Origin of the sequence: uncultured Rhodospira sp. (assembly GCF_937138205.1) — a bacterium.
Lineage (GTDB): Bacteria > Pseudomonadota > Alphaproteobacteria > Rhodospirillales > Rhodospirillaceae > Rhodospira.
The window spans coordinates 1-55,815 of the sequence record NZ_CAKZOT010000113.1 but is presented as its reverse complement, the minus strand read 5'-3'; the positions used below and the strand labels follow the sequence as shown (position 1 = coordinate 55,815).

At 66.3% G+C, this 55,815-nt stretch carries 57 protein-coding genes (1 of these 57 only partly in view); 27 read left to right on the top strand and 30 right to left on the bottom strand.

Annotated features, from left to right (window positions below; genetic code table 11):
- The 3 genes from Q0309_RS16895 to trxA all read left to right on the top strand — a co-directional run.
- Positions 1-412, top strand: partial view of a lactate utilization protein C gene (locus Q0309_RS16895; RefSeq protein ID WP_299444000.1) — the 3' portion only. 284 nt of this gene lie to the left of the window's left edge; only the last 412 of its 696 coding nucleotides appear in the window; the start codon falls outside the window, past its left edge; the stop codon is at positions 410-412.
- A gap of 301 nt (positions 413-713) precedes the next feature.
- Positions 714-995 (top strand): Smr/MutS family protein, encoded by a 282-nt coding sequence (locus Q0309_RS16890; RefSeq protein ID WP_299443997.1) that lies wholly within the window; start codon positions 714-716, stop codon positions 993-995.
- Between the two features lie 142 nt (positions 996-1,137).
- Positions 1,138-1,452, top strand: coding sequence for a thioredoxin (trxA, locus tag Q0309_RS16885; RefSeq protein WP_299443994.1), 315 nt, complete (start codon positions 1,138-1,140; stop codon positions 1,450-1,452).
- Between the two features lie 178 nt (positions 1,453-1,630).
- On the opposite strand, the gene eno is transcribed toward trxA, so the two are convergent.
- From eno to tpiA, 5 genes are all read right to left on the bottom strand, one after another.
- Positions 1,631-2,908 carry a phosphopyruvate hydratase gene (gene eno, locus Q0309_RS16880; protein ID WP_299443991.1) on the bottom strand — a complete coding sequence of 426 codons (1,278 nt, stop codon included), beginning with the start codon at positions 2,906-2,908 and terminating at the stop codon, positions 1,631-1,633.
- Between the two features lie 56 nt (positions 2,909-2,964).
- Positions 2,965-3,792, bottom strand: coding sequence for a 3-deoxy-8-phosphooctulonate synthase (gene kdsA / locus Q0309_RS16875; RefSeq protein WP_299444320.1), 828 nt, complete (start codon positions 3,790-3,792; stop codon positions 2,965-2,967).
- A gap of 116 nt (positions 3,793-3,908) precedes the next feature.
- On the bottom strand, positions 3,909-5,543 hold the full coding sequence (locus tag Q0309_RS16870) for a CTP synthase (RefSeq protein WP_299443988.1): 1,635 nt from the start codon (positions 5,541-5,543) through the stop codon (positions 3,909-3,911).
- A gap of 122 nt (positions 5,544-5,665) precedes the next feature.
- Positions 5,666-6,052, bottom strand: coding sequence for a preprotein translocase subunit SecG (secG, locus tag Q0309_RS16865; protein WP_299443985.1), 387 nt, complete (start codon positions 6,050-6,052; stop codon positions 5,666-5,668).
- Between the two features lie 229 nt (positions 6,053-6,281).
- Complete coding sequence (gene tpiA / locus Q0309_RS16860) at positions 6,282-7,049, bottom strand: triose-phosphate isomerase (protein WP_299443982.1); 768 nt, start codon at positions 7,047-7,049, stop codon at positions 6,282-6,284.
- A gap of 204 nt (positions 7,050-7,253) precedes the next feature.
- On the opposite strand from tpiA, the gene Q0309_RS16855 reads away from it, so the two are divergent.
- From Q0309_RS16855 to Q0309_RS16835, 5 genes are all read left to right on the top strand, one after another.
- A complete protein-coding gene (locus Q0309_RS16855) occupies positions 7,254-9,140 on the top strand; it encodes a SurA N-terminal domain-containing protein (RefSeq protein WP_299443979.1) in 1,887 nt (628 codons plus the stop codon).
- Between the two features lie 11 nt (positions 9,141-9,151).
- On the top strand, positions 9,152-10,651 hold the full coding sequence (trpE, locus tag Q0309_RS16850) for an anthranilate synthase component I (protein ID WP_299443976.1): 1,500 nt from the start codon (positions 9,152-9,154) through the stop codon (positions 10,649-10,651).
- Between the two features lie 453 nt (positions 10,652-11,104).
- Positions 11,105-13,120, top strand: coding sequence for a GGDEF domain-containing protein (locus tag Q0309_RS16845; RefSeq protein WP_299443973.1), 2,016 nt, complete (start codon positions 11,105-11,107; stop codon positions 13,118-13,120).
- Between the two features lie 44 nt (positions 13,121-13,164).
- The gene (locus Q0309_RS16840; RefSeq protein WP_299443970.1) at positions 13,165-13,848 is read left to right on the top strand and encodes an N-acetylmuramoyl-L-alanine amidase; all 684 of its coding nucleotides are present in this window, start codon (positions 13,165-13,167) and stop codon (positions 13,846-13,848) included.
- Between the two features lie 66 nt (positions 13,849-13,914).
- Entirely contained in the window at positions 13,915-14,268 is a 354-nt protein-coding gene (locus tag Q0309_RS16835) for a hypothetical protein (protein WP_299443967.1), read from the top strand.
- A gap of 35 nt (positions 14,269-14,303) precedes the next feature.
- On the opposite strand, the gene Q0309_RS16830 is transcribed toward Q0309_RS16835, so the two are convergent.
- Together Q0309_RS16830 and Q0309_RS16825 are read right to left on the bottom strand one after the other, a co-directional pair.
- The gene (locus tag Q0309_RS16830) at positions 14,304-15,401 is read right to left on the bottom strand and encodes a MaoC family dehydratase (protein WP_299443964.1); all 1,098 of its coding nucleotides are present in this window, start codon (positions 15,399-15,401) and stop codon (positions 14,304-14,306) included.
- 46 nt (positions 15,402-15,447) lie between these two features.
- Positions 15,448-16,344 carry a CoA ester lyase gene (locus Q0309_RS16825; protein ID WP_299443961.1) on the bottom strand — a complete coding sequence of 299 codons (897 nt, stop codon included), beginning with the start codon at positions 16,342-16,344 and terminating at the stop codon, positions 15,448-15,450.
- A gap of 155 nt (positions 16,345-16,499) precedes the next feature.
- Here Q0309_RS16825 and pdxY point away from each other — a divergent pair, with 155 nt between their 5' ends.
- The 5 genes from pdxY (at position 16,500) to Q0309_RS16800 (ending at position 24,464) form a co-directional block, all read left to right on the top strand.
- Entirely contained in the window at positions 16,500-17,381 is an 882-nt protein-coding gene (pdxY, locus tag Q0309_RS16820) for a pyridoxal kinase (RefSeq protein WP_299443958.1), read from the top strand.
- 395 nt (positions 17,382-17,776) lie between these two features.
- On the top strand, positions 17,777-18,442 hold the full coding sequence (locus Q0309_RS16815) for a DUF882 domain-containing protein (protein ID WP_299443955.1): 666 nt from the start codon (positions 17,777-17,779) through the stop codon (positions 18,440-18,442).
- A gap of 251 nt (positions 18,443-18,693) precedes the next feature.
- Positions 18,694-20,826 (top strand): methylmalonyl-CoA mutase family protein, encoded by a 2,133-nt coding sequence (locus tag Q0309_RS16810; RefSeq protein WP_299443952.1) that lies wholly within the window; start codon positions 18,694-18,696, stop codon positions 20,824-20,826.
- Positions 20,823-23,018 carry a methylmalonyl-CoA mutase gene (gene scpA, locus Q0309_RS16805; protein ID WP_299443949.1) on the top strand — a complete coding sequence of 732 codons (2,196 nt, stop codon included), beginning with the start codon at positions 20,823-20,825 and terminating at the stop codon, positions 23,016-23,018. The genes Q0309_RS16810 and scpA overlap by 4 nt, the downstream gene beginning before the upstream one ends.
- 387 nt (positions 23,019-23,405) lie before the next feature.
- Positions 23,406-24,464 carry an alpha/beta hydrolase gene (locus Q0309_RS16800; RefSeq protein ID WP_299443946.1) on the top strand — a complete coding sequence of 353 codons (1,059 nt, stop codon included), beginning with the start codon at positions 23,406-23,408 and terminating at the stop codon, positions 24,462-24,464.
- A gap of 8 nt (positions 24,465-24,472) precedes the next feature.
- Here Q0309_RS16800 and Q0309_RS16795 read toward each other — a convergent pair whose 3' ends face one another.
- The 7 genes from Q0309_RS16795 to Q0309_RS16765 all read right to left on the bottom strand — a co-directional run bounded on the left by Q0309_RS16795 (position 24,473) and on the right by Q0309_RS16765 (position 29,996).
- Positions 24,473-24,907 carry a hypothetical protein gene (locus Q0309_RS16795; protein WP_299443943.1) on the bottom strand — a complete coding sequence of 145 codons (435 nt, stop codon included), beginning with the start codon at positions 24,905-24,907 and terminating at the stop codon, positions 24,473-24,475.
- Positions 24,904-25,566 (bottom strand): hypothetical protein, encoded by a 663-nt coding sequence (locus Q0309_RS16790; protein WP_299443940.1) that lies wholly within the window; start codon positions 25,564-25,566, stop codon positions 24,904-24,906. Before Q0309_RS16790 ends, Q0309_RS16795 begins: the two co-directional genes overlap by 4 nt.
- 391 nt (positions 25,567-25,957) lie before the next feature.
- On the bottom strand, positions 25,958-27,103 hold the full coding sequence (locus Q0309_RS16785; RefSeq protein ID WP_299443937.1) for a carboxylate-amine ligase: 1,146 nt from the start codon (positions 27,101-27,103) through the stop codon (positions 25,958-25,960).
- 41 nt (positions 27,104-27,144) lie between these two features.
- On the bottom strand, positions 27,145-28,020 hold the full coding sequence (locus tag Q0309_RS16780) for an N-formylglutamate amidohydrolase (RefSeq protein WP_299443934.1): 876 nt from the start codon (positions 28,018-28,020) through the stop codon (positions 27,145-27,147).
- A gap of 58 nt (positions 28,021-28,078) precedes the next feature.
- On the bottom strand, positions 28,079-28,774 hold the full coding sequence (locus tag Q0309_RS16775; RefSeq protein WP_299443931.1) for an acylneuraminate cytidylyltransferase family protein: 696 nt from the start codon (positions 28,772-28,774) through the stop codon (positions 28,079-28,081).
- Complete coding sequence (locus Q0309_RS16770) at positions 28,771-29,517, bottom strand: hypothetical protein (RefSeq protein ID WP_299443928.1); 747 nt, start codon at positions 29,515-29,517, stop codon at positions 28,771-28,773. The genes Q0309_RS16775 and Q0309_RS16770 overlap by 4 nt, the downstream gene beginning before the upstream one ends.
- Entirely contained in the window at positions 29,514-29,996 is a 483-nt protein-coding gene (locus tag Q0309_RS16765; protein ID WP_299443925.1) for a hypothetical protein, read from the bottom strand. The genes Q0309_RS16770 and Q0309_RS16765 overlap by 4 nt, the downstream gene beginning before the upstream one ends.
- Before the next feature lie 220 nt (positions 29,997-30,216).
- Here Q0309_RS16765 and Q0309_RS16760 point away from each other — a divergent pair, with 220 nt between their 5' ends.
- The 3 genes from Q0309_RS16760 to Q0309_RS16750 all read left to right on the top strand — a co-directional run bounded on the left by Q0309_RS16760 (position 30,217) and on the right by Q0309_RS16750 (position 32,088).
- Entirely contained in the window at positions 30,217-30,480 is a 264-nt protein-coding gene (locus Q0309_RS16760) for a DUF2442 domain-containing protein (protein ID WP_299443922.1), read from the top strand.
- A gap of 6 nt (positions 30,481-30,486) precedes the next feature.
- Positions 30,487-31,227 (top strand): gamma-glutamyl-gamma-aminobutyrate hydrolase family protein, encoded by a 741-nt coding sequence (locus tag Q0309_RS16755; RefSeq protein WP_299443919.1) that lies wholly within the window; start codon positions 30,487-30,489, stop codon positions 31,225-31,227.
- 72 nt (positions 31,228-31,299) lie between these two features.
- Complete coding sequence (locus Q0309_RS16750; RefSeq protein ID WP_299443916.1) at positions 31,300-32,088, top strand: rhomboid family intramembrane serine protease; 789 nt, start codon at positions 31,300-31,302, stop codon at positions 32,086-32,088.
- A 5-nt stretch (positions 32,089-32,093) separates the two neighbouring features.
- On the opposite strand, the gene Q0309_RS16745 is transcribed toward Q0309_RS16750, so the two are convergent.
- The 3 genes from Q0309_RS16745 to leuB all read right to left on the bottom strand — a co-directional run bounded on the left by Q0309_RS16745 (position 32,094) and on the right by leuB (position 35,313).
- Positions 32,094-32,963: a nucleotidyl transferase AbiEii/AbiGii toxin family protein gene (locus tag Q0309_RS16745; protein ID WP_299443913.1), complete on the bottom strand. Its 870-nt coding sequence runs from the start codon at positions 32,961-32,963 to the stop codon at positions 32,094-32,096.
- A gap of 6 nt (positions 32,964-32,969) precedes the next feature.
- Positions 32,970-33,854, bottom strand: a complete 885-nt coding sequence (locus Q0309_RS16740; protein ID WP_299443910.1) for a hypothetical protein — start codon at positions 33,852-33,854, stop codon at positions 32,970-32,972.
- Between the two features lie 364 nt (positions 33,855-34,218).
- Complete coding sequence (gene leuB, locus Q0309_RS16735) at positions 34,219-35,313, bottom strand: 3-isopropylmalate dehydrogenase (RefSeq protein ID WP_299443907.1); 1,095 nt, start codon at positions 35,311-35,313, stop codon at positions 34,219-34,221.
- Between the two features lie 235 nt (positions 35,314-35,548).
- Here leuB and Q0309_RS16730 point away from each other — a divergent pair, with 235 nt between their 5' ends.
- From Q0309_RS16730 to Q0309_RS16700, 7 genes are all read left to right on the top strand, one after another.
- The gene (locus tag Q0309_RS16730) at positions 35,549-36,490 is read left to right on the top strand and encodes a radical SAM protein (RefSeq protein ID WP_299443904.1); all 942 of its coding nucleotides are present in this window, start codon (positions 35,549-35,551) and stop codon (positions 36,488-36,490) included.
- Positions 36,491-36,546: 56 nt separating this feature from the next.
- Positions 36,547-37,230, top strand: a complete 684-nt coding sequence (locus tag Q0309_RS16725; protein WP_299443901.1) for a ribonuclease HII — start codon at positions 36,547-36,549, stop codon at positions 37,228-37,230.
- 167 nt (positions 37,231-37,397) lie between these two features.
- Complete coding sequence (locus Q0309_RS16720) at positions 37,398-38,516, top strand: site-specific DNA-methyltransferase (protein WP_299443898.1); 1,119 nt, start codon at positions 37,398-37,400, stop codon at positions 38,514-38,516.
- A gap of 250 nt (positions 38,517-38,766) precedes the next feature.
- Positions 38,767-39,783 (top strand): TRAP transporter substrate-binding protein, encoded by a 1,017-nt coding sequence (locus Q0309_RS16715; RefSeq protein ID WP_299443895.1) that lies wholly within the window; start codon positions 38,767-38,769, stop codon positions 39,781-39,783.
- 133 nt (positions 39,784-39,916) lie between these two features.
- Positions 39,917-40,591 carry a TRAP transporter small permease gene (locus Q0309_RS16710; RefSeq protein WP_299443892.1) on the top strand — a complete coding sequence of 225 codons (675 nt, stop codon included), beginning with the start codon at positions 39,917-39,919 and terminating at the stop codon, positions 40,589-40,591.
- Between the two features lie 3 nt (positions 40,592-40,594).
- Positions 40,595-41,959, top strand: a complete 1,365-nt coding sequence (locus Q0309_RS16705) for a TRAP transporter large permease (protein ID WP_299443889.1) — start codon at positions 40,595-40,597, stop codon at positions 41,957-41,959.
- Positions 41,956-42,588 (top strand): BON domain-containing protein, encoded by a 633-nt coding sequence (locus Q0309_RS16700; RefSeq protein ID WP_299443886.1) that lies wholly within the window; start codon positions 41,956-41,958, stop codon positions 42,586-42,588. Before Q0309_RS16705 ends, Q0309_RS16700 begins: the two co-directional genes overlap by 4 nt.
- Here Q0309_RS16700 and Q0309_RS16695 read toward each other — a convergent pair.
- The 9 genes from Q0309_RS16695 to Q0309_RS16655 form a co-directional block, all read right to left on the bottom strand.
- Positions 42,568-43,146, bottom strand: a complete 579-nt coding sequence (locus tag Q0309_RS16695; protein WP_299443883.1) for an AAA family ATPase — start codon at positions 43,144-43,146, stop codon at positions 42,568-42,570. The genes Q0309_RS16700 and Q0309_RS16695 overlap by 21 nt on opposite strands.
- A gap of 63 nt (positions 43,147-43,209) precedes the next feature.
- Complete coding sequence (locus tag Q0309_RS16690) at positions 43,210-43,464, bottom strand: hypothetical protein (protein ID WP_299443880.1); 255 nt, start codon at positions 43,462-43,464, stop codon at positions 43,210-43,212.
- 13 nt (positions 43,465-43,477) lie between these two features.
- Positions 43,478-44,056, bottom strand: a complete 579-nt coding sequence (locus tag Q0309_RS16685; protein ID WP_299443877.1) for a hypothetical protein — start codon at positions 44,054-44,056, stop codon at positions 43,478-43,480.
- A 383-nt stretch (positions 44,057-44,439) separates the two neighbouring features.
- The gene (locus Q0309_RS16680) at positions 44,440-44,913 is read right to left on the bottom strand and encodes a hypothetical protein (RefSeq protein WP_299443874.1); all 474 of its coding nucleotides are present in this window, start codon (positions 44,911-44,913) and stop codon (positions 44,440-44,442) included.
- A complete protein-coding gene (gene amrB / locus Q0309_RS16675; protein ID WP_299443871.1) occupies positions 44,910-46,388 on the bottom strand; it encodes an AmmeMemoRadiSam system protein B in 1,479 nt (492 codons plus the stop codon). Before amrB ends, Q0309_RS16680 begins: the two co-directional genes overlap by 4 nt.
- A gap of 96 nt (positions 46,389-46,484) precedes the next feature.
- Positions 46,485-47,210, bottom strand: coding sequence for a nucleotide exchange factor GrpE (gene grpE, locus Q0309_RS16670; protein WP_299443868.1), 726 nt, complete (start codon positions 47,208-47,210; stop codon positions 46,485-46,487).
- Positions 47,211-47,251: 41 nt separating this feature from the next.
- Positions 47,252-48,304 (bottom strand): heat-inducible transcriptional repressor HrcA, encoded by a 1,053-nt coding sequence (gene hrcA, locus Q0309_RS16665; protein ID WP_299443865.1) that lies wholly within the window; start codon positions 48,302-48,304, stop codon positions 47,252-47,254.
- Between the two features lie 149 nt (positions 48,305-48,453).
- Positions 48,454-49,002 carry a cytochrome b/b6 domain-containing protein gene (locus Q0309_RS16660; RefSeq protein ID WP_299443862.1) on the bottom strand — a complete coding sequence of 183 codons (549 nt, stop codon included), beginning with the start codon at positions 49,000-49,002 and terminating at the stop codon, positions 48,454-48,456.
- 137 nt (positions 49,003-49,139) lie between these two features.
- Positions 49,140-50,462 carry an AarF/ABC1/UbiB kinase family protein gene (locus Q0309_RS16655; protein ID WP_299443859.1) on the bottom strand — a complete coding sequence of 441 codons (1,323 nt, stop codon included), beginning with the start codon at positions 50,460-50,462 and terminating at the stop codon, positions 49,140-49,142.
- Positions 50,463-50,644: 182 nt separating this feature from the next.
- On the opposite strand from Q0309_RS16655, the gene Q0309_RS16650 reads away from it, so the two are divergent.
- A complete protein-coding gene (locus tag Q0309_RS16650; RefSeq protein ID WP_299443856.1) occupies positions 50,645-51,574 on the top strand; it encodes a DNA adenine methylase in 930 nt (309 codons plus the stop codon).
- Here the strand turns inward: Q0309_RS16650 and Q0309_RS16645 are convergent.
- Both Q0309_RS16645 and Q0309_RS16640 read right to left on the bottom strand, forming a co-directional pair.
- Positions 51,554-52,300, bottom strand: coding sequence for a helix-turn-helix domain-containing protein (locus Q0309_RS16645; protein WP_299443853.1), 747 nt, complete (start codon positions 52,298-52,300; stop codon positions 51,554-51,556). The two genes, Q0309_RS16650 and Q0309_RS16645, sit on opposite strands and share 21 nt — an antisense overlap.
- A 4-nt stretch (positions 52,301-52,304) precedes the next feature.
- Positions 52,305-52,538, bottom strand: a complete 234-nt coding sequence (locus Q0309_RS16640) for a helix-turn-helix transcriptional regulator (RefSeq protein ID WP_299443850.1) — start codon at positions 52,536-52,538, stop codon at positions 52,305-52,307.
- Between the two features lie 295 nt (positions 52,539-52,833).
- Between Q0309_RS16640 and Q0309_RS16635 the strand changes: the two genes are divergently transcribed.
- On the top strand, positions 52,834-53,121 hold the full coding sequence (locus tag Q0309_RS16635) for a hypothetical protein (RefSeq protein WP_299443847.1): 288 nt from the start codon (positions 52,834-52,836) through the stop codon (positions 53,119-53,121).
- A 757-nt stretch (positions 53,122-53,878) separates the two neighbouring features.
- Here Q0309_RS16635 and Q0309_RS16630 read toward each other — a convergent pair.
- The gene (locus Q0309_RS16630) at positions 53,879-54,451 is read right to left on the bottom strand and encodes a hypothetical protein (protein WP_299443844.1); all 573 of its coding nucleotides are present in this window, start codon (positions 54,449-54,451) and stop codon (positions 53,879-53,881) included.
- 42 nt (positions 54,452-54,493) lie between these two features.
- Between Q0309_RS16630 and Q0309_RS16625 the strand changes: the two genes are divergently transcribed.
- Both Q0309_RS16625 and Q0309_RS16620 read left to right on the top strand, forming a co-directional pair.
- Positions 54,494-54,775 (top strand): type II toxin-antitoxin system RelE/ParE family toxin, encoded by a 282-nt coding sequence (locus Q0309_RS16625; RefSeq protein ID WP_299443841.1) that lies wholly within the window; start codon positions 54,494-54,496, stop codon positions 54,773-54,775.
- A gap of 13 nt (positions 54,776-54,788) precedes the next feature.
- Positions 54,789-55,088 carry a HigA family addiction module antitoxin gene (locus Q0309_RS16620; protein WP_299443838.1) on the top strand — a complete coding sequence of 100 codons (300 nt, stop codon included), beginning with the start codon at positions 54,789-54,791 and terminating at the stop codon, positions 55,086-55,088.
- A gap of 15 nt (positions 55,089-55,103) precedes the next feature.
- On the opposite strand, the gene Q0309_RS16615 is transcribed toward Q0309_RS16620, so the two are convergent.
- Positions 55,104-55,814, bottom strand: coding sequence for an amino acid ABC transporter ATP-binding protein (locus tag Q0309_RS16615; RefSeq protein ID WP_299443835.1), 711 nt, complete (start codon positions 55,812-55,814; stop codon positions 55,104-55,106).
- Position 55,815: the final 1 nt, after the last annotated feature.

Here is a 55,815-nt window from a genome sequence, read left to right as displayed (position 1 = left end):
GGTGCCCCCCGATCCGCGCCTGGACGGACTGGACCGCGACAGCCGCTTCACCCTGGACCGGCGCGCCGCGCCGACCGCCGACGACACCGTCGGCATCGCTCACGCCCTGGCCGGCATTGCCGAGACGGGCACGATCCTCATGGCCTCCGGGCCGGCCAGCCCGGCGACGCTCAACGTCCTGCCCGAAACCCATATCGTGGTGCTCCGCGCCTCGGACATCGTTGGCGGCCTGGAGGACGGATGGAGCCGCCTGCGTCACGCCCACCCGGACGGCCTGCCCCGCACGGTCCACATGATCACCGGCCCCTCCCGCACGGGAGACATCGAGCAAACCCTGCAGCTGGGCGCCCATGGCCCGCGCCAGTTGCATGTCGTTCTGGTCGATGACGGCGCGGATGGCCAGGGAGCCTGACAACCACCGTGGCCGGGGCCGAGGCAAGGCCTCGATCTCGGATTACGACCTCAGATTGTGGCAACAAGTCACACGCAACGCCACGCCCCTCGCCGGACGCCGGCCCGCGCCGGCCCCGGACCCCGGTCCGGACCCAGCGGCACCGCAGCGGCCTCTCGACCCTGCCCCCAACCCACCGCCATCGCGCCCGGCCGGCCGCGACTCTGCCCGTCCCGACCATGCGCCAGCCTCGCCCGCCACCCGGCGCGGCGACGCCGCCGGCATCGACCGCCGCACCCACGACCGGTTCCGGCGCGGTCGCATGGACCTTGAGGGCCGGCTCGACCTCCACGGCATGACCCGCGAACGGGCACACCAAGCCCTCACAGTGTTCCTGCACCGCGCCCACGAGCGCGGCGCGCGCTGCGTGCTGGTCGTGACCGGCAAAGGCACCGGGCGCGAGGGCGGCGGCGTGCTGAGGCGCGATGTGCCGCACTGGCTGGGGCAGGACGGGCTGCGGCGGATCGTGCTGGCGACGGCGCGCGCCCAGCCCCGCGACGGCGGCGAGGGCGCGCTTTACATCCTATTGCGCCGCCGCCGCTGAGGGCCGCGCCGGACGCCCGATGCCGGCTCGGCTTGACGCTCCTCAGGGTGCGGCCCTAGATTTGGCGCAGCATGGCCGCCACCGCCGTCCGGGTATTCGGCGCGGCATGGGGCCTGACACCCGCCAAAGGACAACCCGACCGATGAAGCACGTGTCCGATTCTTCGTTCGACGAAGACGTTCTGAAGTCCGAGACCCCGGTGCTGGTGGACTTCTGGGCCGAGTGGTGTGGCCCCTGCAAACAGATCGGCCCCGCCTTGGAGGAGATGGACGCCACCATGTCCGACCGCATCACGGTGGCAAAGATCAACATCGACGAGAACCCCGGCACGCCGAACAAGTACGGGGTGCGCGGCATCCCCACCCTGATGGTGTTCAAGGGCGGCCAGGTGGTGGCCACCAAGATCGGCGCCCTGCCCAAGAACAAGCTGTTCGACTGGGTGGACGGGGTGCTCTAGACTCGACCGAAAGCGGGAGGGCAAGGGACCCGTCATTGCGAACCCCCGTCGCAACACGAACGTGAAGCAATCCAGAGCAGACCGTATCGGTTCTCGCCCTGGATTGCTTCGTCGCTTGGCTCGTCGCGATCACAAGCTGCCGAACCGGTGGGTCACCCCGGCCAGCCGCGCCCGACGCCTACCCGCGCAGGATGCTCGTCCCCGCGTACAGCGCCGCCGGGCCCAGTTCCTCCTCGATGCGGATGAGCTGGTTGTACTTGGCCATGCGGTCGGAGCGCGACAGCGAGCCGGTCTTGATCTGGCCGCAGTTGGTGGCCACGGCGATGTCGGCGATGGTGCTGTCCTCGGTCTCGCCCGAGCGGTGCGACAGCACGGCGGTAAAGGCCGCCTTGTGGGCCATCTCCACGGCCTTCAGGGTCTCGGTCAGGGTGCCGATCTGGTTGACCTTGACCAGGATGGAGTTGCCCACGCCCCTCTGAATGCCGTCGGCCAGACGCTCCGGGTTGGTGACGAACAGGTCGTCGCCGACAAGCTGGACCGTGGCGCCCAGCTTGTCGGTGAGCAGCTTCCAGCCGTCCCAGTCGTCCTCGGCGCAGCCGTCCTCGATCGACAGGATCGGATAGCGGGCGCACAGGTCAGCGTAGTAGTCGACGATGCCGGCGGCATCCAGGGTCTTGCCCTCGCCCTCCAGGACGTACTTGCCGTCCTTGAAGAACTCGCTGGAGGCCGCGTCGAGCGCCAGCATGATGTCGTCGCCGGGCTTGTAGCCGGCGGCCTCGACCGACTTCATGATGAAGCCCAGGGCTTCGTCGGCGCTCTTCAGGCCGGGGGCGAAGCCGCCCTCGTCACCGACGTTGGTGTTGTGGCCGGCGTCCTTGAGCTGCTTTTTCAGCGCGTGGAACACTTCGGCGCCCATGCGCACGGCGTCGGAGATGCTGGACGCCGAGACCGGCATGATCATGAATTCCTGGATGTCGATCGGGTTGTCGGCGTGCTGGCCGCCGTTGACGATGTTCATCATCGGCACCGGCAGGGTGCGGGCCGAGACACCACCGATGTAGCGGTACAGCGGCAGGCCGGCCTCCTCGGCGGCGGCCTTGGCCACGGCCAGCGAGACGCCCAGGATGGCGTTGGCGCCCAGGCGGCTCTTGTTGGGGGTGCCGTCCAGGTCGATCATGGTTTCGTCGATGACGACCTGTTCCTCGGCCTCCATGCCGGCGATGGCGCTGAAGATCTCGCTGTTGACGGCCTCGGCGGCGCGCAGCACGCCCTTGCCGCCGTAGCGCGAAGCATCGCCGTCGCGCAGTTCCACCGCCTCGTGCACGCCGGTCGAGGCGCCCGACGGGACGGCGGCGCGGCCCATGGCGCCGGTTTCCAGCACCACGTCGACCTCGACGGTCGGGTTGCCTCGGGAATCGAGGATTTCGCGGGCGGTGATGTCGATGATCTCGGCCATGTGTCAGTCTCCCGTGGTGAAGCCCCGGCGCGGCGCGGCGGGACGTGGGGGTTGCGTTACATCGTGACGGGATGGGCCTTGGCCACCCGGTCGAGTTTGGCGAGCACGCCCAGGACGCTCGGCAGGTCCTTCAGGGCGATCATGACGGGGCCGTCCGACGGTGCCGCGTCGGGGTCGGGATGGGTTTCGATGAACACGGCGGCGATGCCCACCGCCACGGCGGCGCGCGCCAGCACCGGCGCGAATTCGCGCTGGCCGCCCGACGCGCCGCCGAGTCCGCCGGGCTGTTGGACGGAATGGGTGGCGTCGAACACGACCGGGCACCCGGTCTCGCGCGCCATGGTGACCAGACCGCGCATGTCGGTGACCAGGGTGTTGTAGCCGAACGCGGCGCCCCGTTCCGTGACAAGAACGCGACGGTTGCCGGCCGCTTCAAGCTTGGCGACCACGTTCTTCATGTCCCACGGCGCCAGGAACTGGCCCTTCTTCACATTGACGATGCGGCCGGTGACCGCCGCCGCCACCAGCAGGTCGGTCTGCCGGCACAGGAAGGCGGGAATCTGCAGCACGTCCACCACCTCGGCCACGGGCGCGCACTGCGCCGTTTCGTGGACGTCCGTGAGCACGGCGCAGCCGAACCGGTCCCGGATCTCGGCGAACACCGGCAGGGCCGCCTCCAGCCCGATGCCGCGCGGACCAGAAAGCGAGGTCCGGTTGGCCTTGTCGAACGACGCCTTAAAGATCAGCGGCATGTTGAGCGCGGCCGTCATCTCGACCAGGGCCGAGGCCACCTCCAGCGCGTGGTCTCGGCTTTCCATCTGGCACGGACCGGCGATGAGGCCCAGCGGCAGGTCGTTGGCCAGCAAATGGTCGCCGACGGCGATGGCGCGCGCGGGCGCGGGTTCCGGGGCGGCGGCGGTCTCGGACACGATGGTTCGACTCCTGGGACTCGACTCTTGGACGACTGTACGAAAGAGGGGCAGCGCGGTTCGGGCGCGGGTCAGACCAGGCGGGACTTCTCGACGGCGGCGCCGATGAACGACGTGAACAGCGGATGCGGGTCGAACGGCTTCGACTTCAGCTCGGGATGGAACTGCACACCGACAAACCAGGAATGATCGGGAATCTCCACGATTTCCGGCAACAGGCCGTCGGGCGACATGCCGGAGAAGACCAGCCCGCGCGCCTCCAGCGGACCGATATAGGCGTTGTTGACCTCGTAGCGGTGGCGGTGGCGCTCGTGAATGGTCTGGGCGTCGTTGTAGATGGCGCGCACCCGCGACCCGGGTTTCAGGATGCACGGGTACGCCCCCAGGCGCATGGTGCCGCCCATGTCGCCGCCGGCCTGGCGCCGCTCCACCTCGTTGCCGCGAATCCATTCCGTCATCAGGCCCACCACCTTGGCCGGCGGATCACTGAACTCGGTGGAGCCGGCGCCGGGAATCCCGGCCAGATTGCGGGCCGCCTCGATGATCGCCATCTGCATCCCGAAGCAGATGCCCAGGTAGGGCACGTCCTTCTCGCGGGCGAAGCGGGCGGCGGCCATCATGCCGGCGGCGCCGCGCTCGCCGAAGGCCCCCGGCACCAGGATGCCGTCCACGTCCTCCAACAGATAGCTGTTGTCGGGGTTCTCGAACACCTGGCTGTCCATCCATTCCAGCTTGACGCGGACGTTGTTGGCGATGCCGCCATGCACCAGCGCTTCCGCCAGGGACTTGTAGGAGTCCAGAAGTTTCATGTACTTGCCGACCACGGCGACGGTCACCTCGCCCTCCGGCTGGCGCACACGGTGGACGATGGTGTGCCAGCGCGTCAGGTCGGGCGCCTGCTCGCAGCCGAGCCGGAAGTGGCGGCAGACCTGGGTGTCCAGGCCTTCCTTGTGGTAGTTGATGGGCACGTCGTAGATGGACGGTGCATCGTAGGCCGGGATGACCGCCTCGCGCTTGACGTTGCAGAACAGGGCGATCTTGCCGCGCTCGCTTTCGGGGATTTCGTGCTCGCTGCGGCACAGCAAGAGGTCTGGCTGGATGCCGACGCTGAGCAGTTCCTTGACCGAGTGCTGCGTCGGCTTGGTCTTCAACTCGCCGGCGGTGGCGATGTACGGCAGCAGGGTCAGGTGCACGAACATGGTGCGCTCCGGCCCCAGTTCGTTGCCAAGCTGGCGGATGGCCTCCAGGAACGGCAGGCTTTCGATGTCGCCGACGGTGCCGCCGATCTCGACCAGCACGAAGTCCTCGTCCGTCAGGTCGGCGGTGATGAACTCCTTGATGGCGTCGGTGACGTGCGGGATGACCTGCACCGTGCCGCCCAGGTAGTCGCCGCGCCGTTCCTTCTCCAGCACGGTCTTGTAGATGCGCCCGGCGGTCACGTTGTCCGAACGGCGCGAGGCGACGCCGGTGAAGCGCTCATAGTGGCCCAGGTCGAGGTCCGTCTCGGCGCCGTCGTCGGTGACGAAGACCTCGCCGTGCTGGGTCGGGCTCATGGTGCCCGGGTCGATGTTCAGGTAGGGGTCCAGCTTGCGCAGCCGCACCGTGAAGCCGCGCGCCTGCAGGACAGCCCCCAGGGCGGCCGAGGCCAGGCCCTTGCCCAGGGAGGAGACGACGCCACCAGTGATGAAGATGAAGCGTGTCGTCATGGTCCGAACGCGCATCCCTGCCTTGCCGCGCCGCGGGTCACCCCACCGTCGGCGTCCATCGCTGCCGGGGCCGGCCGGACAGTGTCATGTCCTGTCCGGCGCTCCGGCCGAGTCGGGCTGAGTTACTCCGACAGCGGCGCCGCCGGAACGGCCGGCACGGCGTCCTCCGGCGTGCTCTCGCCTGTCGGCACCTCCGGCCCGGGGATCGCCGGTGTCGCCGGCACCGTCTCCTCCTCCGCCGGGGCGGCATCGAGCACGCTGCCGGCGCGCTGGCCGCTGTCCGCCAGGATCGCCAGCGTCATGCTGGTGGCGAAGAAGGCCGCCGCCAGGAAACCCGTGCTGCGGGTCAGCAGGTTGCCGGCCGCGCGTCCCGTCATCAGGCCGCCGCCGCCACCGCCTCCGCCGCCGCCACCGATGCCGAGGGCGCCGCCTTCCGAGCGCTGAAGGAGGATAAGGGCCACCATGGCGATGGCGATCAGAAGGTGAATGACCAGAATGACGGTGATCATGGTTCCTCAATGAGACCGGCACACCACGAAGCCGGCGGCAGATGCGGCAGATCCTGCCTCCGCCGGGCCGGCATCGTGGACTGTCGAAGCGCCCTGCATCAAGGCGCGGAGTGGTCGTCGCACAGGTTCCGGGCGGGCGGCAACGACAGCCGCCCGCGTGATTGCCCGCTGTTGTAATCGCCCGGACCGGTCAAGGCCAGCCCCTTTTCGGGCTTACCGTGACACCGCGTCACACACACGCGCTGGCGATGGCCTGGAAGTCGGTCGCCTTCAGGCTGGCGCCGCCGACCAGGGCGCCGTCGACGTCGTCGATGGCCATCAGTTCGGCCGCGTTGCCCGGCTTGACCGAACCGCCATAGAGGATCACCAGGGCTTCGGCGCTGGCGCCCATGCGCTCGCGGGCGTCGGCGCGGATGCGCTGGTGCATCTCGGCCACGTCCTCGGTGGTGGGGGTGCGTCCGGTGCCGATGGCCCAGACGGGCTCATAGGCGATGACCACGTTGGTCCCGTTGGCCCCCTCGGGCAGCGAGCCGTTGAACTGCCGCGACACCACGGCCAACGCCTGGCCGGCGTCGCGTTCGCCCTCGGTCTCGCCGATGCAGATGATGGGCACCAGGCCGGCGGCTAGGGCGGCGGCGGCCTTGGCGCGCACCTGCTCGTCGGTCTCGTGGTGGTCGGTGCGCCGTTCCGAGTGGCCGACGATGACGTGGCTGGCGCCCAGGTCCTTCAGCATCCAGGCGCTGACGTCGCCGGTGTGCGCACCCTTCTCGACCGCGTGGCAGTCCTGGCCGCCGACGCCGAGCGGCGTGCCGGCCACGGCCTCGGCCACAGGCGCCACCAGGGTCGCCGGCGGGCAGACCAGCATGTCGACATGATCGCGCACGTCGGCGCCGTCGCCGTTCAACCAGACGGCCAGTGAGCGGGCCAGGTCCAGTCCGTCGGCACGCAGGCCGTTCATCTTCCAGTTGCCGGCAATCAACTGCCGTCGAACATGCATGGTTTCCCCCTGAGATCGTGGCGACGTTCGGGCGCCTGTCTACCATGCCGACGGGCGTTTTTGAACGATGTCCTGATGACGATCGCTGTCATGGCCGGCGGCGTTTCCGTTGCGGTGCGAAGCGTGCCTCCCTATCATGCGCCGCCATTCGGCCGCTCCCCCATCCCGGAGCGGCGCCCACGTCATGACAGCAGCGGTGGCGGTATGCTCGACAGTTTCCGGAAGGCGTCGAAGTCCTGGTTCGCGAAGGCCCTTCTGGGCCTGCTCATCCTCAGCTTCGGTGTCTGGGGCATCGGCGATTTCATCTCCGGCGGCGGCGAGGGGACGCCGGCCATCACGGTCGGTGACACGGCCATCGGCACGGCGGCGATCCGGGCGGAATTGAACCAGGAGGTTTCGGCCCTGCGTGAGCGCACCGGCCAGGACTTCACCACGGAACAGGCCATTCAGTTCGGCTACCTGGACCGCGCCATCGGCCGTGTCGTCACCCAGGCCACCCAGATCGAGACGGCCAACGACTGGGGCATGGTGGTGCCCGACGCCGTGGTGGCCCAGGCGATCAAGGCCGATCCGACCTTCGCCGGCGCCGACGGCCGCTTCGATCGCGACCGCTACCAGCGCATCCTGGCCGCCAACGGCATGAGCGAGGATCAGTACGCCAACCGGGTGCGCCGCTCGCTGTTGCAGGCGGCCCTGAGCGTGCCGGTCACCAGCGCCGCTCATGCGCCGGACGGCCTCGTGCGTGACTTTGACCGCCACCGCAATGAGGCCCGGGCGGGCGCCGTGGTGTCGCTCGACATCGCCGACGCGCCGGCGCCGCCGTCGACGCCGGACGAGGCCACCCTGGAGCAGCTCTATCAGGACAACATCGACGCCTTCACCGCCCCGGAAATGCGCGCCGTGACGGCCGTCGTCCTGACCCTGGACGAGGCGCGTCCGCTGGTCGCGGTCAGCGACGAGGCCATCCGCGAGGAGTACGAGGCCCGCCGCGATGACTACGCGACGCCGGAACGCCGCGTCGTCGACCAGGTGCTGGCCGACGATGAACAGACGGCCCAGGCGGTCGTGGATGCGGTCCGCGCCGGGCAGACGCTGGCGGACGCGGCCGCCGAGGCCGGCGCGCCCGCGCCCGTGCCCCTGGGCGAGGTCACCCGGGAAACGCTTCCCGACGCGCAGTCCCAGGCGGTGTTCGCCGTGCCCGAGGGACAGGTGAGCGATCCGGTCGAAAGCGCCTTCGGCTGGCATGTATTCCATGTGCGCGAGGTCACGCCCGGATCGGTCCGCCCGCTGGAGGACGTGCGCGACGAAGTCCGGGCGACTCTGGTGGATCAAGAGGCCGTGGACGCTCTGTATGAGCTGTCGGTGGACCTGGACGACGCGTTGGGCGGCGGCGCGACGCTGGAGGAGGCGGCGCGGGCGCTGGACCTGCCCCTGGTCCGGATCGAGACCGTTGATCGTCAGGGGCGCGGGCCGGACGGCACGCCCGTTGCCGACCTGCCCGACGTGGACGGGTTCCTTGAGACCGCGTTCACCTCCGAACAAGGCGAACAGACGCTGATGGAGGAGTCCGAGGGCGCCTACTACGTGCTGCGCGTGGACGACGTGACGCCGCCGGCGCCGCGCCCGCTGGAGTCGGTGCGCCCGCGGGTCGAGGCGCTGTGGGTGGCGCGCCAAAAGGCGGAGGCCACGCGCGCCCGCGCCGAGGCCATCCGCGACGCCGCCAGCGAGGGCCGCACGTTCGAGAGCGCCGCCGAAACCGAAAGCGCCTCGGTGCGGCCGGTGCCCGCCGTGCGGCGCGACGGCGGCACGGTGGAGGACGGCGCCACGCCGCCGCCGCGCCCGCTGATCGACGCCCTGTTCGCCATGTCGGAGGGCGAAACACGCGTCGTCGAGACCGGGGACACCATCCACGTGCTGCGCCTGGACACGGTGATCCAGCAGGCCGCCGAGAATCCCGAAACGCGGGAGGAAACGGCGCAGGTGGTGCGCGCGTCCATCGCCGAGGACCTGTTCGTGCAGTTCACCGATGCCCTGTCGAAACGGCAGGGCGTGGAAATCAACCGGGGCGTGATCGAGTCCGCCTTCCAATAGGGAACCCCGTCATGGAAACCTTGCCCACCGCCGCCGCGTTCCGCACCACCTATATGGCCGGCCGGGCCCAGGTGGTCTGGACCCATCTGGTGGGCGACCTGGAAACCCCGGTCTCGGCGTTCCTGAAGATCTGTGAGACGCGGCCGTATTCGTTCCTTCTCGACAGCGTCGAGGGCGGGGCGGTGCGCGGCCGCTATTCCTTCCTCGGCCTGAAGCCGGACCTGATCTGGCGCTGTCACAAGGACAAGGCCGAGATCAACCGCGACGCTCGCCACGACCTGCATACGTTCGAGCCCGACGACCGGCCGCCGCTCGACTCCCTGCGCGCCGTGGTGGCGGAAAGCCGCATCGACCTGCCCGACGAACTGCCGCCGATGATCGCCGGGCTGGTGGGGTACATGGGCTACGACACGGTGCGGCTGGTGGAGCGGATTCCGGACGAGAACCCGGACACCATCAACGTGCCCGACGGCGTGTTCCTGCGGCCCACCGTGATGGTGGCCTTCGACAACATCCTGCACCGCATGACCCTGGCCACGCCGGTCTGGCCGCGCCCGGGGGTGGACGCCAACGCCGCGCTGGCGCTGGCGCGCGAACGGCTGGCCGACGTCGCCGCCGACCTGGAACGGTCGTTGCCGGTGGCCCGCCTGACCTCCGAGCCCGACCCGGAGCCCGAGGCGACGCCGATGATGGACGCCGAGGACTACAAGGCCAAGGTGCGCCGCGCCAAGGACTACATCATGGCCGGCGACATCTTCCAGGTGGTGCTGTCGCAGCGCTTCACGCTGCCGTTCAAGCTGCCGCCGTTCAGCCTGTACCGGGCGCTGCGGCGCACCAATCCGTCGCCCTACATGGTCTACCTGGATCTGGATGGCTATCAGATCGTCGGCGCCAGCCCGGAGATCCTGGTGCGGCTGAAGGACGGTGAGGTGACCATCCGCCCCATCGCCGGCACCCGCAAACGCGGCGCCAATGCCAGCGAGGACGCGGCCAACGCCGCCGACCTTCTGTCCGACCCGAAGGAGCGGGCCGAGCACCTGATGCTGCTCGACCTGGGGCGCAACGACGTCGGTCGCGTCGCCGAGGTGGGCACGGTGCGCGTCACCGACCAGTTCTTTGTCGAGTACTACAGCCACGTCATGCACATCGTCTCCAACGTGGTCGGCCGGCTGCGCCAGGGCCAGGACGCCATGGACGCGCTGATGGCCGGCTTCCCGGCCGGCACGGTTTCGGGTGCCCCCAAGGTGCGGGCCATGGAGATCATCGAGGAACTGGAGACCGTGCGGCGCGGCTTCTACGCCGGGGCGGTGGGGTACATCTCGGCCGGCGGCACCATGGACACCTGCATCGCCCTGCGCACCGCGCTGGTGAAGGACGGCGTGGTGCACATCCAGGCCGGCGGCGGCATCGTGGCGGACTCCGACCCGGAAATGGAACGCCAGGAGTGCTGGAACAAGGCCCAGGCCCTGATCGCGGCGGCCAAGCAGGCGGTCAGGTTCGCGGGGCGGTGAGGTCGACACGCCCGGCGCAAAGCTGCTCGGGGTCCGGCCCCGCCGCGTGCGGCCCGACGGGACTCGGGGTCGCTCGTGTTTCGTCCGGGCGAGCGGCCTTGCGAGTCTTGTCGCCGTTACGCCCGCCGACACGATACTGTACATTTTTTCAGGTTGTCGAGCGGCCGGAAGCAACGGACGGTTCCGGTCGGACAGAGTCAGATGACGTTCGACGGACCGTAATAAAAAGTTCGCGATTCCTTGCCGCCGCGCCGAATGTGCCGCTACTGTCCGGATTCCTCTCAATATATCCTGCTTCTTTGGGACCGGATCTTGACTTTCGGAGTGATTGACCGGATCGCCGGATGCCCTCATTCTTCTTGCCATCCGTTTTGCGAGTCGTGAAACGGGGGAGTTGTGACGTTCGTTGTCCGTCCGCAAAGGATTTGCTGGACCGGAAAGACGAGGGGCCCCATGTGCGAAGACCGCGTGGCTGACGCGATCGACATCGGTTCCGCCGAAACCAAACGGCTGGAGGACGCCGGCGACGCCCTGTGGTACAGGCCGCGCTTCACGTTCTCGCACCGCCGCCACCAGAACGACGCCGTCATCGAAGGTGGCGACACGGCGCGGGCGCTGGGGTGGGATGCGATCATCCCGCGCATCCGCATGGCGCTGGAGCCGGTGGTCGGCACGCACTCGGGCCGCACACTTGGCGTCGAGGCGGTCATTGGCAACGCGCGCGAGATTGGATTCGCCTCCGTCCACGACCTGCTGGACTGCGCCCACGATACCGGCGATCCCACGGATCCGTTGCGGTGCGACAACCGCCTCGCCTGTGTCGAGGCGGCCACGCACGCCGCCGCCGTCGCCCTGTTCGCCCAAATCCCCGATCGCGGCGGGATGAAGCTGTTCCTGAACCTGGACATGCGCCTGGCCGAGCAAGCCGAATCCATCGTGTCGGCCCTGAAGGGGCGCCTGGAGCGTCATGGCGTCGGATCCGCCAACGTCGTCATCGAGGTGTCCGAGCGCCTGCCGTTCTTCAACACCGAGGCCCTGGTCGACAGCGCCCAGGCGCCCGCCGAGGCCAACCGGGACTTCGCCGCCCTGATGGAGACGTTGCGCTCCGTCTCGGGGCGGCTGGCGTTGGGCGACTTCGGGGCTGGCTACGCCAGCCTGCCGCTGCTGACCCTGGCGCGTCCTGACCTTGTCAAACTCGACCGCTTTTTCATCCAGTCGGTGGCGCAGGAGCGCGGTCGCCGTTTGGTGCTCAATACCCTGACCAATCTGGCCCACCTGCTGGGCAGCCAGGTGGTGGCCGAGGGCGTGCATTCGATTGAGGAATACAACATCTGCCGCCAGGCCGGATGCGACTACATCCAGGGCCAGGTGGCCGGGGAGCGGGTGTTCGACCCGCAGGCTCTGATCCGCGATCACGCCGACATTCGTGCCCTCAACGAGTCCGATCACCGGCGCGTCGGCAATGACTCCGCCCTGATCACCGCCGAGACCCAGTATCTGGAACCGATCGCTCTGGGGACCCACATGGGCGCGGTGTTCGAGCGGTTCCGCCACGATAAGGACCGCAACTTCTTTCCCGTGGTCGACGGCGCGGGCGAACCGGCCGGCATCATCCGGGAACTGGACCTGAAGGAATACACCTACAGCCTGTACGGCAAGGACCTGCTGAGCAACCGGGCGTTGGGCCGAACGCTCGACGCCTTCGTGGCCCGCTGCCCGGTGGCCGACGTCAACACCAAGGCGGAAAAGATCCTGGAGATCTTCTCGGCCTCCAGCGGCGCCGAGTGCATTCTCATCACCCGCGACCGCCAGTACATCGGCTTCATGTCGGCGGCCTCGTTGCTGAAGGTCGTCAACGAAAAGAACCTGGCCCTGGCTCGGGACCAGAACCCCCTCAGCCGCCTGCCGGGCAATACGATGATCAACGAGTACATTTCCGAAGCCCTGATGGATGAAGACAATACATACATCATAGTCTATCTGGACTTCGACCACTTCAAGCCCTTCAATGACAGCTACGGATACCGGCAGGGCGACCGCGCCATCACCTTGTTCGCCGACCTGATGCGTAAGCATCTGAACGGGCCGGATGTCTTCATCGGCCATGTCGGTGGCGACGATTTCTTCGTTGGATTCAAGGGGATCGCGAGCGACCAGGCGGTGGTCTTGATCAAGGATTTGGTGGAACGCTTCCGCCTTGACGTGGAGAGTTTCTACGACGAAGAGGCCCGCACGCGCCGCTACATCGTCGCCAAGGATCGCGACGGGGTCGAACGGCGGCTGGAATTGCTGTCGGCCTCGGCGGCCATTGTCGAGGTCCCCCGGGGCCATCAAATCCGAAGCGCCGACGAGATCGCCGGACTGATCGCGGGCCTGAAGAAGCAGGCCAAGCATTCCACCGAAAAGATCGCCATGGCACGCTGCACCGACGCGGACGCCGACGACGGCAAGACCGCCGGGGCGGCGTAGCGGCGGCACCGGACGGCGGCTCCGGCCTGGCCCAGGAGGCACAAGTGACCGCCGACGTGATCGACACCCCGTCGCCCAACCACGACGCCCGCCCACCCGGCCAGCGGGTCGAGCTGCTGGTGCTGCATTACACCGGGATGCCGACTGGCGCGGCGGCGCTGGAGCGGCTGTGCGACCCGGCCTCAAAGGTCAGCGCCCATTGGCTGGTGGAAGAGGACGGCCGCGTGTTCCGTCTGGTGCCGGAGGACCGGCGCGCGTGGCACGCCGGCGTCTCGCGGTGGCACGGGGCGGCAGACGTCAACGGGCGGTCGATCGGCGTCGAAATCGTCAATCCCGGGCACGAATTCGGCTATCGTGCGTTCCCTGAAAAGCAGATGGCCGCCGTTGAACGCCTCTGCCGGGGCATCGTCGCCCGCCATGGCCTCGGGCCGGCCGACGTGGTGGCCCACGCGGACGTGGCGCCGACGCGCAAGGAGGACCCGGGCGAGCTGTTCGACTGGCCGCGCCTGGCGCGGGCTGGCGTGGGGCTGTGGCCACCTGTCGACGACGGCGCCTCGGCCCCGACGGCACCGGAGGCGCTGGCGATGCTGGCGGCCATCGGCTATGACCTGAGCGACCCGCGCGCCGCCGTGGTGGCGTTCCAGCGCCGGTTCCGGCCGGCCCGCCTCGACGGCGTGGTCGACGAGCAGACGGCCCGCCGGATCGCGGCCGTGCTCACGGCGTCATGATTCGGCCGCGATGATGCGGCTAAATACTGCCATCGCCTGTCCACTGAGCAGAAGGAAACCCTGCCCATGCTTCGCGCTTCCCTGATTGCCGCCCTCGTCGGCCTTGCCGTGTCCGGATCGGCCGCGGCCCAGTCGCTTGACCCGGTCCGCGAGATCGGCAGCGGCGACAATCCGCCGCGCGTGGTGTTCGAATGCACTCATTCGACCATGCCACCGCAGCGGATGGAGATGGTGCTGCGCCGCATGGCCGGCCAGGTCTGGGCCTATAGTAGCCTCGATCGCGGGGTGGACTGCTCCAGCCTGTCCACCGGCGGCATCACCTGCATGGCCGACGTGCCACGCGGCCGAGGCGTGACGTTGCAGGGCGCCCTCAACGACCTGCTGAAGGGCGAAGAGGTCCGCTGCACACGGGTCCAGTAACGGCCTCCGCGTGCGGGAGCGGGGGCTGGGCGGCCCTACATCCGGCGCGGCATCAGCACGGTGTAGTCCAGGTTCAGCACGACGGACGCCGGATAGGCGCCGTCCTCGTCCTTGTCCGGGAAGCCGGCGCAGGCTTGGTCCTTGACCGCCACCGTGCGCAACCGCAAGGCGCCGACGTCCGACCGACCCGGCACTTCCATGCGGTCCAGGACCTCGGTCCAGGCGTAGATGGTGTCACCCGCGAAGACCGCGTTGGTGTGGGCGCCGGCGTTGATGGCGGCAACGCGGAGGGCATTGGCGAGCCCGTAGAACGACAACGCGCGGGCCATGCTGATGACGTGTCCGCCATAGACCAGGCGTCGGCCCATCGGCCCGTTTTCCATCCGGATCTTGTCGAAGTGCACCCGCGCGGTGTTCTGGTACAGGCGCGTGGCCAGTTGGTGTTCGGCCTCCTCGATCGTCATGCCGGCGCCGTGGTCGATGCGTTCGCCGACGTGATAGTCCTCCCAAAGGTCCTCCTGCCCGGCCAGGTCGACGTCGTAGTCTTCGAGGTCAAGGTCGTCCGGCACGATCAGATCGGCGGCGGGCACCACGGGCGACAGGGTGGGCACGACGGGCGGCTCAATGCCCTCGTCGTCGGCGTCATCGGGGCCGGGGACCGCGCGCTTGCGCACCATGACCCAGCGGACGAACTCGACCACCGTTTCGTCATCCTGATTGAACCCGGTGGTGCGCACCCAGACGATCCCGGACTTGCGGTTCGAGTTCTCCTTCAGGCCGATAACCCGCGACACGGCGCGCAGGGTGTCGCCGGCGTAGACGGGCACGCCGAAGACGCACTCGGCGTAGCCAAGATTGGCGACGGCATTGACCGAGATGTCCGGCACGCTTTTGCCGAACACCATGTGGAAGACCAAAAGGTCCTCCAGCGGCATGTCCTCGAACCCCAGGTCGGCGGCGAAATCGGCAGAGCAGTGCAGCGGGAAGCGCGAGCCGTACAGGGCGATGTACAGCGCCTGATCACCCTCGGTCACGGTCCGGGGGGTGGGGTGCACGATCTCCTGATCGAGGTAGAAGTCCTCGAAGAAGTTGCCCGGGTTGGTCTTGCTCTTGGGGGTCACGTCGGGGGTCATCGCGCGGCACTCCAGGGAGGACGGGGAACAGAACGGGGCGCACCGCTCAGGCGTTGGCCGTGTCCAGATCGGCCTGCAAAGCGTCGATGGCCTCGGCCAGCGCCACCAGCCGGCGGGCGTTGGCCACGTGCAGGTTCTCGACCAGCTTGCCGTCGACCACCACGACGCCCTTGCCTTCCTTCTCGGCCTCGGCGTGGGCCTCGATGATGCGGCGCGACCACGCCACCTCGGTCTCGCTGGGGGCGAAGATCTCGTTGGCGGTGCCGACGGTCTTGGGATGGATCAGCGTCTTGCCGTCGAAGCCCAGTTCCAGGCCCTGGCGGCAGGCGGCGGCGAAGCCCTCGTCGTCCTGCAGGTCCAGATAGACGCCGTCGAGGATGGCCAGGCCGTGCGCCCGCGCCGCCAGCAGGCACAGCCCGAGCGAGGTGATCATCGGCAGGCGCATGGCCGTGTGATGACAGTGCAGATCCTTGGCCAGATCCGAGGTGCCCATGACGAACCCGCCCAGACGGGGCGAGGCGGCGGCGATCTCGGCGGCGTGCAGCATCCCCAGAGGCGTTTCCATCATGCACCAGATCAGGGTGCGGTCGGGCGCACCCTTGGCCTGCAGGATGGTTTCCACCTGCCGCACCGTATCGGCGCTTTCCACCTTGGGCAGCAGGATCCCGTCGCAGCCGCTGGTGGCCGCCGCTTCCAGGTCGGCATAGCCCCAGGGCGTGTTCAGGCCGTTGGTGCGGATCAGCACCTCGCGCTTGCCGTAGCCGCCGCTGGCGGCGGCCGCGACCACGTTGGCGCGTGCTTCCAACTTGGCGTCGGGGGCCACGGCGTCCTCCAGGTCGAGGATCAGGCCGTCGGCGGCCAGGGTCTTGGCCTTCTCCAGCGCCCGGGTGTTGGAGCCGGGCATGTAGAGCACACTGCGGCGCGGGCGGGCGGGTGCGGCCATGGGTCTGATCCTCCCTGACGGTCTGGTGTCCTCGTCCCCGGCCACCGCCGGGGGGCGCGAGGCGGCACACTATAAATCAAAGCCCGCCCGTGGCAAGGTGGCTGCCGCATCGCAAAAAGCGGCCCCTTTCACCCCATCCCGCTCGGTCCTCGTCCATGGCGATCCTGTCCGTTCAGAGCCACGTTTCGGCCGGCCATGTCGGAAACGCCGCCGCCGTGCCCGCGTTGCACGCCCTCGGCCGTAGCGTCTGGCCGGTGCATACCGTGCTGTTCTCGAACCATCCTGGCTACGGCAGCCTGCGCGGGCACGTTGTGAATCCCACGCTGGTGGATGATTGCCTGAAGGGGCTGGCCGAACACGTGGCGTGGCCCGAATGCCAGGCCGTGCTGTCCGGATATCTCGGGGCGGCGGGCACAGCGGCCGCCGTCGCGGGCGCGGTCGACCGGGCGCGCAAAGGGCGACCGGACTTGCCGTACCTGTGCGACCCCGTGATGGGAGACACCGGTCCCGGGCTGGCCGGCCCGGTCGGCCCCGGTCTGTATGTCGAGCCCGCCATTCCCCAGGCCATCGCCGAGCGCCTGGTGCCGCGCGCCACCATCATCAAACCCAACCAGTTCGAACTCGGCCTGTTGACCAACCGCATGTGCGAAAGCCTGGCCGACGTTGTCGATGCCGCCATGGCGTTGCGGGCGAAGGGTCCTCGCATCGTTGTCGTGACCAGTGTCGAGGTTCCCGACGGCCCGGAGCCCGGCGGCGCCCGCTGCCTTGTCACCGACGGTACCGACGTTTGGATGGTGGCAACGCCCCGCCTGCGCTTCCCGCGTGCGCCCAACGGCGCCGGAGACGTTCTGGCGGCTCTGTTCCTGCACCACTGGCTGCTGGACGGGCGGCCCCAGGTGGCGTTGAGCGCGGCGGTCTCTGGCCTGTTCGCCCTGCTGGTGGAGACGCTGCGCGGCGGGGGCTGCGAACTGGCCCTGCTGGATGTCGGTGATCGCCTGTCGAACCCGGATCGGATCTGGCCGCCGATCCGGCTGTAGGGGGGCGCAGGCATCGTCGACGGCCCGCGATTCAGATGAGCCGCCCCGCGCAGTCCACGAATCACTCGACTCAATATTGCCAAGCCTGAAATCCCACCCGGCTTGCCGTCCCGACCGCATCGTCGCGCCACCGATAGGCGAAGGAGCGCGCCGGCCAGATAATCGGGAGCACTGCGGTCCCGTTTCCGTCCTGGTCCGCCCGAGTTGTCTTGTCTTTCGCGGGATGTTTCGTGAAATTCTCGTGAGATCGTTAACGCTTTCTTGAATCCGATGCGCAAAACTGGGCATTAAGGGGATCGGGACGGTGCCGGTTCGGATGGCGCCGGGTGCCGATCCCCCCTGAACCGGTCCGCAAGAGGCCGGCTGTGCCTGAGAGAGCATGAGAGAGGCCCACCGTGTCGAACCCCGACTCGTCCGTCCCCACGGCGACGCGGCGTCGAGTCCTGGTCGCGGGCGCCGCCCTGGGCGCCGCCACCCTGACCCCACTGGCGCCGAGCCTGGCTGCGGTCCCGTTGCCGCCAGGCGAGAAGCCGCCCGTCCCGCTGTTGTTCCGCCTCGGCCGCAAGCCGATACCCCCCGGCCACGTGCCGGCGGCTCCGACCGCCGGTCCGCTGACCCGGTCTCTGGCGCTGGACAATATCAACACGGGCGAGCGCCTGACCGTCACCTACCTGGAAAACGGCCGCTATGTGCCGGATGCGCTGCGGGCCCTCAACCACATCCTGCGCGACCGCCGCACCGACGAGGTGGCCCCCATTGATCCGGCCTTGCTGAACCTGCTGAGTGACATCAGCGCCCGGCTGGAGACGCGCGCCCCCATCGAGATCATCTCGGCCTATCGGGCGCCGGAGACCAACGCGACGATGCGCCGGGCCGGGCGCGGCGTGGCCAAGAAGAGCTATCATATGCGTGGCATGGCGGCCGACATCGCCGTTCCCGGCGTCTCGCTTGGCGATCTGCGCCGATTGGCTCTGGCGATGGACCGTGGCGGCGTGGGCTACTACCCGCGCTCCGGGTTCGTGCATGTGGATGTGGGGCCGCCGCGTTCGTGGCGCGGCTAGTGCAGCGAGGCGACGGGGTAGAGGCGTGACCGCTGCGTGCTGATCCGCGTATGGACGGCTTTGAGGCTCGTCTGTCCCGCAGCTTAGGACTTACGGCGCTTTGATCTCGTCGAATAGCGCCGTCCCTCTTGCAATTCCAATGCAATCACGCAACGTTTCCCGGGGCGGTGCCGGCCCGGGCACCGCGTTGAAAGCGTGCGCGGACCTTTGCTACAGTGGCCGGCCTCCCCCTTTGGACAGGGTTCCCGATCATGACGGATGCTCCGCAGCGGTTCGCCGAGGACTTTCCCGCCGCCACCCATGCCGACTGGATGGCCATGGTGGAAAAGGCGCTCGACGGCGCGCCCTTCGACAAGAAACTGGTGGCGCGCACGCTGGAGGGCTTTTCCATCCAGCCGCTCTACTCCCGCGAACACTGGCCGGCGGAAGGGGACCCATCGGGGACGCCCGGCGCCATGCCCTTCACGCGCGGCGCGCGCCCCTTGGGGATGTCGCAAAGCGGCTGGGACATCCGCCAGCTCCACGCCAACCCCGACCTGGCGGCCACCAAGGCGGCCATCGCCGATGACCTGGAGAACGGCGTCACCTCGCTGCTGATCCGCCTGGACGCCGCCGGCCGCGCCGGCCAGGACGCCGACGCGGAACAGGCCGCCGACCTGTTCGGACAGGGCGGCCTGTCGCTGTCGTCCATGGCCGATTGGGACGCATTGCTGTCGGACGTCGACCTGACCAAGGTTCCCGTCGCGCTGCAGGCCGGTCCACAGGCGCCCGTCGTCGCGGCCATGCTGACCGCCCTGTGGTGCCAGCGCGGTGTGACCGAGTCCGACGCCCGGGGCGCGTTCAACATCGACCCGCTGGGCGCGCTGGCCGAATTCGGCCGCCTGCCCACCAGCCTCGACACCGCGCTCGGGCATATGGCGTCAATCGCCGACAAGACCGCGCGCACCTTCCCCAGCGGCGCCGTCACGGCGGTGGCGGTCGATTCGGCCGCCTACTACAACGCCGGGGCCAGCGAGTCCCAGGATCTGGCCTGCGCCATGGCCACCGGGGTCGCCTACCTGCGCGCCATGGAAGCGGCCGGAATGCCCATCGACGAGGCGTGCGGCCAGATCGCCTTTTCGGTCTCCCTGGGCACCGACCAGTATCTCAACATTGCCAAGCTGCGCGCCGCCCGGCTGATGTGGGCGCGCATCGCCGAGGCCTGCGGCGCCAACGAACCGGCCCGGGCCGCGCGCATCCATGCCGTGACGGCGGCGCGCGTGCTGACCCGGCGCGACCCGTGGGTCAACATGCTGCGCTCCACCATGGTCTGCTTCTCGGCGGCCGTCGGTGGCGCCAACAGCATCACCATCCTGCCGCACGACGCCGCCCTGGGCCAGCCGAGCCCGCTGGCCCGCCGCATCGCCCGCAACACGCAGTTGATCCTGCAGGAGGAAAGCCAGCTCAACCGCGTGATCGACCCGGCGGGCGGGTCCTGGGCGCTGGAACGCCTGACCGAGGAACTGGCCGGCAGCGCCTGGGCTTTGTTCCAGGACATCGAGAAGGGCGGTGGCATGGCCGAGGCGCTGACGTCTGGCCGCATCGCCGAGCAGATCGCCTCGGTGCGCGAGGCCCGTCGCAAGGACATCGCCCGGCGCAAGGCGCCCATCACCGGCATTTCGGAGTTCCCGAACCTCGCCGAGCCGGCGCCCGAGTTGGCCGACCCGGACCTGGAGGCCCTGCGGGCCGCCGCCGGCGCGGCGCTGGCCACGGTGCGCGAGGACGCGACCTGCGATATCTTCTCGGTCGAGGGCGCGGCGGAGGAACTGGACATGCTGCCCACCGAGATCGCCACGGCCGCGATCAAGGGCGCCACGCTGGGCGAGTTGGTCCGCGCCTCCACCCGGGACGGCGCCGACGCCATCGAGATCAGCCCGCTGCCCTCGCACCGCCTGGCCGAGGATTTCGAGGCCCTGCGCGATGCCTCCGACGAGGTGCTGGCGGGCACCGGCGCGCGCCCGTTGATCTTCCTGGCCAATGTTGGCCCGATCGCCCACCACACGGCTCGCGCCACCTACGCCCGTAACTTCTTCGAGGCCGGCGGCATCGAGGCCCTGACCAACACCGGCTTTGCCAACGCCGAGGAATGCGCCGCCGCGTTCCAGGACAGCGGCGCCGGTGCCGCCGTGATCTGCTCGTCCGACAAGATCTATGCCGAGCAGGCGGAACCGGTGGCCCGCGCCCTCAAGGCCGCCGGCTGCAAGACCCTCTACCTGGCCGGACGGCCGGGCGACAAACAGGCGGATTACGAGGCCGCCGGCATCGACGCCTTCATCTACGTGGGGTGCAACGTGCTCGAAACGTTGCAGGGCCTGCACGCCGATCTGGGAGTGACCCGCCCATGAGTTCGATTCCCGATTTCTCCGGTGTTGACCTGAACCCCCGCGCCGGTGGCGATGCGTCCGCCTGGCGGACCGCCGCCGATGCCGAGGCCGGCCTGCATCTCGACCATCTGCTCTGGGAGACGCCGGAAAAGATCCCGGTCAAGCCGCTGTACAGCAGCGCGGACATCGCCGCCCTGGACTTCCTCGACACCGTGCCGGGCAAGCCGCCGTACGTGCGCGGCCCGTACCCGACCATGTACGTCGAGCGGCCGTGGACCATACGCCAGTACGCCGGGTTCTCGACCGCCAAGGACTCGAACGCCTTCTACCGCCGCAACCTGGCGGCCGGGCAGAAGGGCCTGTCGGTGGCGTTCGACCTGGCCACGCACCGGGGTTACGACAGCGATCACCCGCGCGTGGCCGGCGATGTCGGCATGGCCGGCGTGGCGATCGACTCCATCCTCGACATGCGCCAGCTGTTCGACGGCATCCCGCTGGACAAGATGAGCGTGTCGATGACCATGAACGGTGCGGTGCTGCCGGTGCTGGCGCTGTACATCGTCGCGGCCGAGGAACAGGGGGTGAAGCCGGAGCAACTGGCGGGGACCATCCAGAACGACATCCTCAAGGAGTTCATGGTCCGCAACACCTACATCTACCCGCCGATGCCCTCCATGCGCATCATTTCGGACATCTTCGGGTATACCTCTCGGAACATGCCCAAGTACAACTCCATCTCCATCTCCGGCTATCACATGCAGGAGGCCGGGGCGACCGCCGACCTGGAGATGGCCTATACCCTGGCCGACGGCGTGCAGTACGCCCGCGCCGGCATGGATGCCGGCCTGACCATCGACGCCTTCGCGCCGCGCCTGTCGTTCTTCTGGGCCGTGGGTATGAACTTCGCCATGGAGGTGGCCAAGCTGCGCGCCGCCCGCCTGCTGTGGGCGCGATTGATCAAGCAGTTCGATCCCAAGAGCGACAAGTCGCTGTCGCTGCGCACCCACTGCCAGACGTCCGGCTGGTCGCTGACCGCGCAGGACGTGTTCAACAACGTCGCCCGCACCTGCATCGAGGCCATGGCCGCCACCCAGGGCCACACACAGTCTCTGCACACCAATGCGCTGGACGAGGCGCTGGCGCTGCCCACCGACTTCTCGGCCCGCATCGCCCGCCAGACGCAATTGTTCCTGACCGAGGAGGCCAACACCAATCGCGTCATCGACCCGTGGGGCGGCAGCTACTACATTGAGCGGCTGACCCACGACCTGGCCGCCCGCGCCTGGTCGCACATCGAGGAAGTCGAGGCCGAGGGCGGCATGGCCAAGGCCATCGAGGCCGGCATTCCCAAGATGCGCATCGAGGAGGCCTCGGCCCGCACCCAGGCGCGCATCGACAGCGGCCTGCAGACCGTGGTGGGCGTCAACAAGTACCGCGCCACCGGCAAGGACAACATCGAGGTCCTGAAGGTCGAGAACGCCGCCGTGCGCCGCGAGCAGGTCGAGAAGCTGGAGCGCCTGCGCGCCGAGCGCGACGCGGAGGCCCTGCGCCCGCACCTGGAGGCGCTGACCAAGGCGGCCGAGAACGGCGAGGGCAACCTGCTGGAACTGGCCGTCAACGCCGCCCGCGCCAAGGCCAGCGTGGGCGAGATTTCCGATGCGCTGGAAAAGGTCTGGGGCCGCCACAAGGCCGATATCCGCGCCATTTCCGGTGTCTACGGCAGGGAGGTGAGCGCCGTGTCCGACGTCGTGGGTCGGGTGAAGACCATGGTCGAGGCATTCGAGGCCAACGACGGCCGCCGGCCGCGTATCCTGATCGCGAAAATGGGCCAGGACGGCCACGACCGGGGCCAGAAGGTTATCGCCACTGCCTTCGCCGACCTGGGCTTCGACGTCGACATCGGCCCGCTGTTCCAGACCCCTGACGAGGCCGCGCGGCAGGCGGTCGAGAACGACGTGCACATCGTTGGCGCCTCGTCGCTGGCCGCCGGGCACCTGACCCTGGTGCCGGAACTGCGCAAGGCGCTGGATGAACAGGGCCGCGACGACATCATGATCGTCGTCGGCGGGGTGATCCCACCGCAGGACTTCGACGCCCTGTACGCCGCCGGGGCCAAGGCCATCTTCCCGCCCGGCACCTCGATCCCCGAATGCGCCATCGACCTGATGGCCAAACTGAACGAGGCGATGGGGTACACGACCAAGGCGGCGTAGGTACTGACAGGTGTAGGAGCATCTGCGCTCGGGCCGGCGTTTTTCGAAACGCCGGCCATCTCGAAAAAGCCTTGGCGTTTCCCTCGGAAACAGCCGTGGCACGACGCACGACCCGGCGATCGATGGCACGCCACCGGCGCGGCCGGGCGACGAGCGCTCTGTATTCTTCGTGTCTCTGTGGCGGTTCCATCCCGTCAGGCGGGTAGGATTCACCAGCCAAGCCCCCAAGACGCGCCCATCCGCCACTCTGACCGTCGCCGAGGCCACCGGGACCGTCGTGGCGACCGACACCGACCGGGATGTCGAGACGATTGACATCCTCGATCCGATGCGCCAGCGCCGTTGAGGATCGCGATCGTGTGAGAGACGACCACGGTGAACCGTCCGATGCTTGATCCCCCCCTCACCCGCCGCGCGGCGCTCGGGCTGGGCGCGGGCACGGCCGTGCTGGCAGCGTGCGCGCCGCGCTGGGCGCCGCCGGGGCCGGGCGGTGGGACCGGACCAAGTCTGGCCGACGACTCGTTCGTCGCCTCGGACGGCACGCGCCTGCCCCTCACCCGCTGGCAGCGCACGGACGATCCGGCGGCGATTGTCATCGGCCTGCACGGGTTCAACGACTATTCCGGGTCCTTCCGCGAGGCGGGACCGTACCTCGCCAACCGGGGTCTGATCGTCTGGGCACCGGACCAGCGCGGATTCGGTCGCGCGCCGCATCGAGGCTTGTGGGCCGGAACCGAGCGCATGGCGGACGATCTGCGCGACCTGGCGGCGCTGGCCCGCGCGCACTGGCCCGAACGGCGGCTGCTGATGGTGGCGCAGAGCATGGGCGGCGCCGTGGCCATGGTGGCGCGGGCGGATCCGCGCCGCCCGCTCGATGTCGACGGCCTGGTTCTCAGCGCCCCTGCCGTGTGGGGCCGCGCGGCCATGCCCTGGCTCTATCGCATGGTGCTGGACGTCACCACGGCCCTTGCGCCGGGGCTCAAGGTCTCCGGCAAGGGCCTGAACATCTGGCCATCGGACAACATCGACATGCTGCGCACCTTGGGCCGCGACCCAATGATGATCCGCGAGACGCGCAGCGACACCATCAGCGGGCTGGTGGACCTGATGGACGCCGCCCAGGCCGCCGCGCCAAGGGTGCCGCCGCCGTTCCTGGTGCTGACCGGCGCCAACGACCACATCATCCCCGCCGCGCCGACGCTAAAGGCGCTGAAAGCCATGGTCGGCGACGGAACGGACCCGCTGCGCCGGCCGGCGCTGTATCTCGACGGCTGGCACATGCTGCTACGCGACCTGGGCGCGGTGGTGCCCCTGGAGGACATCGTCGCCTGGATCCGCGACCCCATGGCCCCCCTGCCCTCCGGCGCAGATGCGCGTGCGCGGGCGCTGCTGGCTGGCGACCTGGAGATCACGCCCCGGAAGACACCCATCGATCCGGCCTATTAGATCGGCGATCATTGAGACCGGCCGTCGACGTCCGTGGCCGGCCCACTCCTCCGCGCCGTGGGGCGGCATTCCGGCGCCGTCGGGACCAGGGTGAACGCTCCGGGCGGGATGTATGTAATCGTCTTCTCACTCGTGTACCCGGCTTCCACAGCCGGCTGCTTGACGGCCATGAAGGCCAGCCCCGGCAACACCAGGAACAGCGCGACGAAAACCGAGAAAATCCAGGCGTGCGCGCGTTCGGACCGGGTGAAGGCGAGCAACGGCAACGCGCAGACACCGACAGCCCCCACGAACCAGCATGATGACGTATCGATGTCGACGCGCGCGGAGCACCGGGCCATCTCGCCGCGCCACGACAGGATGTCCGTGACACCCCACGCCACCAAAAGACACGCCAGCAGACCGAAGACGCCGAGAAACGCGGTGGCCGTCGTCCGGCTCATCGGGATAACGACATCGAGCGGGCCACGGCCCGATCAATGAGGCCGCGCTCGAACCGGGCGATTTCCCGCGCCAGCCACTCGAAGGGCCCCTCGACCTTGTCCACGACTTTCTCGAGGGTCCGGACCAGTTTGTCCGTCAGACCGAAGCTGCGGTCAATCCGGTCGACCACGAAAGACGTCAGGACACCAATGAAGACGGCGGCCACGAGCGGTCCGGCCGCCACCGTCGTGAAACTGCCGACAACGGCACCCGCCAGGAATCCGGCGGTCGCGGCCAGGGCGAACTTCGTGACATCGGACGCGACGGTTCCAAGCAAGGCCGTCAACCGGACGTCGCCGTCCCGCAACAGCGCCTCGACGACGCGCAGGGCCGCGTACGCGACGACGGCGATTCCCGTCATGCGCGCGGCCCCCCGGGCAAGGCTTCTGGGGCTGATGATGATGTGCGCCACCTTGGGGTTCGTTGTCAGGTACCGCGTGCCTTTGAGGACGGCCCGCTGGGCCGGGTTCCCCTTGAGAATCAGATAACTTCTGCCACCAGAGTTCTTGATGTAGGCGCGTCCCGTCAGGCCGAGGCTACGCGTGATGGCAACGGCGCCGGCCGAGTCGATACCCGCGCTGGCGGCGGACACCAAATCAACGCCGGTGGCCTCGGCCATGGCGTCACTCACCTCGATCACATACAGCAACACTTGGTGGACCGTCACGGTCCTGTGTTCGGTTTGGATCGTACAGGTTCCCGACCGGAAGTCCTGGCCCACTGTGGGTCTCCCATTCCAGCCCTGTCGCCGCCCCACCGGGTTCCGGCCCCCTTTGACCCCACATTCCGCAGCTTGGCGCCTGTTTATGCCTCACGGCATTAAAACCGATCGAAAAAAAGCACGCACCGCCACGCCCTGGCGCCAAACCCCAAGGGACGCGAAGCCTTGGCGCCCACCCGCAGAATGAAGGCCATAATGGAACGGTAAGCCATCGGTACTGTGCTGGCAACCCCGCCGTGTGGTCGCCGCCACGATGTCACGAAGCGGCAACCGGCGACACCAGAACGGATCACACCCCCGCCACGGTCTCGGTCTGGAGCATGGCGACCACCTCGCGCAGGGCCTCCGGCGCGTCGGCGCCGGCATCGATGGCGTCGTGATAGGTCTTGAGCTGTGCGTGCGCGCTGGTGCCGCGGGCGATGATGCGGCGCAGGTGTTCGACCTCGTCGCGACAGCAGAGCACTTTCTGGTCCTCGCGCGTCAGTTCGATCAGTTCCTCGGTCAGGTCGGCCATGGGCACGACGCGGCCGATGCCGAAGTCCACCAGGCCCTCGTCCAGGCCGTAGCGCTGCGCCCGCCAGCGGTTCTCCTCGACCAGCATCCGCGCATAGATGCGCCAGCGCTGGTTGGAGCGCCGCAGCCGCCACAACATGCGCAGGATGCAGACATACACGGCGGCCAGACAAATGGTGTCCTCGACCCGGGTGCAGATATCGGTGATGCGCATTTCCAGGGTCGGGAACGTGGCCGACGGGCGCAGGTCCCACCAGATCTTGGTGGCGTCCTCCATCAGGCCGGCCTGAATGATGATCTCGATGTGCCGCTTGTAGTCGGCGTAGGAGTCGAACCGCCCGGGCAGACCGGTGCGCGGCAACTCGTTGAAGACGCTGATGCGATAGCTCTTCAGGCCGGTGTCCAGCCCGCGCCAGAACGGCGACGACGTGGACAGCGCCAGCAGGTGCGGCAGGAAGTACGCGGCCTGGCTCATCAGGTCGATGCGCAGGTCGGGGTCCTCGATGCCGACGTGGACGTGCATCCCGCCGATCAACAGCCGCCGCGCCACCGCTTGGTAATCCTTGGCCAGGGCGGTGTAGCGATCCTTGAGCGTGTGCTTCTGGTCGCTCCAGTGCGCGAAGGGGTGGGTCGACGCTGCGATGGGCACCATGCCGTACTCGCCCACCACGTCCGTGACGCGGCGGCGCAAGGCACGCAGACACTGCCCCAGTTCGGCGACCGTCTCGCACTTGCGCGTGCCCACCTCAATCTGGCTGCGCAGGAACTCGGGGCTGGCGGCGCCCTCCGGCATGTCACCGAAGCGCTCCATCAGCGGGTCCGGGACATCGGTGACCAGGTCGCCGGTGTCGGGGTGGACCAGCAGGTATTCCTCCTCGACACCGATGGTGAAGGCCGGTTCGGCGTTGCTGATGCTCGACATGGCACCCCCCTGTCGTTGCGCGCGGCCGTCTGTCCGCACCGCTATTCCTGCCCGTCTGTCGGGGCATTCGGTTGGACCGCATAGAGTGCCGGGTCGGCCAGGATCCCGTCCAGGGCTTCCGCGAGTCGGTCGGCCCAGTTTGCGGCCCCGGCCTCGGTGGCGATCAGGTCCTGGCGGACCTCGACGGCGGCGCGGGCGAGCCCGGCGCTGCCGGCGTGGGCGGCCACCGAATAGCCGACGACCCAGCCGGAATAGGGCTCGTTATCGCCGACACACAGGTCCGGATCGCGTTCGAAGGCACGGATCAAGGGCACGGCGACGCGGCCATCGCTGTCCCACAAGACGCCGATGTGCCAGGGGCGCGGCTGGCCGCCGTCGCGCATGGTGGGCGTGAACGAGTGCACAGAGAACAGCACCGGCGGCTGTCCGGAGGCCCGCCACAGGTGATGCAGCCGCCGATTCACCTCGGCGTGATACGGATTGAACAGCGCGTCGATGCGGGCCGCCTCCTCGGCTTCCGTAAGGCCCTGGTTGCCGGGAACGGGCGTGCCGTCGCTGACCGGCGGGATCGAGTCGGGCGCCCCGGGCGGCCGGTTGAGGTCGACCACCAGCCGCGAATAGACCCCCAGCACCGCACAGGCGCCCAGGCGATCAGCCAGGTGACGGGTGATGGGGCCCGTGCCGATATCCCAGGCGATGTGCCGATGCAGGTCGGCGTTGTCGAGGCCCAGGGTGCCAAGGGCCTCGGGAATGCGCCGGCCGGCATGGTCGCAGATCAGCAGCAGGGGCCGCGTGGCCTCGGCGTTGAGGACTTCGAACGGCGGCGGCTCGTGCGGCGCGAGAACGGGCGGGTGGGGACCGTCCGCCGCGTCGGGACGTACGGCGGTGGAGGGTGCGAAGGGGGCTGCGTGTTCCATGGGGCGATTATAGCGCAGGCGCGGCGCGGGGACAGGCTTGCGTCGGGGGGGCCGCGCCTCAGCGCTGGCCACCGCGCCAGGCCGCCAGCGCCTCGGCCAGCGTGAAGTCCGCCTCCTCGTCGATGTCGAGCGAGTCCAGCGGCGGCGTCGGCCACAGCAGCGGCCGCGCGCCAATGCGCGTGCGGCGCGCCCGCAGAGTTTCGGCGGTAAACAGGTACAGGCAGGAGTTCTCCTCGAACAGCGGCGGCAGATCCTGCGTCGGCAACAGGCGCGCGGGGTCATGGTTGACCGGCCGGCCGTCGGCGTCCCACAGGCGCACTTGGCGGCGGGTGACCGTGAACAGGCTGTCGTGGTCGGGCCAGGCGGCGCGCAGGGCGGCGATGGCGGCGCTCATGGTGGCGGGCGCCAGGAACGGGTTGGTGGCGTGAGTCTGCAGGATCAGTCCGTGCGACGGGACCCGACCCAGCGCATCCCTGAGCACCGCATTCATGGAGGTTTCCGGTGCCGACAGCGACGCCGGGCGGCGCATCGGCACGATGCCCGGGAACGTCCGCTCGGCCTCGTCGAGCAGGGCCGGATCGTCGCTGTTGACCACGACCGTCGTCACCTCCGGCACCCGCAGCAGGGCCGTCAGGATGTGGTGGAACAACGGCCGCCCGGCCAACGGCCGGCGGTTCTTGCCCGGCACGCGCTGGCTGGTGCCGCGCACGGGCAGAATGGCGGTGACGGGGGACAAGGCGGTGGGGGCGGTCATACCGCTTGCAAGGCTCTGAACCTGTTGCTGGCCGTGGCAAAAGGAACAGGATTTGAAACCTTGCCAATCAGAACAATATGATGCGCACCCCAATCCCTGCTATCGTCGTAGACAGCTTCCCTAGCTATGCTTGGGTACTCATCTCTCAGGTCAAAAAACTCTGCTACCCGCTGAGGAACAACACTTTCATTGGCAATTGATTCGACGAAGATCTGCGGCTCCGAGAGGGACGAATCGAGAACAACATGGCCGATCCTGTATGTTTTTCCGCTGTTGCCAACAATTTGCTCTCTCTCACGTAGGCGTTGGCCCACAATCTCTCGGAGTGCGTCACCTACTTTTTTATCGAAACTGGCGGCAGTCAATTCGTCCGCGACACGGCCTTCATCACCGATGGCGCGTGAGGCGTTGGCGACCAGAACCATGGCGACCGCAACCTGATCCACAGTGCATGTGGTGCTGACGCGACCCGACAGGAACTCGCAACCGTACGCTCGGGCATAACGATCCAGCTTCTCCCGTAGGCGCTTGGTCATCTTGACGCCCATGCTCGTGAGATACATTGAACCGATACTAGCATCGTGAACGACGTAACCACCCCGATCCATCGTGACAACGACGGACACGGCTTGCCCACTCGGATACACCACCGGTAGCGAGACCTCCACACCGCCATCCGTTTCGTGGGTGGAAATGAGAGCCCGAGCGGCGGCTTCCAGCGTTTTTGGATCGAGTTCTTTCATAGCGGCAGTTCGAGTTGTTCCCTCGCGAATGGCGGCGGTCTGTATTGCCGACCATGGAATGCGATATTGGCGCGATCACAAAAAACGCGCAACCATTCCCGATGATCGAGGTCCCGGCTGTCCGCTTCCGCTTCGTGATCCGGCCACGGCTGCCAATGGGTCCCGACAACGGATGTCTTGGAGCTTGCATTGAAGTGCGGTGTTCCAGGTGAAACGTCAAGGCGCAGGATAACGGCCTTGCGCCACATGAGATTGAAGCCTGACTTTCTAGGAAGACGAGAAACATGCGCCGTAAGATGCAGAATACCGGCGTCCAGGCAGCCGCTTAGGATGACAATGCTATGGGATGTCCAGACATAGTCCGTTCTCGTTCGCTTGGGCCTCCAATGAAGGGCACCTTCCAGTCTCTTTCCTTCTTCAAGGAATCGCTTGACCAGTTCCCCTTGATGATCGCCTATGCCGTCATCCACAATTGCCATCCCACGTCCAATTGCCTCATACGCGAGGCGATTGTACCGTGAATAATACATCGAAAGCGAGCCGAAAACCGATCTGCAGACGTCACTTCTATTGCGGAGAATCGAAGAGAGGTGCGAAGAAAGCGCAGTCCACGAAGCGATTACCTGATGGCCAACTGGGCGTTGGCTGCAAAAGGCGAACCCGTGTTCCGGATTGATCCCCTGCGATGAGGACCGTTCCATGATCCGTGTCCAGGCCGTCGTGCCGACAGAGAACCATCACTTGCTGGTGACGTTCACCAATGGAGAACGGCGCCGTTTCGATATGCGGCCGTACCTCCAGCATCCGGTATTCAAACCTCTGGAACGGCCCGCCTTTTTCGCCCTGGCGCGGGTTGGGTACGGCACCGTCGTGTGGCCCGGCGAGATCGACATCGCGCCCGAGACGCTCTACGACCGGTCGGTCCCGCTCGACGACACGCGTGCGGCCACCACCACCGCCTGAGGACCCATGCCCGACACTGCCCCCCTCCCCGCCCCCGTCATCGGCATCACCGCCGACGCCGAGCCCGCCGGCGGTTACTCCAAGCTGCCGTGGTACGCGCTGCGCTGCAACTACGCCGACGCCATCGCGGCGGCCGGGGGGGTGCCGCTGATCCTGCCGCACCGGGCGGATCTGACCGGGCGCTATCTGGACCTGATCGACGGCCTTTTGATCACCGGCGGCGCGTTCGACGTCGACCCCGCCCTGTTCGGCGCCGAGACGCGCCACGACAGCGTGGTCCTCAAGGAAGGCCGCACCGATTTCGAACTGGCCATCCTCAAGGGATCGCTCGCCCGCGATCTGCCGGTGCTGGGAATCTGCGGTGGCCAGCAACTGCTGGCCGTGGCACTGGGCGGCAGCCTGATCCAGCACATCCCGGACGAGGTGCCGAACGCGCTGGCCCACGAACAGCCCAATCCGCGCACCGAGCCCGGTCACACGGTGACCATCCGCCCCGACACGCTGCTCGCCCGCATCACCGGTCAGGTGACGGCGGCGGTCAACAGCGCCCACCACCAGGCGGTCAAGGCCGTGCCGCCGCACATCATCGTCAACGCCTGGACCGACGACGGCGTCATCGAGGGCGTCGAGGATCCGGCGCGGCGTTTCTGCCTGGGCGTGCAGTGGCATCCGGAATACGCCATCGACCCGGCCGACACGGCCATCCTACGCGCCTTCGTCGCGGCGGCGGCGGCAAAGGTGCCTTGAAACCGCCTTCGATCGCCCGGATGATCCCTGCGCGGCGGCCGCCCAGCCCCCTGTCACCGACCGGAGCCCCCCATGCTGCCCCTGCGCGACGACAACCCGACCAGCCTGACGCCGGTCGTCACCTGGACGCTGATCGGCCTGTGCGTCGCGGTGTTTCTGTACCAGCTCGGCCTGGGGTTCATGGAGGAGCGTCGCTTCATGGTGGCGCTGGGCGCCATTCCGGCGGTTTTGCTGGGCGTCGAATCCCTGCCGCGCGAGCTGGCGATGGTGCCGGCGCTGGTGACGCCGGTCACGTCGATGTTCCTGCACGGCGGCCTCCTGCACCTGGCCGGCAACATGCTGTACCTGTGGATCTTCGGCAACAACGTCGAGGACGCCATGGGGCACTGGCGGTTCCTGGCGTTCTACCTGATCTGCGGCGTCACCGCCGCCTATCTGCACGCCCTGAGCGAGCCCGGCAGCGTCATCCCCATGGTCGGCGCCAGTGGCGCCATCTCCGGGGTGCTTGGCGCCTACCTGATCCTCTTCCCGTGGACGCGCGTGTTCGTCTGGTTCGGGTTCATCTTCGTCTTCTGGGTGCCGGCGATCTTTGTGCTGGGCGTGTGGTTCGTCGGTCAGGCGCTGAGTGCGTTCGGCGACCCGAGCGGCGCCCAGTCCGGCATCGCCTGGTGGGCGCACCTGGGCGGGTTCGCCGTGGGGATGGCCCTGACGCCGTTTCTGCGCCGCCCTGGCTTTCCGCTGTTCAGCCGCAAGAAGACCGCGGCCCGCCTGACCGTCATCCCCCGCACGGGCCACGGCAGCACCCGCCGGCGCGGCCCTTGGGACCCGCCCGACGGCCCGTGGGGTGCGGGACGGCCGTGAGGGCGTCACGGCATCGCGCCGGGAGGCCAGGGCAAACTTTCGTAAAATGTCTGCACCTCCCCATAAGCGCGATCAAACGGCGGCAAGGGCTCGTCGATTTCCGTGGCGAGGTCACCATATTCGCGGGCGGATCGAGCGCGGATCTCAGGGTCTTTCATGCTATCAGGGGTGGGGGCGAGGTTTCGTGTTCGGGCTTTCTCGATCAAAACCCTGAGGATGTCGGCGCGGATGCGCGCGTAGAAGCGTTCGGGCACGGTGCGCAACAGGAAGTGGATGTCGTAGATGTCCTGGCGTCGGATTCGGACGCGGACTTCGCTATTCTGCTGCAAGGTGGCGCGCAGTTTCTCCGAGACCAGATCGACCAGCCCGTAGGTTCGGATCTGGTTGTGATCCTGAAGGGTGTAGACGTCTTCCGTGTCGATCACCTCGTTGAGGCTGTGGTCGATGTGGATGACGGTGATGGCCTGTCCCGCGTCGAGCCGGCGCATCTCTCCCGCGTTGCCCCGGCGGGCGTAGCCGACGCTGGCTCGAATGGTCGGGTGTGTTTGATCCGGCCCGGGCGGCTGTTGTTTGCAAGTCTGTACGGCGCACAGAATGGGGTAGCCGAGGCTGTCGCCGGCGCGTCTCAGGGCGGCGTCGAGGTCGCCCTTGAACCGGTCGCGATCAAAGGCCGACAGGTCCTGTCGCGTCGAAAAGTCGATGTCCTTGGTGTAACGCGAACTGCCGAACGCCAGGGCCATGAGCATCCCGCCCTTGAGGGCCATCGTCGTCCGCAGGGACTCGGTGCCCGCGATGGCGGTCAGGACGACATGGACAGCCTGTCGAAAGGTCGTCCTACCGGGGTCGGCCGCGACCCACGCGTCAATGGGGAGCATGGCGACTCAGCCCTCGACATTGATGGACAGGCACCAACGTTCGGAGTAGCGCGGCGCGTAGTCGGTGGTTGGATCAAGCCTGCGGGACCCGCCGCGTTGGACATCGGCCAGCCAGCGGTCGAACGCGGGATGCGACAGACCGAGCCGTTCCTCCAGAATGTACCCCGCCCGCACGCGGTCGATCTTGCGGCCGTGGGTGTCGAACTCAGCCACGATCAGATCAAGACTGCCGGCGGCCCGATCCTGAAAAATCTCAAGCACATGATAGATGCCGCCGCATAGATCGGGCGCCCGCAGCATGTCGAGAAACGTCCGGCCAAGTGTGGCGACACGTAGCGGTGTTCCCTTGACCGTGATGTAAGCCCCCAGGTGGGCACTGGCGTGCCTGTGGACCGTCGTGCGGCGAATCCGTGTAAAGCGGTATCGCTTCAGGGCGGGCAGCCCGGCCTGAAGGTAGTCGACGACATGGCCCTCCCCCAGGTCGCGGCGCATCCGTGCCTCGGCATGGCGCGCCCACTCGGCGGACGGCGGCGCGGAGATGAACAGGATTTTTGGAATGCGATCGGTCAGGCCGTGCCACTCCATCGCGCTCAGATGCGAGACATAGGCAAAGGGATCGATGCAGCAGGCGATGTCCGCGTCCGAAACGTGTTCGCGGCTGAGGGTTCGATAAACGTTGGCGTTGTCCACCAACTTGCGGGACTCGAGGACGCCAGCGTCCACAAGGCGGCCGATGACCGCGTTGAGGTCTGATATATCTGGGGTCTTCTTTTGAAGGCGTTCAATCGTCTCGCCGCCGAACTTCTTGTCGAGATACAGCCTATAGACCAGCCGTCCCAGATCATACTGTGTGATGACCGGGACCGCGAGATCGGCGATTGCCAGGGTCATGGCTCTTTGAAGGTGCATCGCGAGCCCTATAGCCATAGGCATCCGTCCTTAGGACGGATGCCTATGGCTATCACATCACCGAAGAGTTGGCAACAGCAATTTTAGCTTCACTTGACAAGACGGCCTACAACCCGGACAATGCGTCCTTAGGACGCATTGTCCGGGTTGCACTGGTTCGACAGCTCACGTTGCGCCATCGCAATGCGCGGGGCGGCGCCGCCGTCCCACACTGAGGGCAACGACAGGGAAGCGGGGCCGCGCACCCATCGCGGTTCACGCCTCCGCCATCCAGCCTTGCCGGCCCGGCGCGCACCGTCCGCCTTTCCCCTCCTCCTCGGAGCGGGCGCGCCGAGCCGCCTTTTCCTCACCCCCCGCTCAGCCGGTCCATGGCCGCCAGCACGGCGTCGCCAATGGCCTGCGTCCCCACCGGGGTCATGCCCGGCTCGACGATGTCGCCGGTGCGGATGCCGGCGTTGAGCACATCCTGGCACGCCCGGTCGACCAGGTCGGCCTCGGCCGCCATGTCGAACGAGTATCGCAGCATCATCGACGCCGACAGGATACAGGCCATGGGGTTGGCCTTGTCCTGGCCGGCGATGTCGGGGGCCGAGCCGTGCACCGGCTCGTACAGCGCCTTGCGGCGCCCGTCCGCGTCCGCCGCGCCCAGGCTGGCCGACGGCAGCATCCCCAGCGAGCCGGTCAGCATGGCGGCGCAGTCCGACAGCAGGTCGCCGAACAGGTTGTCGGTGACGATGACGTCGAACTGCTTGGGCTGGCGCACGAGCTGCATGGCGCAGTTATCGGCGTACATGTGCGACAGGTCGACGTCGGTGTAGTCGGCGTCGCGGAGTTTCTGGACCTCCTCGCGCCACAGCAGGCCGCTTTCCATCACATTGGCCTTCTCCACCGAGCACACGCGATTGTCGCGCTTGCGGGCGAGGTCGAAGGCCACGCGGGCCACGCGCACGATCTCTGACGTCGTATAGACCTGCGTGTTCACGCCCCGGCGCTCACCGTTGCCCAGGTCCTCAATGCCGCGCGGCTCGCCGAAGTACACGCCGCCGGTCAGCTCACGCACGATCATCAGGTCGAGCCCGCGCACCAGGTCGGTCTTCAGCGTCGAGGCCCCGGCCAGGGCGTCGAACACCAGCGCCGGGCGCAGGTTGGCGAACAGTTCCATGTCCTTGCGAAGCCGCAGCAGGCCGCGCTCCGGCTTGTCGGCGAACGGCAGGCCGTCCCATTTCGGGCCGCCGACCGCGCCCAGCAGAACCGCGTCCGCCCTCAGCGCCTGGGCCATGGTGTCGTCGGTCAGGGGGGTTCCGTGCGCGTCGTACGAGGCGCCGCCGACCAACCCCTCTTCGATGTGGAACCCGCCAATCCGGTCGAGCACGCGGCGCACCTGCGCCATCACCTCGGGGCCGATGCCGTCACCGGGCAGACTCAGCACGGTCCTGGACATGGTCGGTTCGCCTCCTTTTAAGTCCGGGGAGTATCATCACTGGGCGCGCAAGGTATGCGCGGTCACCGCCGCGATGTCCAGGGGCCGCACCAGGGCGGCGCCATTCGCGCCAAGGGAAATGCATACAACTAGTCGATCGTTAAGATAGTTCTTCCGCACAAGATGTACGCTTGATTGTCTCTGGCGGCACTGTCATGGTCGCTTGACACTCGGACCCGTACAGTGGAAGGCAAACATGACACCGGCCTACCTGACCCTGCACAAGACCGGCGCGTTGGCCCGGCGCGCGGCCGCAGCCGTGGAGCGGCTCGCCGCGTGCGACCTGTGTCCGCAGAATTGCCAGGTGGACCGTCACAGTGCCAACGGCGGCACCGTCGCGGCGGGCGCCGTGTGCCGCACGGGACGGCACGCGCGGGTGGCGTCGGTTGGTCCGGGGTTTTCCGAGGAACCGGAAATCATCGGCGCGCGGGGGTCGGGCGACCTTGTGTTCTCGTGGTGCAACATTCGCTGCGTCTACTGCATGAACGCGGACGCCACCATGGACGGCGCCGGCGAGGACATGGACGCCCAGGCCCTGGCCGAGGCCATGCTGGAGCTTCAGGGGCGCGGCTGCCACAACATCAACCTCGTCGGCCCGACCCACGTGACCACGCAGATCCTGGAAGCCCTGGCCATTGCCGCAGACCGGGGCCTGACGCTGCCGCTGGTCTACAACAGTGGCGGTTATGATTCGGCCGAGACCTTGCGGTTGCTGGACGGTGTCGTGGACATCTACACGCCCGACGCTAAGTACGGCGACGACGCGTCGGCCCGCCGCTGTTCCAAAGTGCGGGACTACGTGTCAATCAACGCCGCGGCCCTGACCGAAATGGTGCGGCAGGTCGGGCCGCTCCGCCTGGGCGACGATGGCCTGGCACGGCGCGGTGTGCTGGTTCGCCACCTCGTTCTGCCGCGCGACACCGGCAACGTGACGGCCATGCTCGACAGAGTGGCCGCCCTGGCCGGCCCGGACACGGCCGTCAGCCTGTTGGGCGACTATCGGCCCGCCCATCAGTCGGCCCGGGTGCCGGGGATGACGGACTCGGTCCCGCCGCATGTGGTGGAGGCGGCCCGGTCGCACGCCCGCACCCTGGGCCTGCGGGTGTTCGAGGTGGGCCGCGACGCGGTTCCGGCCTGATTCAGGGCGAGCGATCGGGGTAGAGTGGGCCAGCCCCCGAGCCGAGGACCGTCCCCATGCCCGATTTCTCCCTGGAATGCCAACACCCCGGCCTTGTCTGCGGGGTGGACGAGGCCGGCCGGGGGCCGCTGGCCGGCCCCGTGGTGGCCGCCGCCGCCATCCTGGACCGCGCCCGCCTGCCCGACGCGCTGCGCGGCGGGCTCGACGATTCCAAGGCCCTGAAGCCGGCACGGCGCGAGGCGCTGTTCACCGCCCTTCAGGACAGCGATGCGGCGCGCCTTGGCGTCTCCGTCGTCGACGTCGCCGACATCGACCGCCTGAACGTGCTGGGCGCCACCCTGCTGGGCATGGCCCGGGCCGTGGCCGCCCTGGGTGAGCCCGCCCCCACCCTGGCGTTGGTGGATGGCAACCGGCCGCCCACCCTGCCCTGTCCCGTCACCTGCGTGGTCAAGGGCGACACGAAGAGCCTGTCCATCGCCGCCGCCTCCATCGCCGCCAAGGTGACGCGCGACCGTCTGATGTTGGACCTGGACGTGCGCCATCCGGGATACGGCTGGGCGCGCAACATGGGGTACGGCACGGCGGAGCATCTGGTGGCCCTGACGACGCTGGGGCCGACGCCGCAGCACCGCCGGTCTTTCGCCCCGGTGCGGGCGGCGCTGGCGGTGGGCGAGCCGGCACAGGCGCTGGCGCTGGCCGATCCGGGCAACCCCAAACCTGGGCCATGGCTGACGAAATGACGCTAGCCATAGTACCGGACCACATAACGCAGCCTCACATATGACTTTGAGAATCTCTTTTAGACTCTTGAATCAGAAGACATATTGCTATTTACGATCAAACACCGTAAAACAGACGGATCATGACCTCAAAGGGTCGTTCCCCACCCCCTGATCTGGATCCCGCCATGAGCCCGCTGAAGACCGATCGCATCTATCAGGGCGACTGCGTCGAGGTTCTCGACAGCCTGCCGGCCGCGTCGGTGGACGTCGTTTTCGCCGATCCACCCTACAACCTGCAACTCGGCGGCGACCTGCTGCGCCCCAACAACAGCCGGGTGGACGGGGTGGACGACGCCTGGGACCGCTTCCAGGGGTTCGCCGATTACGACGCCTTCACCCGCGCCTGGCTGACGGCCTGCCGGCGGGTGCTGAAGGACACGGGCACGCTGTGGGTGATCGGCACCTACCACAACATTTTTCGCGTCGGCACGGGGCTCCAGGACCTGGGGTTCTGGGTGCTGAACGATGTGATCTGGCGCAAGACAAACCCGATGCCGAACTTTCGCGGCACCCGCTTCACCAACGCGCATGAAACGCTGTTGTGGTGTTCGACCGGGCCGGAGGCGCGCTACACCTTCAACTACGAGGCCATGAAGGCGCTCAACGACGGCCTGCAGATGCGCAGCGACTGGAACCTGCCGCTGTGCACCGGCCCGGAACGCCTGAAGGACGAGGCAGGGCAGAAGCTGCACCCGACGCAGAAGCCGGAAAGCCTGCTGCACCGCATCATCCTGGCCTCGTCAAACCCGGGCGACGTGATCCTCGACCCGTTCCTCGGCAGCGGCACCACGGCGGCCGTGGCCAAGCGCCTGGGACGGCGCTGGATCGGCATCGAACGGGACGACTCCTACGTCGCCGCCGCCTGGGCGCGGGTTCAGGCGGTCGAGGCGGTGGACGACCCAGCACTGTGCGCCACGCCGCGCAAGCGGGCCGAGCCGCGCATCCCCTTCGGGGCTGTGGTGGAGCGGGGCCTGCTGCCGCCCGGAAGCGTGCTGTCGGACGCCAGCGGACGCTGGTCGGCGCGAGTGCGGGCCGACGGCACGCTGATCAGCGCCGACCACCGGGGCTCGATCCATCAGGTGGGCGCGGCCGTGCAGGGCGCGCCGGCCTGCAACGGCTGGACCTTCTGGCACATGCGGGTCGAAGAGCGGGATACGCTCGTCCCCATCGACCTGCTGCGCCAGCGCCTGCGCGCGGAGATGGCCGCCGAGAGCTCGGGCGACAGCACGGCGGGTCTGCACTGATCCCGGCGGCGGCGGAACGGCCGGCATCGCCAATTTTCAGCGTTTTGGCGCCAATCCTTGCTTCCCCGGGCCTCACAACGACATTAGTGTGACACGGTCGATGAGTCAGCCGTGCAGGCGCCCGGGCGTTCCGCGCCGTGCGGTGTGGTGCCCAAGCCCCGGCCCAAGACCGATCGATGTCGAGCCTCAAGGCGTGTTTTGCGTGCCGAAACGCGCATTTAAGGACAACAGCTCCGTGGGAGGACGTTTCATGAAAACCATCGCCACCACCCTGGCCACCGCCGGTGTTGCCCTGGGCCTCGCCCTGTCCGGCCCCGCCATGGCCTCGGAGGACTGCGATGACGGCGAGATCGTCATCAAGTTCAGTCACGTCACCAACACCGACAAGCACCCGAAGGGCATTGCCGCCTCGCTGCTCGCCGAGCGCGTGAACAGCGAGATGGACGGCACGGCCTGCATGGAGGTCTATCCGAACTCGACCCTGTACAACGACGACAAGGTGCTGGAGGCGATGCTGGCCGGCGACGTGCAGCTCGCCGCGCCCTCGCTGTCGAAGTTCGAGAAGTTCACCAAACAGTTCCGCCTGTTCGACCTGCCGTTCGTGTTCAAGGATATCGAGGCCGTCAACCGCTTCCAGACCTCCGAACACGGCCAGGCGATGCTGGATTCCATGCAGCGTCGCGGCCTGCAGGGCCTTGCCTTCTGGCACAACGGCATGAAGCAGATGTCGGCCAACCGGCCGCTGCTGGAGCCCGAGGACGCCGAGGGCCTGAAGTTCCGCATTCAGCAGTCCGACGTGCTGCAGGCGCAGTTCGAGGCGCTGGGCGCCAACCCGCAGAAAATGGCCTTCTCCGAGGTTTACGGCGCGCTGCAGCAGGGCGTCGTCGACGGGCAGGAGAACACCTGGTCCAACATCTACGGCCAGAAGTTCTTCGAGGTGCAGGACGGCATCACGGAGACCAACCACGGCATCCTCGACTACCTGGTGGTCACCTCCACCGAGTGGCTGGACGGTCTGGAGCCCGACGTGCGCGAGCAGTTCCTGACCATCCTTCAGGAGGTCACCGACACCCGCAACGCCGAGTCCTATGCCGTCAACCAGCGCAACAAGGACCTGATCATCGAGGCCGGCGGCACCGTCCGCACCCTGACCGACGAGCAGCGCGCCAAGTGGGTGGAGGCCATGCAGCCGGTGTGGGACCAGTTCGTGGACGACATTGGCGCGGACCTGCTGGCCGCCGCCGTGGCCATGAACGACGCCGAGTAAGCACGACGCGACGCGCGTGACAGCGGTGGCCCGGCCCTGCAGCCGGGCCACTGTCACGTTTGGCGAACGGCGGTGTTGCGACGCAACAGAAAGGGGACCCGCAACGCGTCCCCGGCCAAGGGAGGACATGGCCATGCAGCGAGCGGCGGCGGATCGGCCGACCAGCCTGATCGACAGCATCGAGCGGGTCGGCATCGCCACCGTGTTGGGGTTGATGACCTTGGTCACCTTCGCCAACGTCGTGGCGCGTTACGTCTTCAACTCGAACATTCTCTGGGCCCTGGAAACCACGGTCTTCCTGTTCGCCTGGCTGGTCCTTCTGGGCGCCTCTCATGGCGTCAAGATCTCGGCGCATATCGGCGTTGACCTGATCCTGAACCTGGTTCCCTCCGGCTTGCGCAAGGCCATGGTGCTGCTGTCAGTGGCCCTGTGCCTGCTGTTCAGTGGCCTGTTGCTGGCCGGTGCCTGGCAGTACTGGTGGCCGTTCGCCACGACGCGGGCCTGGTTCGAGGTCAATGACATTCCGATGGTCTTCTTCCCCGATCTGATGGCCGACCTGTTCAACGAAGGCGAAGAATACGAAAAAATGCCGCGCTTCATCCCCTACGCGGCCCTGCCCATCGGCTTGGTGTTGCTGACGCTGCGGTTCCTCCAGGCCGGTTGGCAGATCGCGACAGGCCGCCGGGAGATGCTGATCGCCAGCCATGACGCCGAAAGCGAGGAGTTGTTGGCCGAGATGAAACGCGACGCCGACGCCGGCACGCTGGACCAGACCTCGCCCGCGTCACGCCAGGACGGGGAGCGCTGAGCCATGTCCGTCGCCCTTCTCTTCATCATGGTGATCGGCTTCATGCTGCTGGGCGTGCCGGTCGCCGTTTCCCTCGGCCTGTCGAGCACCATCTTCCTGCTGGTCTACTCGAACGCGTCCTTGGGCTCCATCGCACAGACGCTGTTCGCCGCCTTCGATGGCCACTACACCCTGCTGGCCATTCCGTTCTTCGTTCTCGCCTCGTCCTTCATGTCGACCGGTGGCGTGGCGCAACGCATCATCCGCTTCGCCATCGCCTGCGTCGGCCATTTCAGGGGCGGCCTGGCCATGGCCTGCGTCTTTGCCTGCACGCTGTTCGCCGCCCTGTCGGGGTCGTCGCCAGCGACCGTGGTGGCCATTGGCTCCATCGTCATCGCCGGCATGAGGCAGGTCGGCTATACGAAGGAGTTCGCCGCCGGCGTCATCGCCAACGCCGGGACGCTGGGAATCCTGATTCCGCCGTCCATCGTCATGGTGGTCTACGCCGCGTCGGTCGACGTTTCGGTCGGGCGCATGTTCCTGGCCGGCGTCATTCCGGGCCTGATCGAAGGCCTGATGCTGATGGTCGGAATCTACATCATCGCCCGCATCCGCAACCTGCCGTCGCAGAACTGGGCCGGCTGGCGCGAAATCCTGGCCTCGGCCTGGGACGCCTCCGCCGGCCTGTTCCTGATTTTCATCATCCTGGGCGGTATCTACGGCGGTGTCTTCACGCCCACCGAGGCCGCCGCCGTGGCCGCCATATATGCCTTTCTGATCGCCAACTTCGTCTATCGGGACATGGGACCGTTCGCGAAGGGCTTCGGCCCCGCGCGCCTGATCCCGTGGAAGGCGCTCAGCGTGCTGTGGCACAAGGACACCCAGCACGCCCTCTACGAGGCCGGCAAGCTGACCATCATGCTGATGTTCATCATCGCCAACGCGCTGATCCTGAAGCATGTGCTGACCGAGGAACGCATTCCGCAAATGATCGCCGAGGCCATGCTGAGCGCCGGCCTGGGCCCGATCATGTTCCTGGTCATCGTCAACATCATCCTGCTGATCGGCGGCCAGTTCATGGAACCGTCGGGCCTGATCGTCATCGTCGCGCCGCTGGTCTTCCCGATCGCCATGGAACTGGGAATCGACCCCATACACCTGGGCATCATCATGGTGGTGAACATGGAAATCGGCATGATCACCCCACCGGTGGGGCTCAATCTGTTCGTCACCTCGGGGGTGACGAACATGCCCATGTTCGATGTGGTCAAGGCACAGCTTCCCTTCCTGCTCATTTCGTTCGTCTTCCTCATCCTGATCACCTATGTGCCATGGCTGTCCACCGCCCTGCCCACCGCCCTGATGGGACCGGAGCTGATCACGCAATGATCCGCCCGTGCCGTCGCCGCGCCGTGCTCCCGGCGCTGCTGGCCGCCGCCCTCGTGGCGGCCTGCAGCCCGGTCGGCCTGGCCGTCGGCGCCGGCGCCACCGTGGCCACGGCGGCGTCAGAGGAACGCGGCCTGGGCGGCGCCGTCGATGACGTCGCCATTCAGGCCGAGATCAACCGCCTGTGGCTGGAGCATGACTTCGCCATGTACCGCCGCGTCGATCTGGCGGTGCGCGAGGGCCGCGTGTTGCTGACCGGCGCCGCGCCCACGCCCCAGGCCCGGCTGGACGCCATCCGGCTGGCCTGGCAGGCGGACGGTGTCCGCGCGGTGATCGACGAGATGGAGGTGGACGACACCTCGACCCTGGTCGACGAAGCCGCCGACGACGTCATCGCCCGCAAGCTGCAGACGCGGCTGCTGCTGGATCGGCGCATCCGCTCCATCAACTACACGGTCGAGGTGGTCAACGGCACCGCCTACCTGTTCGGCGTCGCCCAGGACCGCGAGACCCTGGAGCGTGCCGTCTCCTACGCCCGCGACATGCGCGGCGTGCGGCAGGTGGTGACGCACGTCAGGGTGAAGGGGGAGGCGATCCCGAACCAGACCCCGCTACCGGATCCCGCTCAGTAATCTCCGGAACGGCTCCGGCACCTCCTCGCGCAGGAAGGAGACGGCCGTCCCCCTCCCCTCGGCCACCACGAACGGGCGGGTCGTGGCATCGAACAGGCGCCACAGGTCGGCGACCGCCGCCACACGCGCGAACCCCGCCATGGAGCGTGGCCAACGCCGCTCGACATCGGCGCGCGCGACATCGTGCCCGCCTTCCGCCACCCGGCGGGCAATGCGGGCCAACGTGACCTCCCTGTCCGGCACCCAGAAGTACAACAGCGCCACCACGAACCCGGCGGCCCGCGCCTCGGCGATCAGGCGCAGGTGTGTCCGTCCGGACAGGGTGCTCTCGATGGCGAAGGTCTCGGCCCGCGCCATGTGGTGCCGCGCGCGCTGGAACACCAGCCGCGCCGCATCCAGCCCCGCCGCCGCCGGATCAAGCGGCGACACACCCCGCGCCAGTTCGTCCGCGTTGACCAAATGGATGGTGCCGGCGACGCGGCGCAGATGCGCCAGCGCATAGGTCGTCTTGCCGACCCCGTCCGGACCACCGATGATCCAGAGCGTCGGAGCAACCACCGCAACTTACTCGCATTTTTCGTATCTGGAACCCAACCGAAATAACCGGGATGGAATAGCGGGTTAGCCTAACAACGTCCCAACGTAGGCTGCCAGTTTTTCGGTCCCGACCTTTTTTGCGACGGCCTGTACAATGTCAGCCGCAACCTTTTTGACGCGAGATTCGGACACCTGAGCGCCCTGCCCAACATCGCGGTCCAGTTTTTTCAGTTGGTCGACCAACTGCTCAGACAGCTCGATATTGATGTTGTTTATGTTTCCCTCATTAAAATTCACGGTGCTTTGGTCTTTAGATTCAAAGCTGTTAATATTCACCATCACCACCTCCTGTTCAGGACTCGTTTTTTCCAGGCGGGATCTGCCCTTCGACGAAAGTGATGTTGCTCTTGTCCTTGCTAACCAAATTCTCAATGTTGATGTTTTCGCCGCGCAATGAACGGTCTATGTTTACATTGTAAGTATTCGATATCGCGTTTTTCATTGCATTCGATATTGCATCCAAGAAATCGTCAACGACACTCTCGCCGTGCGAAGCGATGCTGTACTGCCCACCATCACCCGATACAAACTGACCAAAATACAGAGTAAATCTTTTCCGCCTATAGGCTGGGTTGAATATCGCATCCATCAAAAAAAGAACGGCCAAAGCAATCAAAACAACCAAAGAATATTCAAGAAACTCGAGAGCAAAAGAGCCCCTCTCGATGCCCTCAGATTCAATAACAAAAAATAAAACCGAACTAAGCAAAACAAACACCACTGATGCCTTCAGAGAAGGCTTTCTGCTTTTTTTTCTATATTCATACTTCTTCGTTATTTTTTTTGTTCTAACAATATGACCAATAGCAAACCGTTCAATTGTATTTCCCTTCTGAATAGTAACTTGTGTATTACTTACAGACAACTCCACACCACCCTCCCAAAATTGTCTCTTGCTATTTTCAGCAATCCTCTCGTGCCATAATTAACGAATCCTACTAACGGAGCAGGAACGCGTCAAGCTTAAATCAGCCATCCTTCTCGTCGCAACCTTACCGACTATCTCCAACTCAACAAGCCCTTGTTTCACTCATATCTCATACCACCACAATATAATCAAAGTGATATTCTAGCAATATCGGGAAAACCATTGTGATAGCTGGAAATAAATCTTCGGGAACGCAAGACAAGAAAACGAACATATGAACACATTATTCAAGGTATCACAACGCCGGGCCGAGCACGTAGCACGCTCGTCTTGCCGACCCCGTTTGGGCCACCGATGATCCAGAGCGTCGGAGCAACCACCGCACACTACTCGCATTTTTCGTAGGACTGCGACGTTCCGGCCTTAAGGTTGTACTTGTTCAACTCGATCCCCGACACGGTAATGACGTAGTCCGCCGTGCCGTCGTGCGGGCTGTTCAGTTTGCTCAGCCGGAAAAAGACACGGTGGGTGGCGGGACTGTCGTACCTGAAATGGCCGCGCGCGAAGCCCCAGTTGGTCGGCCCGTCACGCCAGCGATAGCCGCCGTTGGAAAACAGAACCAACGGCGCACTGTCGCTGTCGCAGAGGCCATCGGCCACCCATGTTCCCTTGAACTGGTCCGGCAGGTCGGTGGTCCAGCCGTCGGCATCGACCACGGGGCCACCATCGGTGTCGTGGTCGCTGGTCTTGACCGAGATGCTGTCGAGGTACGTGACCAGCGCCGCCGAGGCGCCAAGCGCCACGGCGGTTCCCAGGATCACCTTCCAGATCGGTGGGCCGCTGCGTTCTTCCGGAATCATGGCGTGTCCTTCGGCGCCCACGGCGTCGCCTTCACCCCCCGGGTTTCGAACCGTTGCACCCGAACGGTCTCCGACCAGTATGTCTCCGGCAGGCCGGCCTTGCGCATGAGATGGCCGAGGAAACGCGCCGGCTCCGGCACCTGCTCCCACACCTGCGGCAGGAACAGGCCGCGCCGGCCTGCGTCCTCGATGATCAGGCCATCAATGCCCGGCCGCATCTTGCCCAACAGGTCATCGCGGTCAGTGACCGGCAGCGGCACGGCCGGCGTCAGCACCGACACCGACAGGCCCAGGCCGGGCAACTCCCGGGCGGTCACCGGCGGGAAGCGGGAATCACGGAACCCGGCGTCGAAGCCGTGCGTCAGCACGTCCTGCGCCAAGGCGCGGTGTGCCTCGACCGAGCCGATACAGCCGCGCAGGCCGCCGTCGGTGATGTGGGACAGGGTCACGAACGCGGCGCCCGGCAGGCGCAGGGGCGGCGGCACCTTGGCCAGATCGACCGCACCCGGGGGCGTGCCGTGTCGGACCCCATGGTCCAGGCCGGCCGCCGCCAGCCGCACCAGTGCGTCGCCGTGGTCCCGCACCAAGGCCTCGGTGGCCGCGATCGGGTCGGCGTCGTCCGCCGCCGCGCCGTCCGCCACCGGCTCGAAAAACGCCCAGGCGCCGTACCCCACGACCCGGTCGCGCGCTCCGGCGGTATCGCCGGAGTTGCGGATGTCCAGCCGCTCGACCGAGATCCCGCGCGCGCGGGCCAGCGCCAGCAGTCCGTTGACGGCAACGCAGCCGCACGCCTCGTGCGGGCCGATCCGCCCCGGGTCCAGGGACTCGATGGCGGCGGCGGTGGTCGCGTCCCGGGACTGGCAGGCCCGGTAGTCGAGGAAGTGGCTGAGGTCGGAACTGATGATCACCGCCGTTTCCGGGCCGCCCCACAGCGCCTCCAGCACGCGCGCCACCTGCTCCGGCGCGCCCCGCCCGGCCACCATCGGCACCAGCGAGAACGCGCCGAGCATCGCCTGCAGGAACGGCAGATGTACCTCCAGGCAGTGTTCCTGCGCGTGGGGCGGGTCGGCGACGGAGACGTCCGCGAGTCCGGCCAGCCGCGCCCGCGCCCAGGCGTGATCAATGGGCACGTCGCCCAGCGGCGTCCGCCAGGCATCGGCACCAGACAGCGCCACGCCCTGGACTGGCACGCGGTGCGATGGCCCGATCAGCACCACGCGGCGGATGCGGTCTCGTGCCGGCTCCAGCCGAGCATAGGCGCGCGCGGCCACGGGACCGGAATAGACGTGGCCGGCGTGGGGCGCGATGACGACCTTGGGCACCGGCGCGCCTGGGGGACGCGCGGCGCGGCCCTGTTCCAGGTACGCCGCGACGTCACGGCGCAGGCTGTCGGGATCGCCGGCATAGAAGGCGCCGGCGATGACCGGCGGCCGCACGGCGGCGGGCGCCGGGGACGGGGTGGCGGCGACAGGCATCGCGCGGATTCTCCCCAGCGGTTCGGGTCAACGCGAACGAAAGTATAAACCCCTTGCGGGCCAAGCCCAAACCATGCCGGCGCCGTGTCGCCGAAACTACACGCTTGTATCCACGCCCTGGCCGCCGGCATCACCCGGAGCGGGGGCCTCGGCGGTAGGCACCGTCCGCTTCGGCCCACCCCTGGAGACCACCACCATGGCCGGGCGCAACAGGCGGTCGTGGATGACATAGCCGTCCTGGTAGACCTGGATCACTGTGCCGGCCGGGACGTCGGGGTTTTCCATTTCCTGCATGGCCTGATGCAGGTTGGGGTCGAACGGTTGGTTCATCGCCTCGATGCGTTTAACGCCGTACTGACCAAGGGCGTTCAGCAGTTCCTTGGCCGTCATCTCGACGCCGACGGCCAGGTTGTTGAGCGCCGGATCGGAGGCCCGAGCCTCGGCGGGCGCGGCGGCCAGGGCACGGTCCATGTTGTCGGCCACCGGCAGGATGGCCTTGGCCAGGTTGGACACCGCGTACTTGGCATTGTCCTGGATGCGTTTGTCGGCGATGCGCTTGGTGTTCTGCGCCTCGGCCAGGGCGCTCAGGTACTCGCGGTTCAGGCGCGCCACCTCGGCCTCCAGCTCGGCAATGCGCTCGGCCGGATCGTCGGCCTCGCCCCCCGTGGCGGCATCCGCCCCGTCAGGCGCGGGGTCCGGCGCGTCCTCGTAGGTGAGCGTATCCTCCGGGCCGACGACGATGTCCTCGGCGGGTTCGCGCGCCCCCGACTCGGCGTTCGGCGTCTCGCCGGGGGTCTGGTCCTTGGCGGTGGTCTGAGTCATCGCGGGTCCATATCCATTGCAAGTGTCCAGAGGGGAAGGGCTCAGCCGATCAGGCGGCCGATCACCTTCGCGGTGTAGTCCACCAGCGGCACGATGCGCCGATAGTTGACGCGCGTCGGGCCCACCACGCCGATGGCGCCGACGATCTCCTCGCGGCTGTTCTGGTACGGCGCGACAATGAGCGAACAGCCGGCCAGGGTGAACAGGTCGTTCTCGGCACCGATGAAGATCTGCACGCCCTCGGCGTCGATCACAAGATCGAGCATCCGCAGCACCTGTTCCTTGGTCTCCAGCACCTCGAACAAGGCGCGGATCCGTTCCAGGTCCTGGGCGGCGGTGACGTCGTTGAGCAGGTTCCCCTGGCCGCGCACGATCAGGGCGGCGCCCGGCTTGTCGTCCGACCACGTGGCCAGCCCGGCCGCCACCACCTTGCGCGACAGGTCGTCGAGCAGACTGCGGTCGCCCTCCAGGTCGGCGAGGATCGCCTCGCGCGCCTCGTCCAGCGTGCGCTCGGCCAGTCGGGCGTTCAGGTAGTTGGTGGCCTCGACCAGCGCCGACGGCGGCACCCCGCGCGGCACCTCGACCACCCGGTTCTCCACCACGCCGTTGGCGGCGACGATGACCACCAGGGCGCGGCCCGGCCCCAGGTGCACCAGTTCGATGTGCTTCAGCGGCGCGTCGCTTTTCGGCGCGATCACCAGCCCGGCGCATTGCGACAGGCCGGACAACAGCGTCGTCGCCTCCTCCAGCATTCCCTCCAGGCTGCGCCCGGCGGCCTGGCACATGGTCTCGATGCGCGCCCGCTCGGCGCTATCGACCGCGCCGACCTCCAGCAGGCCGTTGACGAACATGCGCAGGCCGAGTTCGGTGGGCAGCCGCCCGGCCGAGGCGTGCGGGGCGTACAACAGGCCACCCTGTTCCAGGTCGGCCATGACGTTGCGGATGGTGGCCGGCGACAGGGTGACCGACATCTTGCGCGCCAGGGTGCGCGAGCCGACCGGCTCGCCGGTCTCGACGAACGTATCGACCAGCCGCTGGAACACCTCGCGCGAGCGCGCGTCCAGGTCGGTCAGGGGCGTCGCTGGCATGACCATCGGGGGTTGTCGTTGCCTCGCTCAGGGGCAACCCCAAGCACGGGGCGCCGATTTCGGGTTGAGCCGAAATCTAGGGAGCGGTCCCGACCCCGTCAATGTCACGCGGTGGCAACGGCCTGGGCTGCGCCACCGCGCACGGACAGCCGCAATCAGGCGCCGCGGCCCAGCATCCGGACAAACGTCTCGTCCTTGTCGAGCAGGTGGTGCTTGACGCCCACGGCCGCGTGCAGCAGCACGGCGACGACCATCGCCCAGCCGACATACGTATGCACCATGTGCGGCACCGCCGCCTGCGACGGATCATCGGCGATCGGCGCCAGGGTGTACAGGCCGAGCAGGCTGACCTCGTGTCCGCTCAGCAGGGACATCATCATCCCCGACACGAACAGCAGCGCCGTGCCGACCAGCAACAGGGCGTGCATGGCGTTGCGCACCATGGCCTCGGGGGCACTGGTGCCGGCGACCGGCCCGGGGCGCGTCTTCTGGGTCCAGCGCCACAGCGCCATCCAGACCAGAACGATCGCGGACACGATTCCAACCTGCTTGTGCAGCGGAATCAGCGTTTCGCGCGCGGACTCGGGCAGGACCTCGGCGATCAGCAGGCCGGTGGCCAGCAGACCGATGGTCAGCACGGCGAGGGTCCAGTGGTTGAAAACGGACACGGCGCCGAAGCGCGCCTTGGTATCCAAGACAGACATGGGAGACTCCTTTCGCATGACCCTTTGGGTGAGGGAATGCAGGACTGTCCCCGAAACCGCCTGGCGATGCATTGACGGGAATCGATTGACCGGGGCTGATCCGTGGGCCGGAGCGGCGGCGCCTGGTCCGCGCCCGCCTAAAGGTACCGCGCGATGATGGCGCCCAGGTCGACCCGTGCCTTCAGCCGGCTGGCGAGCAGATAGACGCCGCCGAACTTGCGTTGCATGAACAGCGTGTCCATGGGCGGGATGTGCCAGAAATCGCGGTCCTCGCCCAGCGCCATGCCCACGTCGCGCATCCGCAGGGCGAGGTCGTTGCGGCCGAAGTCGAAGGCGCCGCGATGCTTCAGCGGCTCCATCGACATCTCGAACATCTCGACCATCAGCTCCTGGTGGTGCGCCGCCGTCTCCTCGGCGAAATAACCGATCTCCAGGATCGCGCGGCGCACCGCCGCGCGATCGCCGTCCAGGCCGGCTTTCACCAGCCGGCGGAACTGCTCGGGCATCTCCGGCCGGAAATCGCGCGAGGCGCCGAAGTCCAGCAGCACCACCCGGCCCGTGTCCGGCTGGTAGCGGTAGTTGGCGAAGTTCGGGTCGGTCTGCATCACCTGAAACTCGAACAGCTCGCGGAACACCAGCCCGAGCAACAGGGTCATCACCCGGTCTCGCGTCTCCTGCGGCGCGCCGGTCAGGGAGTCGATGGCCACGCCCTCCAGGTAGTCCATGGCCAGAACGTTGCGGGTGGTCAGATCGGCGTGCAGCGTCGAAACCACAAAATCCGGCGCGTCCGCCAGCAGGTCACCGAAGCGGGTGAGATACCGGCCCTCGCGTTCGTAGTCGGCCTCCTCGTGCAACTCGCGCTTGGCCTCGGCCAGCATCGGCGCGATGTCGAGCTCGCGCGGCATCACGCCCGACACGCGCATCAAGGCGGCCACGTTGTTGACGTCGCTGTCGATGCTGCGCCGCACGCCCGGATACTGCACCTTGATCGCCAGATCGCGCCCGTCCGCCGTCACCGCCCGGTGCACCTGCCCGATGGAGGCGGCGGCGATGGGGCGGCCATCGAACTTGGCGAACCGCTTCAGCCAGCCGTCACCCCAATTGTCGTTCAGGACCCGTTTGAGCTGGCTGCCCGGCATGTAATGCGCGTCGGCGCGCAGCCGGGCCATGATCTCGGCCAGTTCCGGTGGCAGCATGTCGCCGGCGTCCATCGAGATCAGCTGGCCCACCTTCATGGCCGCGCCGCGCATGTGGGCCAGTTGGTCGGCCACCCGGCGGGCGTTTTCCGGCGTCATGAGCAGGGCGCGCGCCTCGGGGCGCCGGCCCCGGGCGATCTCGCGCGCGCCGCTCAGCACCATGGAACCGGCGATGTTGGAGGCCAGCCCGCCGAAGCGGGCGAAGCGCGTGAACCGCCCGCTGGGCACGGCCAGTTCGCGGGAGTCGGATTTCTGCTCGGGCATGGGGGGTCCTTTGGAAACGGTCGGCGGTGATCGTAGACGCCGGTGGGGCCTGAGGCTGTGACTTAGTCACAGCGGGCACGATTGCGAAGGGCCGGGGGGCAGGCCCGACGGGTGGGTGCGTCACCCGCCGAGGCTGGTTTTTTCCCTTGTCCCGGACGCAGACTCTCAGTACCATTTTGATTATGATACTCAACACGTCCCCACTTCGTTTTCAGCCAATTCCTTATCAGGGCAGCAAGCGAATCCTTGCGCCCCGTATTTGTTCGTTTTTTCCAAGTAGAATAGAGACTTTCTACGAACCCTTTGCTGGCTCTGCTGCTGTTACCTTATACTCAGCATACCACGATGTGGCTGAACATTACGTTATTGGTGACGTATGTCCCGCTCTTATTAAATTGTGGAAAACAATAATTCTCGAGCCAGAAGAGGCGTCTCTCAAATACGAAATGATCTGGCATGAGCAATTTGAGAAGGGAGCGGAACACTTTAATACTATTCGCACTCGTTACAACGAGGAAGGCGATCCGGTTGATTTGCTTTATCTTATTGCCCGATGCGTCAAGAACGCAATTCGCTTTAACAGACACGGACAATTTTCGCAGTCTCAAGATAGAAGACGCCATGGCATGAAGCCTGCCCGTATGAGAGCCAACATTAGTTTTGCCAGCAGTCTCCTAAAAGGACGCGTCAGCTTGTTTTGCGGTGATTTTCGCGATTGTATTGCAGATTGTTCGGATAGTGATTTCGTCTACATGGACCCACCATACCAAGGTACGACATATGGGCACGATAAGCGTTACGCAAAGCAGCTTGAACGAGACGCCATCGTTTCTTGCTTGCGTTGGCTGAACAAAAGAAACGTTCCATATGTTCTTTCATATGATGGCCACACCGGTGATAAACAATATGGTTCACCTCTGTGCGAGGAGGTTGATGTGTCCCATTTCTTGATCTCCGCCGGCGTCTCTTCACAGGGAACGCTAAACGGCAAAAGACTGGAGACCATCGAAAGCCTATACGTTCCGAAACACCTTTGCCCTGACGTTTCTGATTGCAAGGTCATTCTAGGAGAAAAACAAAAGATAGATCAACTAGATTTGCTTTTGAACTAGGCGTTTTATATATTCCTGTATAGAGACATTCTCTTTGTTAGCTCGTTCAAGAATAACGTCATAATGGCATGTTTCCTTTCCCTCCCAAACTACATCAACCCGCCTCTTCTGTTTCATTGCGATATGAGTATAGCTTTCCGGAAAAGCCCAGAAACAACTTTTGCAGTTTTCTATGCCTCTAAATGAGAGGAAATTCTCACAGTGCTCACATGACCAGCTTTTTGCTCTTTGCGATGTCGCATCAATCAACATGTACTGGTTTACGTTCTCAGTATGCTCTTCGCCAGCGACTGGATATGGTATCCTGTGATCAATCTGCAAGTATCTCTCCTCCAAAGGCTCTCCTGTAAACGCATCTCTTGCACCATACCTTTCAATGAGTAGCTTTTTAAACTTTTTTGAGAATGCTTTGCGACCGCCAATTCTACCTCGCCTAATATTACCAACACCCCCAAACGTATAAGCTGCGATCTTTCGTCCAGTCTTTGGACTGACGACGCGGTGCGTTTGTAACGGAATTCCGTTTTCTCTTACATCTCTGATTGCGCGGGGCGGATGATCATAGCCATAAGTATCATTCAATTCGTCCGTAGTAATGAAGCCGTGCTTCAGTATGTGGTCTATGACGGTCCGCGGGCGTTTTGACTTTACAGAATTGCAAAGCAATAGCATCTCCTCTGACAGGGAGTCTTTTGGGGTCTTAATGTCATCAATATCATTTCCCATATATCTACTCATTTTCGACTAGGACAACCACAGAGACGCCAAGGGCAATAGATATTTTTTCCAAGGTCACTATCGATATATTTCTTTTCCCTCGTTCAATTGAGCTAATATACGTCCTGTGATAACCGGCCCGGTCAGCCAACTCTTCCTGTGATAAGCCCATACTCTCCCTCTTCGCTCGAATATTATCGGCGACTATGGATACAATTCCGCGACCTGGAGTGTTTTCGCTTTCCATGAGGAATAGAAGTCGCGGCGACGCCTATCCGTCTACAGACTATGAGTCTCACTGCGACCCGGGACTGCTTTTTTCCTGTTGGCGTTGTCTGAACAATGGCGGACCCGGTTTACGCGGTTCACTGCCTCCCGGCACGGGCAGTAGAAGCTTCCACCGCGCCGCACCGAAAAAAAAGGACGCCGGATCAAACCCGTAGGCCGAATGGGCGAGTGCGCGCCGAACTTACACCCGGACTCTTTTGCGCCTCCAGGTATAGTCTCAGAGCCGAACCCGTCCACGCCAGGAGGTTTCGGCCATGCTCCGCGCCCGCTTCGCCACCGCCATCGTCGCCCTCGCTGTCCTGCTGATGGCCGGGGGCGCCGGCCCCGCCCAGGCCACTGACGCTTCACCGGCACCCGTCCTGACGACGACCGCCAGCCCCGCCCCTGCCCTGTCCACACCCATCGAGACCGACGGCCCTGGTTTCGAGACGGCCCGCGCCTGTTGCAAGATCTGCCACAAGGGCAAGGCGTGTGGCGATTCCTGCATCAACCGCGCCTATACCTGCCACCGCCCGCCCGGGTGCGCGTGTAATGGGTATTGAGGGGGTATGCACGCGCCCCACTCCACCCCCATTATTTGCATCACACAACAGGCGCTCGCCGTAAGACGCTTGGAGCAGAGACTATGCCGCATACACTCGATGGAGCTCTAGATAATGAATTTGTGACCACATTGAGCAAAGACCACTCAATGGGGACATACGAGATCCGCGTCGGATCATTGAATAAAATAATAACAATAGAGCTTGGACGATTCCTCGACAGCAATTTTACAAAATTCTGGATTTCTCACGCAATTCATACGCCGGAACAAATTTCACCTTACGTTGGAAGTCGACGATTTGCAGACTGCCCTGCATATGCGCTTGATCAAGCCATAACAGGTCTTACGGAGTACTACAGGATTGCTGTCGAAAAAGGACACAGACCAGCTGAAAGTTGGCTAGTCAAAATCTGAACCGGCCTGAGCCCGAGCCTGCGCCGCGCTATAGGCTGGGCCAAGCATTGGCCGATTGCCCCTTGGAGCCCATAGGGCTGCGGCGGGTTCGCGCCTCGGGCGCAACCCGCCATTGGACCGACGCCGCCCAGCGCTTGGTCTCCCGACGCTTCGGCGGTCCGCCTCCGGTCCGGCCGGGTGACGCTCGCTCTGTGGTCTTTGTGTCTCTGTGGTGAGTCCTTGCAACGTTGCGGTGGAACACCACGGAGACACGGAGGACACAGAGACGCCGCGCCAAACCGCTCGGCTCGCCCGTCCACCGCAAGAGTGGCGCGTGCCAATCCGGCCGGACGGGGGCTGCCCTAGTCATAGTAGGCAATAAAGTCAGAAAGGGCGCTCTGGAACAGTCTATCGAACTGCTCCCAGGTCACATCCCGTGGCCTATAAAGTCTCATCGAACCAAACTTTTCGTAATCTCGAAGGGCGTCTTCTTTCTTTATATTCTCGTCAAAGTACCTGTCGTCTTTCGGAGCCGGGTATCGGCCTACCCAATATAATATCTTGCTGCCAATCACGAGCGTCAATTGATCTTCATTGTTGAGTCCCGGTAGCTCGGCCTTATCCCAAAGCAAGGTCAGATCGTGTGTTGCCGGTACAGCATCAATTCTCACGACCTGTTTCTCTATTTTTCGCGCAATAACGGCTTTGAGGATAAGCTCAAGCGAAACACACGCTTCCCGCAAGAAGCTTTCGTGCAGCGCGATTGAAGGAGAGCCGTCATAACTCGTGGTAACAATTGCTTCCGCCAGACTCCTGCTCTGCGCATCTTTGATGACCCAAGCCGAAAAGCGAGCGTTGCGCGCACGATTTAGAAAGTGAAGCGGGGCTTTTCGCCGCATATCATTCAAAGTGCGAATATGGCTGGTTTCGCTCATGAACACCTTCCCCCATGACCGCGACGCGGGTATACTGCCCCGATGATCAAGAGCTTCGCCGACCGAGAGACGGAGCGGCTGTTTCACGGGCGGTTCGCGCGAAAGCTGCCGAGCGACATCCAGCGCGGCGCCCAACGCAAGCTGCGCCAGATCCACGCCGCCGGAGCCTTGACCGATCTCAGCGTGCCGCCCGGCAACCGCCTGGAGGCCCTGAAGGGCGAGCGTGCCGGCCAACACAGCATCCGCATCAACGATCAGTGGCGCATCTGCTTCGTCTGGGTTGATGGCGGCGCCGAGCGGGTCGAGATCGTGGATTACCATTGACGGGAGACAGCCCATGCCCCCACGCGACCTGCCACCGGTGCATCCGGGTGAACAGCTTCGGGAAGAGTTCATGGCGCCGCTGGGTCTGTCGGCCTACCGGCTGGCCAAGGACATCCATGTGCCGGTCAGCCGCGTGCAGGCCATCATCGGCGAACGGCGGGCCATCACCGGGGACACGGCCCTGCGCCTCGCGCGCTATTTCGGCACGACAGCGGAGTTCTGGCTCAACCTGCAACGCGACTTTGAGCTGGAAAAGGCCCGGATCGAGGCCGGCGCCGACATCGCCGCCACAGTGCGCCCGCGCGCGGCGTGATTCGGCCACACCCCCCTAATGCTTCAAGATCTGGCTCAGGAACAGCTTGGTGCGGTCGCTGGTCGGGTTGGTGAAGAACTCGGACGGCGGCGCCTGTTCCACGATCTGGCCCTCGTCCATGAACACGACGCGGTCGGCCACCGTCTTGGCGAAGCCCATCTCGTGGCTGACGACCATCATGGTCATGCCGCTCTCGGCCAGCTGCACCATGACGTCCAGCACCTCCTTGATCATCTCGGGGTCCAGGGCCGAGGTCGGCTCGTCGAACAGCATGAGTTTCGGCTGCATACACAGGGCGCGGGCGATGGCCACGCGCTGCTGCTGGCCGCCGGAGAGCTGGCCGGGGTACTTCCGCGCCTGCTCGGGGATCTTGACCCGCTCCAGCAGGGCCATGGCCCGCTCCTCTGCCTGGCGGCGCGGCTCCTTGCGCACCCAGATGGGCGACAGCACGCAGTTCTCCAGCACCGTCAGGTGGGGGAACAGGTTGAAGTGCTGGAACACCATGCCGACCTCGCGGCGCACCATGTCGATCTTCTTGACGTCGTCGGTCAGTTCGATGCCGTCGACGACGATGGAGCCGGTCTGGTGTTCCTCCAGCCGGTTGATGCAGCGGATCATGGTCGACTTGCCCGACCCGGACGGGCCGCACACGACGATGCGCTCGCCCTTGTGGACGGTCAGGGTGATGTCGCGCAGCACGTGGAAGCTGCCGAACCACTTGTTCATG

Coding starts and splice junctions, on each gene's coding strand:
- pdxY (WP_299443958.1), top strand. CDS start 16,500: ATGGCGATCCTGTCCGTTCAGAGCCACGTTTCGGCCGGCCATGTCGGA.
- Q0309_RS16795 (WP_299443943.1), bottom strand. CDS start 24,907: ATGAGCCGGACGACGGCCACCGCGTTTCTCGGCGTCTTCGGTCTGCTG.
- Q0309_RS16810 (WP_299443952.1), top strand. CDS start 18,694: ATGACGGATGCTCCGCAGCGGTTCGCCGAGGACTTTCCCGCCGCCACC.
- Q0309_RS16830 (WP_299443964.1), bottom strand. CDS start 15,401: ATGACCCCCGACGTGACCCCCAAGAGCAAGACCAACCCGGGCAACTTC.
- Q0309_RS16765 (WP_299443925.1), bottom strand. CDS start 29,996: ATGGCAATTGTGGATGACGGCATAGGCGATCATCAAGGGGAACTGGTC.
- Q0309_RS16635 (WP_299443847.1), top strand. CDS start 52,834: ATGCTCCGCGCCCGCTTCGCCACCGCCATCGTCGCCCTCGCTGTCCTG.
- Q0309_RS16755 (WP_299443919.1), top strand. CDS start 30,487: ATGCCCGACACTGCCCCCCTCCCCGCCCCCGTCATCGGCATCACCGCC.
- Q0309_RS16690 (WP_299443880.1), bottom strand. CDS start 43,464: ATGGTGAATATTAACAGCTTTGAATCTAAAGACCAAAGCACCGTGAAT.
- Q0309_RS16855 (WP_299443979.1), top strand. CDS start 7,254: ATGCTCGACAGTTTCCGGAAGGCGTCGAAGTCCTGGTTCGCGAAGGCC.
- Q0309_RS16845 (WP_299443973.1), top strand. CDS start 11,105: ATGTGCGAAGACCGCGTGGCTGACGCGATCGACATCGGTTCCGCCGAA.
- Q0309_RS16700 (WP_299443886.1), top strand. CDS start 41,956: ATGATCCGCCCGTGCCGTCGCCGCGCCGTGCTCCCGGCGCTGCTGGCC.
- Q0309_RS16640 (WP_299443850.1), bottom strand. CDS start 52,538: ATGGAAAGCGAAAACACTCCAGGTCGCGGAATTGTATCCATAGTCGCC.
- Q0309_RS16835 (WP_299443967.1), top strand. CDS start 13,915: ATGCTTCGCGCTTCCCTGATTGCCGCCCTCGTCGGCCTTGCCGTGTCC.
- grpE (WP_299443868.1), bottom strand. CDS start 47,210: ATGACTCAGACCACCGCCAAGGACCAGACCCCCGGCGAGACGCCGAAC.
- trpE (WP_299443976.1), top strand. CDS start 9,152: ATGGAAACCTTGCCCACCGCCGCCGCGTTCCGCACCACCTATATGGCC.
- Q0309_RS16760 (WP_299443922.1), top strand. CDS start 30,217: ATGATCCGTGTCCAGGCCGTCGTGCCGACAGAGAACCATCACTTGCTG.
- Q0309_RS16715 (WP_299443895.1), top strand. CDS start 38,767: ATGAAAACCATCGCCACCACCCTGGCCACCGCCGGTGTTGCCCTGGGC.
- Q0309_RS16785 (WP_299443937.1), bottom strand. CDS start 27,103: ATGTCGAGCATCAGCAACGCCGAACCGGCCTTCACCATCGGTGTCGAG.
- Q0309_RS16620 (WP_299443838.1), top strand. CDS start 54,789: ATGCCCCCACGCGACCTGCCACCGGTGCATCCGGGTGAACAGCTTCGG.
- Q0309_RS16750 (WP_299443916.1), top strand. CDS start 31,300: ATGCTGCCCCTGCGCGACGACAACCCGACCAGCCTGACGCCGGTCGTC.
- amrB (WP_299443871.1), bottom strand. CDS start 46,388: ATGCCTGTCGCCGCCACCCCGTCCCCGGCGCCCGCCGCCGTGCGGCCG.
- Q0309_RS16655 (WP_299443859.1), bottom strand. CDS start 50,462: ATGCCCGAGCAGAAATCCGACTCCCGCGAACTGGCCGTGCCCAGCGGG.
- Q0309_RS16780 (WP_299443934.1), bottom strand. CDS start 28,020: ATGGAACACGCAGCCCCCTTCGCACCCTCCACCGCCGTACGTCCCGAC.
- Q0309_RS16710 (WP_299443892.1), top strand. CDS start 39,917: ATGCAGCGAGCGGCGGCGGATCGGCCGACCAGCCTGATCGACAGCATC.
- Q0309_RS16775 (WP_299443931.1), bottom strand. CDS start 28,774: ATGACCGCCCCCACCGCCTTGTCCCCCGTCACCGCCATTCTGCCCGTG.
- tpiA (WP_299443982.1), bottom strand. CDS start 7,049: ATGCATGTTCGACGGCAGTTGATTGCCGGCAACTGGAAGATGAACGGC.
- Q0309_RS16870 (WP_299443988.1), bottom strand. CDS start 5,543: ATGACGACACGCTTCATCTTCATCACTGGTGGCGTCGTCTCCTCCCTG.
- Q0309_RS16705 (WP_299443889.1), top strand. CDS start 40,595: ATGTCCGTCGCCCTTCTCTTCATCATGGTGATCGGCTTCATGCTGCTG.
- Q0309_RS16680 (WP_299443874.1), bottom strand. CDS start 44,913: ATGATTCCGGAAGAACGCAGCGGCCCACCGATCTGGAAGGTGATCCTG.
- eno (WP_299443991.1), bottom strand. CDS start 2,908: ATGGCCGAGATCATCGACATCACCGCCCGCGAAATCCTCGATTCCCGA.
- Q0309_RS16890 (WP_299443997.1), top strand. CDS start 714: ATGGACCTTGAGGGCCGGCTCGACCTCCACGGCATGACCCGCGAACGG.
- Q0309_RS16660 (WP_299443862.1), bottom strand. CDS start 49,002: ATGTCTGTCTTGGATACCAAGGCGCGCTTCGGCGCCGTGTCCGTTTTC.
- leuB (WP_299443907.1), bottom strand. CDS start 35,313: ATGTCCAGGACCGTGCTGAGTCTGCCCGGTGACGGCATCGGCCCCGAG.
- Q0309_RS16825 (WP_299443961.1), bottom strand. CDS start 16,344: ATGGCCGCACCCGCCCGCCCGCGCCGCAGTGTGCTCTACATGCCCGGC.
- Q0309_RS16725 (WP_299443901.1), top strand. CDS start 36,547: ATGCCCGATTTCTCCCTGGAATGCCAACACCCCGGCCTTGTCTGCGGG.
- scpA (WP_299443949.1), top strand. CDS start 20,823: ATGAGTTCGATTCCCGATTTCTCCGGTGTTGACCTGAACCCCCGCGCC.
- Q0309_RS16615 (WP_299443835.1), bottom strand. CDS start 55,814: ATGAACAAGTGGTTCGGCAGCTTCCACGTGCTGCGCGACATCACCCTG.
- Q0309_RS16740 (WP_299443910.1), bottom strand. CDS start 33,854: ATGACCCTGGCAATCGCCGATCTCGCGGTCCCGGTCATCACACAGTAT.
- Q0309_RS16800 (WP_299443946.1), top strand. CDS start 23,406: ATGCTTGATCCCCCCCTCACCCGCCGCGCGGCGCTCGGGCTGGGCGCG.
- Q0309_RS16645 (WP_299443853.1), bottom strand. CDS start 52,300: ATGGGAAATGATATTGATGACATTAAGACCCCAAAAGACTCCCTGTCA.
- trxA (WP_299443994.1), top strand. CDS start 1,138: ATGAAGCACGTGTCCGATTCTTCGTTCGACGAAGACGTTCTGAAGTCC.
- Q0309_RS16630 (WP_299443844.1), bottom strand. CDS start 54,451: ATGAGCGAAACCAGCCATATTCGCACTTTGAATGATATGCGGCGAAAA.
- Q0309_RS16770 (WP_299443928.1), bottom strand. CDS start 29,517: ATGAAAGAACTCGATCCAAAAACGCTGGAAGCCGCCGCTCGGGCTCTC.
- Q0309_RS16650 (WP_299443856.1), top strand. CDS start 50,645: ATGATACTCAACACGTCCCCACTTCGTTTTCAGCCAATTCCTTATCAG.
- Q0309_RS16625 (WP_299443841.1), top strand. CDS start 54,494: ATGATCAAGAGCTTCGCCGACCGAGAGACGGAGCGGCTGTTTCACGGG.
- Q0309_RS16745 (WP_299443913.1), bottom strand. CDS start 32,963: ATGCTCCCCATTGACGCGTGGGTCGCGGCCGACCCCGGTAGGACGACC.
- hrcA (WP_299443865.1), bottom strand. CDS start 48,304: ATGGTCATGCCAGCGACGCCCCTGACCGACCTGGACGCGCGCTCGCGC.
- Q0309_RS16730 (WP_299443904.1), top strand. CDS start 35,549: ATGACACCGGCCTACCTGACCCTGCACAAGACCGGCGCGTTGGCCCGG.
- secG (WP_299443985.1), bottom strand. CDS start 6,052: ATGATCACCGTCATTCTGGTCATTCACCTTCTGATCGCCATCGCCATG.
- Q0309_RS16720 (WP_299443898.1), top strand. CDS start 37,398: ATGAGCCCGCTGAAGACCGATCGCATCTATCAGGGCGACTGCGTCGAG.
- Q0309_RS16790 (WP_299443940.1), bottom strand. CDS start 25,566: ATGGCCGAGGCCACCGGCGTTGATTTGGTGTCCGCCGCCAGCGCGGGT.